Below are 56,708 nucleotides of genomic sequence, written 5' to 3'. Positions count from 1 at the left end.
ATAGATGGAGCAATTAATAAAAGCGACCATGAGACATTAGACGTTTTACATCATTCCGGTTGGGTTATTAGCGCCTCTCACATCGGCAAATCGATCAGTCAAATACTTCAGACCGAACAAGCTAACACCATTCATGATATTGATGATCCCCGATACCAAACGTTCAAATATCTCTTAGAAACAGCAGATAGTAATGTAATATCGAGCTTAGAAAGCTGCCATATTAAAGGCATTCTTAGTTATGGACGGGTTGATTTGTTGGATGAACTAATTCAACACGGCCTGTTTGAATCTAATGACATCTCAGATATTTATCCAACTGTTGCAGACGAATTAATAAAAATATTTATTAAGAAATCATCTAACGACTACCTAGGCATTGCATTGGATAAGTACCCAAAAGAAGCATATTCAGCTAGGAGGGTGACGTTAAACGCTGCTTGTGATGGTGATAGCGATACGTTAAATGTTGTTTTAGAAAAACTAGATATGAGAGACCCCCAAATTATTAACAAAGCAGTATCTCTTTCAGCGCAGTATAAACCTGAATCAATACAGCTACTGCTTTCTCGTACAACACCGGTGCTGATTGCTAATTCAATTAGGAAAAGAGAAATAGAATGCCCACTTATGCTTGTTTTAGATTGTATTGATGATGAAAACAGGTGTATTGCGACGGCTTCAAAACTCATCGACTTTGGTTTAAAGATCCAAGATGCTAAAATATGGCCAAACTTACCGGATCACTCGATTGAATTTATCGAAAGCATAAAACTAAATGAAATTATAAACCAGTTTATTGATAGCGAATGTCAGGTGCATAATGGTGCACAACTTGATGAGCCTATGAATTTGTCACAAAACTCACTTTAAAGTTACTTTAATAGGTTTAAAGCGTTAATGAATATATTTGATTTATATCGCGAACATTTCCTTCATGGGATGGATGAATTTCGATATCAAGATTTGACTCTATAAGCTGAGATAGGTTTTCGCATTGAACCAATTCGGTTACCTCTTCAAATAAAACCCCAAAAGTGCCTTCTAAACAATAATCAGAATGCAGGTCACAATTAATTGCCAATTTCATGTTGGTAATGGTTTCCTGCACCGTCAATGACTCACCCGTGAAATAATCATTGAGGTAGTCATAACCTACCTCCCAAAGTAATCGCTCATGAGATGGGTTAGAGCCTAACTGATCACCCAGAACCTTTAGAGATGGTAGGATGTGTTCTATATCAAGCATATTCTTGTGTGCTTTGAGGCTTGAACGATATGACCAGGACTCAGCTAAACTCTGCGTAAAGTTTAACTTGTTGATTATGTCTGCGACTTGATAACACGACTCAGGTTGCGCAATGGCATAGTCAAGCAAGTTACAGCAATAATCGAACTTTGCTAAATCATTATTTACAATTACATCGTCATAATTTTCGTCAGGCAACAAAGCCTCCTTCAACATAGCGTGATCCATTGATATGCTGGAAAATCTAATGTCCTTATCACGATATGATGACCGAAAATCATTGAGCACCTTTATCTGTTCCCACTCTTTAGGTAAAAGTGCATTTAGGTTTTCAACATTAAACGATCTGCCATTTGCTGTGATACATAAAGATAAGTGATAATCGTCAACCTCATTACATGAGGTTGATTCATTCATTAACGAATATTTTATCGATGCATCACCCAATTGAAAGTAAGCATCGCAACCAACAAGCTGATTGTGGCCATCATCAACTTTACTAGCCCAAACATCAATGTTGGTTCGTTTCAAATCTGATGACAAATTGGCAAATGTTGACCACATTAAGCATGCATCACCTATGGCCAATCTATTATCAAAATTCAACTCGGTATTATCATAGAAAAAATGAGCTAACTCATCTGCCTTATTAATTGGGTTATCACTGCTACGGATAGATTCTAGTAACTCCGAAAGCTTAATACCCTCTGGTGTGTCAAACTGTTTTAAATAATGTTGTGAATGAAGATGATGGAATTCTTCCAGCCTATCCCAAATACGATTAATTAATATGGCATGCTTAATTCCGACTTTTGCTGACTCGGCTTTTAAGTTATCTAAATGGATCATAATTCGCGCTCCTTAAAGGCTGTTCGTCAAGGTATGATCACAATCATTAGACGCATGTTCGTTAGAGAGCAACCCATTGTTCAGAAGATGTTCAATCTCAGTAGACAACCTTATTGAAGCTTTGTACTCTTCAACAAATTCACGTTGCTCGGTAAATAGCCCTTTAAGCCCATCTGTTGCTTCATATAGTGGATGATTAAAGAGTGAGATGTATTCGTCTAAATGGTCCTCCACTTTTTTGTGTTCAAAATGCTGAATAGCCCAAATTTTAGAAGTAACAAAGATCTCATCTATATGCACATCCATTGTGCTTCTAATATCTTCTAGAACATCGAACAGCGTTTGAATAGATGTTGGTAGTGCCAGCCCCAGGTTATGACAAGATGACGTTAATTCATGATGTTTAATGGAATACAGTAAGTTTGTAGTAAATCCTATTTTGTCCTCAATTTCACGGGCTCCCGCTTGAAATTCATTAAATTCAGTGATGGTATTTTCGAGGTTTTGCATCCTGTTTGATAAGGTGCCACCAATACCCTGCATCGCAGACTCAAGCTCAAACGTGAAGTTGTCAGATAAAGGGCTGTCATTTCTAAGTTCGTAATCTAAATCAAACTTAAAGCCGATTGAGTCGGTATCAGGAAACAAGCTAATCATGAATTGCGTCGAACTTTCGAGCGAGTCAGCGTTTAAGGTATCTCCTTTCAATTTTAAGTCTTCAAGCAATTTGCTGAGTGTTGAGAACTCAATAGTCTCCCTATCCAAATCTAGTTTTACATTTGCAGTCCCTTTTGTAATCTCCAGACTTATTTCAAAAACAGCTCTATCGAATAGGCCAAATTGAGCATAAAAGCTCTGCATTTCCTTTTGGGGCAGCACTATGGAGTCAATATGCTTCAAATGATAAATTCCAAAGTCATGGCATACATTCAACCACGCACCAAAAAGCACACTAAGATCCCCTGATTTGAATTCACCGGCAAAGCCTTCAGCCTCTTCCAGAGAATAGATACTTTCGCCAGAACTTGTCATATTGTTAGTAAAACTATCGATATCGAGTTCAAAATCGGATATCGCTTTAGCCTTTTGTTTGAAATCTGCTAATAAACTTGAATCAAGGTTGCCTAAACTTTCACGAAGCACATTAATAAGCTGTTCAACTGCTTTAAAACCAGATAGAGCTAGATTAATCTCAGCAGTTTTGATTATTTCAAAGTCAGGAATTGGTTTGTTAAGCATATAACCTCTTTTAAAGCGTGTTTAATGGCTGGTGGATGTCCTCGGGATGTTCTGAGGTTGTATGGCTGATGGATGTTGCAATAAGTTCGTCAATGGACGCTGAAAGGTCCAGAGACATTCTAAAGTCGGCTACTTCGGCAATGATTTCTTTAAAACCATACTGTAAGGAGCTTGATCCTTTAAATAATGGGTGATCAACCAAGTCAAAAAACTCTTGATGGTGATTCTCTAATGATTTATTTATAAAATGGGATTTGGCCAGCTTTAATGACAAACTCTCCATATCAGAAAGTGTTCCGTCAAAAGCATTTTTAAGTATCTGCAGCTTGTTTAAGATTGTAGAAATAGAATCATCATCTTCAACGCCAAACTTCAACGCGTGAAAGGGGCATTCAGGGTCTAACAAAGCAGCTAGGAATCGAATGTAGAGGTCAGTTTGATTAGAAGGTATCGAGTTTTCAACAAACAAATGATTACATTCACGATAAAGTTGGGCTGTAAGCTTTAAATGATTTCCAATGCTGCAATGATCACGAGATATTTTGTATTTTATACGTTCGACAGCATCTACATCGTTGATAAATATACGGGATGAGTCAAAAATGGTATTTGTGCAAAAATTTGTGTGTAATGGAACAATGTCAATTGGGTAGCTTAGTGAATTTAAATTAGTTTGAAGAAGAAATGCATTCAATTTATCATCAAAATTTTCAATAATATTGGAAATTGTTCGATGAGATATCATTGAGCTTTCTGACACTACGGAATATTCAGGTTTACCATTTAATAACTTAAGTTCATGGCTAACATCGATTCCACTCTCTTCATTAACTAGAGATAAATTACAGGCATACGACTCGATAGCTGAGAATACATCAAGGTCAACGGCGTTTAACTCATTACAATCGAGCTGATTAACCATCACCCAAAGCCCAAAAACATCACTTAATTCATTTGGGTCTAGATTTACATCTAAAGCTAATGCTTCTTCATTGGAGAAGAGGTCAAATTCTTCGCCATCCAATCGAATAGTATTTTCTTCAAATCCAATATAGTGAAATTTGTTAAACAGGTGGTCGTCTAACTTATCTTTAAAGTGATTAAGAAGCTTTGGGTTGAGCTTATCGACTTCTGAACTTATGAATGCTACAAGTTGGATCATTGACTGAGTAGCAGCTATGCTCATTTGGTTTTCGCGAACTATGACCGCTTTTATATCTAGATTTGGTTTATCTAACATACTTAATAATCCAAGTAAGCTATCAAACCAATTTCACTTTCTTCAGGACCATAATAATCAAACCAGTAAGGATTTACAGCCCAAAAATCATCTTCAGTGCAGCCAACTTCTACTCGATAGGATATATGGTATTGCTTGTTATAGTCATAACGATAAACGTACCGATAATGTACATTGCCCTTTGGCACACAAGGGTCAGAACTAAACTCAATCTGTAAAGCGCTACGGTTAAATTCAGTTTCCCAAATTCGTCTTGACTCAATTGCATAAATTCTTTGTTCATGCTTGATGACAGCCCTATCACGAACCACTTTGTTTGAGAAAACTTCAAGCACCCAATTCATTAGATGTGTACTAGCTTTAATTTCGCCACCACTTTGCATCATAGCTTCAAATGCCAGATCAACTAAAATAACCTGGCTCCAATCGTGAGACTGAGTATCCAAATTTAACCTGAACCGTTTAGGTCCATTGTATAAAAGAGATGAGCCATACACCGGCATATCATGATCGAAGCAATATAATTGATACATGAGGTCAGTGAGAGCTGTTGTAGCCAAAGCTGCCTGGTTAACTTTAAACAATAATTGGTTGGTCATATCGATAATCCTGAGCAGCAAAAAAGCAATGTTAAGATAATGAATGTCCTGAAATGTCTTGGTAAATGCGTGTTAACTTGCACCGAAGGACTTGTAGGACATCAAAACAGCAAACCGACCTAATATCTGACTTTCGTCAGTCTCAATTCGTAAACGATGATCTACAATAAAGTCAGACAAAACTGAACGAAGAAATGATTTCAACTTTTCGCTATGACAAAGCATGTCGTAGCAATGGGTGCTTCGAATCCCTTTCATAGAAATAATTTTATGATTGATATTGTCATTAATTACCATGACAAATTCAGATGACACGAGGAAAATCGGAGTAAAATCTACATATACAGCACTATCACTTAATCCGTATTCTGTAGTCAGAATCTCGTTAGTAAAAGTTGCTGTATAATAGTTTAATTTTTCGATTTTCTGGCTTGATAAGTGCATTGGTTATCCACCTCAACAAAACAACCTTTCCAGTATATGAAAAGTTTATTATCTTGTATAGTGATTGCGGGCGAAAATGACTTAGATGGGAAATGGAATGTATGACACTATTTATGAATATCTAACAAGCTTAGGTTATCCACGCTTAGCTGCTGAACAATATATAGAAAATTACTTGCCGCATTTATTGAAGGGCAGAGCAATAATTAATAAGTAATGTGCATTCGCATGAAAATTATTGCTGCTTTAGCCTGTTGTTTAACAGGTCTCTTCTTCATGTAATTTGCATACCAGTAATTCGCTGATTTTAATTGAGTAATATCTCTCATTAACGTTTTCGGCATGCAATCATAACGTAATGAAAAATCCACCAGCATGCTCTCGTTGATTTTAACAAAGCTTAACACTGTAGCGGCAACTTCCTTCTTTCTGTTTTCTGCTTGAATTAACTTGAGATGTTTAGCTTTTAGAAGAAGAGCCTTGAGTCTGTGTTTGTGTTTTTTCCAAGTTTCCTTACAACACAATGCATGAATATCTTGTTTGACTATTGAAATCGATGTTTCAAAGTCAGTAGCAATCTCGGCTAAAATGGTTGGTTCGTTAACTCGTATACCAGACAGAGCTAAGTAGACAATCCGGTCCCTTCTCTGCATAGTTCGCTTGATTATGTTTTCTTCTAATTGCTTACGCTCTTCATCAGCTGCTTCTGCTTCATCACTGCATATCTCAGGATCAACCTCATTAGTCGGTTGAGTTATTAGGTTGGACAACATGGTGGTGGTTTCTTCGATATCTCCAAATACCTTTTTATTCTGATCAATTTCCATAAATAAACCTTTAGCTGTAATTAGAGTTCGGCCTTGATTAAAGCGATACCATCATCTGGACCCCCTTATAATACACGCTTATTGAGTACCAAATAAGGACTTTTATTTAGGTATATGCAATCAAGCGGGCTCTAAATACTATTTGATGGTGTCCGTAATATTTCTTCCGACATTGCCGGGATTAACAGTGAAGTTGGCGATGTTTTGGTAAGAGCGTTCTCTAATGCCAAGCTCAACTGGAGGCATCCCCCCTGTGTCAGGATTGTTGTCACCCCTTAAAATCATCCAATAATTAAATAGAGGGGGCGGTCAATGAGAGCTCAATGGCACGATATTCATCTGAACGTAAAGAAGCAGTTTTAAAGAAGTTATTGCCTCCCCACAATATGACCGTCATGGAAGTGGCACGTAGTGAAGGGATCGCCTACCAAACCCTGTATCATTGGCGCGATAAAGCTAAAAAAGAGGGTCGCCCAGTGCCAGGTAAAAAATTGACCAGTAATGATTGGTCGGCCGAAGCTAAGTTTGCCGTTCTCATTGAAACAGCGCCAATGTCTGAAGCTGAAGTAAGCCAATATTGCCGAGAAAATGGTTTGTTTCGAGAACAAGTTCAGCAGTGGAAACAAGATTGTTTAGGGGGCTTTACGACAAGTGAAGTTCAAGCCAAAACGATTAAGCAGCAAGCCAAATCAGACAAAGCAGAAATCAAATCCCTGCAACGAGAGCTACGCTACAAAGAGAAGGCGTTAGCAGAAACAGCGGCTTTACTGGTGCTTAGAAAAAAGCTCAATGCGCTTTGGGAGGACGACAACGAGGAGAGTTAACGCCTTTGCCTAAGCGCATAACATTGGTGAATTTAATACAAGAAGCGTATGCCCACGGTGCACGTCTTTACAAGGCTTGCGCTGAAGCAGAGCTAAGTAAGCGGACGTATCGGCGCTGGTATCGAGCAGGAAAAGTACAAGCTGATTTAAGGCCCTCGGCGGTAAGACAGGAGCCAGCCAACAAGCTTAGTGATGACGAGGAAAAGCTGATACTGGCAACCTCGAATGAGGCAAGGTTTGCGAGTCTACCTCCCTCACAAATCGTGCCGACGCTGCTTGATGAAGGGGTCTATATCGCTTCAGAGTCGAGTTTTTACCGAGTGTTAAAAGCCAATGCTCAATTAAATCGACGTGGACGAAGCCAAAGCATAACAAAAAGAAGTAAACCAGATGCTTATGTTGCAGATGAGCCGAACAAAGTGTGGTCTTGGGATATCACTTATTTAGCTTCGGTCATCAAAGGACGCTTTTATTATCTATATATGTTTGAGGATATTTATAGCCGTAAGGTTGTGGGTTATGAAGTCCATGAACGTGAATGTGGTGAGCTAGCGGCCGAGTTAATGCAACGCAATATGCTGCGTGAGCAATGCTTTAAGAAGCCACTGGTATTGCACTCAGATAATGGTGCTCCGATGAAGTCGTTAACAATGAAAGCCAAGCTTGAAGAGTTAGGCGTTACCGCGTCATTAAGCCGCCCGAGTGTCAGTAACGATAACCCTTACTCCGAGTCGCTGTTTAGAACATTAAAGTATCGGCCAGAATGGCCTAGCTCTGGCTTTAAAAGCATCACCGAAGCACGAGAATGGGTCGAAGTATTTGTGACTTGGTACAATACTAAGCATAAACACAGCAAGCTCAACTTTGTGTCACCGAGTGAGCGTCATGCGATGCAAGACAGGACTATTTTATCTAAGCGTAAGATAGTGCTAGAGGAAGCGAGGTCAAGAAATCCTAAACGCTGGCCAAACGGTATAAGGAATTGTGACGCTGTAGGTGAAGTCACACTGAACCCAGATAAGAAGTCTGAAACAGAAACAAGAAATGCAGCTTAAAATTTAAGTAAAGAGTGCCAACTACCTTGAAAAACACCGCATCCTTTAAATTCATCAATGGCATTAATGTGTTTGGCTATGAATGTTGAATTACTGGTGCCAATATTTACATTATACAAATCTGCTGCCGCAATAAATTCAATACAATCTTGTTCATTTGGACCAGACAACATGAATTCCGATAACCCCTGTTCGATTTTTTTAACTTCAGATTCACCCAAATAAAATTTAGTGTAGCCAGATAGAACACTTATGCGTCTAGCCATTTCTATTTTAGGAATATTACTAAGGCATGCCGCTAGAATGCGGGTTTCTGGGTAATTAAAATTGCTATAGTATTGCGTGGGGTCAGGTGTTAATACACCGAAAATACCTGAGTGTCTTTCTAGGTCAGCATTACTCGAAAGTGAATCAACAATAAATAATTCAAAAATAGCCTGATTCACATAGTCGTGTTCACATTCAAGTTGCATTTTATTGTTCACATCAAGCCTGATAACTTCAAGCTGAAGATCACACATTGATAACATTAAATTATTAGTAGCCATGGGTTGCTCTAATGATTTTTCATAAAGCAATTTACCATTAGGTAAAAGTAGCTCTAAACCTACCACTGCAGTTGAGTTCATACTAAGAGTTGTAGAATGCTTAATCGTTACCTTCAATCTAGAATCAACATCTAAGAAGTTAAAAACTCCCAAAAAAGAATTATCTTTAGAAACAAGCTTGATATTGGAAGGCTTCTCGATCTTAGAAAGCTTATCCAAAAACCTTCTTAAATTAATTGATGGATCTTTACCATTGAATTGGTTAAAAAATTCCTCCAAGCCATAATTAGATGCATGTAATTCGTAGTCAAAGAACTGATTAGGTTGATTGATACTAAAATGTGATAGTAAGTCGTCAGATATTTGCTTTCCATAGTGTTGACAGATTGATTTGAGGTGGCCAAGTGAATGATTAAGGCTGTTTCGTTTTGTTACGAGGCTATGAAAGTTATGCACGCACCCTCCACTGAATAATAACTAAGAAACTGATTAAATTCTATAAATCTGTATTTAACGTCGAGCGTAAAACCTATAGGCTATTAAAAAATTGACTCAGCTAAGGGTTTATTTTTAAGGCATCATTTTATGATGCCTTTTTTTAAAAGAAACCAGGAGCTGGATTAAACGACTCTTCAGTATCTTGAACCACTGATTTTTCCTCATGCCTAACTTTGTATTTATCACCAATTCTCTGCATCTCCGCAGCCAATCCATTAGGAATAGGTGCTGAATCCAGTTGAAATTCGTCTTCAAATCTATTGTCGGTACCATTTAAAACCTTCTGTGTCCTTTCTGATAAATCTAACTTATCTAGCAAAGGGTAAAGTAGCTTTAACAAAGACCTATTCATGAAATTGCCATTTACTACCCTCGTAACTGACGCTGAAATATGAAGTGATGCTTTAGCTCTAGTAGAAGCAACAAAGAAGTTGCGACCTTCCTCTTCGATATCATCAAGATCAGAATCTAAACTATTATAGGACTCTTCTTCAGTACCAATTAGGAATACATGTGGGAACTCAAGCCCTTTAGAAGCATGGTTAGTTAGTAACTGGATTGACTCAAGATCATCATTACCCTCTTGATCTATTCTCTGAACCAAGTCGTCAACAAGCTCAGATAAAATGGCGCCCGGCTTATTCATATCATTAAGCACACGTTCCAAAATAATATTAAAATTATTCTTTCTTTTCTCTACCAATTCATTTGCTATTTCATCAGTAGATCCATCCATATTGGCTGACTTTTTAATGGCCACCTTATGACTATCTTTAACAAATGAAGGAAGTAAATGAGTCTCCCAGAAAGCTTTGAATTTAGTTGCGAGGGTTCCTACAGTTCTTTTAGTTATGTCACGATATTGACCATCAGCTTTGGCCTTGATTGATGGGTTTGTTTTATAGAGGTTCTTCAACTCTTCCGTATTCAATAGAAGCTCTAGAAATCGTTCGTGAGTGGCTAGCTGCTTAGATGTGTGTATTAGTGATTTAATGTCACTGACGAAGCTTTCAGCCTTGCTCTTGGCCCTCTTATCCTTATTCATGATGAAATCAATCGCTTCGAGAGGGGAAGAACCGTTTTCATGAGTAGTTGACTTTAATCGAACCGCTGAAATACCTACAGTGGCATAATCTAGTACCTTCGCATAAGCAAACACATCTGTATTTCGAGTAAGGATACGTAGGATTGCAACCGCAGATTTGATTTCAGCAGTTTGATAGAAGCCAACATCACCAATAATGTCGTAATCCATACGAGACAAATTAAGTGCTTCGATAAGCTCTTTATTTACAGTCCGGTTTCGATATAGGACTGCGATGTCAGACGGCCTTTCACCTCGCTGGATTAGGCTTGTTATAGTTGCTACAACTCCATCAGCCTCTTCTTTTGCATTATTATATATTTCTAGAGTTGGTTTTTCGCCGGTAATGCCTGATGCTGCAATCAACTGCCCATCTCCGATTTGATTAGGCATTTGCGCGGTCAAGGCATTCGACAAGTTAATTATTGCTGCTGTAGAGCGGTAATTATTTATGAGGCTATTAGTTATACAGGTTGGAAGTTCTTTATCTAAGTTCTTCATGATTTCTACATTAGCATTTCGAAACCTGTAAATAGACTGGTAATCATCACCGACTATGAACAAATTCGGCGACTTTTGAGCATTAATGATGGATTTCATTAATTGCCATTGGCACATATTACTATCTTGGAACTCATCCAAAAATATGTATTCAAAACGTTTAGCAAGCCTAGAGGCAACAGTCTTATCATGCTGAAGTAGTTTCATAGCAAAAAGTAATTGATCATCAAAATCGAGACCGTCAGCAGCGGCGCAATCCTTAGCGTATTGTTTCCACGCTATAGCCACAACAGCGTCATTAAAGTCCCCGTTGATTTGCTGTAGTCGAGATCCAATCTCTTTTGACATTAAGGCCTTGTTTTCCTTACTAACACCTTTTAAGGAAATAGGGTAAGAGTCAATAATTACTTTCAGTTCTTTGGCTGCATTAAGCTTTATGGGGTCATGCTTTATTTGCCGCGAAAAGATGTCAAAGTCTATTCCTTTAGATCTATGATCTGAGATATTTCTGAGCATTTGTTTTTCAGTAATGCCCAAAGCATCAAGTACAAGATTAAAGCCGCCCACACTATTTGAATAAACCTCTTTCATAACCGATTCAGAGTCCGAATCATCAAGTATGATAAATCCATTTTCATAGCCCATGTTGATAAACATTTCGTGACTTTGAAAGGGTTTTAGGATGTGCTTTCTACAAAATGAATGATACGTTGAAGCGGCAACTTGCCAACCTACGCTTCCTAAATCTTCAGTGTTTTTAACAATTCTATGGCGAGTTTCACTTGCTGCTTTATTGGTGAAGGTAATTGCCAAAATAGATTCAGGATTGACACCTATATTTATTAGGTTGGCAATATGTGCCGTTTGAGTGCCAGTTTTCCCCGTTCCAGGACCAGCTAAAGTCCTAATGATGCCATTGAGAGTTGTAGCAACTTCGTATTGCTGTTTATTCAATCTGGCAAGAACTTTATCAATCATATCTAACACCTTTCATATACTTTATAAGTATATTACACTATGGTTTGTAATTTGCAAAAAGTAACAATGCAAGCTTGGCTAAATCAAAAATAAGGCACAAAAAATATGATTAATTCCGCAACCTATTTTCGTAATCTTTTAGATAAAGCTGTTTATGCTGGTGGCCGCGACCTTATGTTTAACATTAGACTGGATGTACCAACATTTGGTCTTCATATAAAAAATTCTAAAAACCAAGTAAATTTTCTCGATATGGAAAATCCATTCATTTTCAAAAAACACCTTAAAAATATTATTGAACATCACAGTAGACCCAATGAGAGAGCTACATACGTTAATGCTAAAGGTGAATATCATTTTGACCGAATTATTTTCAATATGCGATTTTCGACACCAGAAGTTCAGAGCCTATTTGGGCATGGATTTAACCTTTCAGTGGTAGTACAAGATAAAGGTCGAGTTATCACTGGTGCATTTACAGTAAAACACACTGACTCAGAATGGGCTGTTTATGAGAAGCAATGCCAAGATAACCTGAAGAACGTCAAAGACAAAGTGGCAACCGGTGAATTCGAAATTAAACAGGCATAAGGCTAAATAGAGTTAGTAATTATTAAATCTGATTCCGGTTGTTGAGTAGTGCTTGAAGCATTCGTAGAAAATTCTTGCTCAACAGCCAAATCGATAGCATTAGACAACGAAATACACCCCTCAAAATGTAAAACATCCTCATAATTACTCATTAAAATATTTATTTTATCTTTGTGAAAATACCCTCTATCAGCATAGTTTTTTATCGCACTTAACGTTTCGAAAAATACACGCTGATCAGGGTTTATGCTTGATAACCTTTCTAGCCATTCGTCAATTAGGTGAGCTTGAATATGCTCTAAAAATTGTGTTTCATTACGCATAGAAAAGTTAAGTAACTGGCCCATAAACAAGTTAATATCATCAGGTTCTGTGCTGTTAACGATATTCAGCAATCTTTGATTATCAGAAGCAAACATTTTGAACCTATCGCTTTGAATTAAATCAAAAGCCAATGCATGTTCAAAAGTTTCGTCTGTTAGCATACTTACAAGTGCAAGTTGTGTTAGATCCTTATACTGCTGATCTGAACCAAAAACACTAACAACTGCCGAAGGTGAACTAAGCTCATTCGAGGCAAAAGCCTCACTCATAGTGATTAAGCTACTGATATCGTATGAACCTGGATTAACTCCAATAACGATTGATTCATCAAAAACCGGCATGGAATCTAATATCTTTATGAATGTGTAGTCCCTGGTATTTGAGAATGTTAATTCTTGTTTTTCAATATTGTAATTGAAAACGCCGATAGCTTCCGAAGCCAAATGCCCAGGCACAAACACATTGAGGAATTCCCCTTTACTATCGACAACAAATGATGCTCGCTTAAGCTTCCCGAGATCAAGTGAAGCTGATCTAAGGGTGTCGAAAAGTAATATATTGGTTCTGAAGTCAATCGTACTGCTAAAGCTATCAAAGTTCGTATCAGACACTCTTAAATAGCCTGATTTAAAGAAATTTGGATCTTGCTCTAAAGCGTCATTCCTAAACTCAATAAACGCATTTTCAAGACCTTTGTTTACAACAAATAATGATTTTAAGTGTAAGTCGATTGCGCAATCTATAGCTTTGCAAGTGCTCTTTAACAAGCCAATGAATGGTGCAGTTTGTTGGATGCACTCTGATTTCAAGTATCCAGAATATTGGATAAAAGTCTCATTTGAATTAGGCAACATTTACTCCTTGCTCGTCATCATATAAATAATTTATGACGCCATTACCTTTAAAAAAAACCAAACGAAATACGTGTTTAAATTGGCCAGTCGAAAGGTTCTTTGCCTTTAAATTAAGCATTTGAGGTAAATTGCAATCTTGAAAGGTATCACTACAAGAGCATAATAAATCGTAGGTAAATTCTTGAGCTGAATGAACGTCCAATACTTGATGTATTTCATCAATAAAATTGAATATATATAACTGCAAGTGATTATAATCTTTGAATAAATCGTAATGTAGCATATTTGCAATGTCGCTAGAAGTTGCAGAAAAGTCCTTTATCCACAATGCTGTCAACTGAGCAGATAACTTGCTATTTCTCATCCTTGAAATAACAAAACAGGTTATCTTTTTGACACTTGAGAATGGCAATGATGCGACATGAAACTGTTCTACTCGTTCACACATTAGGCTGAACGAGTCATAATTTAACATGCCTATGCAGTTGGCTCAGTAAGAATGTATTGGCGTGTGAATTATTGCCAAATTTAACAATCTGTTAGGTATTTCTCTTTCCATTTGTCTACGATTGAACCGATAACAGAACTCGCTCAGGTATTCTTGTAGGTACTTTCCTGAAACACCATGAAATGTCCCAAGTAAAAATGCCTTTAAGTTACCAATGGCAATATGAACCCAAGGCAGCCATTCATCAACAAGCTCACTGGGGGTAACCCTCGCTTCATGTTGTTGAGTCTTATCTATAATGTTCAACGCAGGTAAGCCGTCTGTATGCACTTCTTGCTGTCTCGTTAAGTGTTTGGCAACGAACTTTTCAACACTATCATGGCAAACGCTATTCACAGCCTGCATAGCAATAAATCCAGCTCTTTTTCCTTTGCTTTCAACGGCAACTAAAACAGGTGTTTTACCTTCTGCTCCACGTCCACGCTTGCCCTTCCTTCTGCCACCCACTAACGCATCATCAATTTCAATAACGCCTGACAGTCTATATAAGCTGTCTCTATGGCCCATAGCCGTTCTCAGCTTACTTAATATCAAACGTGCCGTTCGCCAATTAACTTCAATGTGCTTGCTCAATCTTAATGCTGAAATACTGCCTTTATCTGAGCCTAAAAAGTAGATTGCCCAAAACCACTTAGTGATAGGAATACGGCTACCGTGGAATAATGTGTCTGCTGTGACCGATGTTTGTTTATGACATTGACTGCATTCATATAAATTGCGGGTTGTAAGCTCATAGGCATGCTCACAAGAGCATCTAGGGCAAACAAAACCATTAGGCCATCTCATTTTCTTAATGTGATTTAAGCAATCAATTTCAGCGCTGAATTGACGTTGCCATTCAAAAAAACTCGTTTCAGGCATTTTCATAGCAAATCTCACTTCTAGTCTTGATTTATACTATAAGAATAGGCCAAAACTGACTCAGATGCATAGGCATGTAATTTAAAGATGGGATTTCATCTGGAGGAATTCTATAAAGAATACTTGTCATTCGCTGGCAAAGTTCGTTGGTGGATAAAAACTTATCGGAGTTGGTTAGGTGTTGACAGAAACTAACTGGGCTAACAAATGATAAGCTGATAAAGCAGCTAATCACCCAGTCATCGGTTAGTTCGTGGCAATTTATGTAATACTCAAGACAGTTTATTGCTGCTTTTTCATAACCAGATCGCAACAGCATAAACAACAGACGGGTAAATATTTTGTTGTTAGATACAAAGCAAAAATCACAAAATTCTTTGTAAGCGTCCGGGCAAGTACGTCTTCAACTGCACTCATTGAGCCTTTATCTTAACGACTGATAATGACATCAGGAGTTAACATGGCTACACGTTCACATCAAGATTGGGCTGCTTTGATACAACAGCAATCCGCTAGCGGCTTAACGATTTCAAATTTTTGTCGTGTGCACAAGCTTAGTCTTAGTGGGTTTTACGCCCGCAAAGCGGACATGGCTAAAACGGGCACCCAACAGATAGCGCCGTTTGTTAAGGCTACCGTGACATCGCCGACAGCGATGACAACCCAAGCTCAACCTTCCGCTTCAGCCCAGGCTATCCATTTTCAGCATCATACAGGGCTATGGACTTTCCCCAGCACCTTGCCCCCACGCTACCTGCTTGAGATTATTAAAGGCCTACAAGCATGTTGATGTTTCGTGAGCTTCCCTGTATTTATCTGCACCGTGCACCGGTGGATTTTCGTAAATCGATAAATGGCTTAGCTGTTATCGTTGAGCAGCAATTATCCTTACAGGCCACCGACGGCAGTGTGTTTGTCTTTTGTAATAAAGACCGTGATAAATTAAAAATCCTCTACTGGGATAACACCGGCTTTGCACTTTGGTACAAACGCCTCGAGCAGGATAAGTTTAAGTGGCCGACGAAAAGTATTGATGAGTGCCTGAGTTTATCTGAGCAACAGTTTCATTGGCTGTTATCTGGCTTTGATGTATTGGGTCATCAGCATGTGAACGGCTTGAGTTACAGTTAATTGATCGCCATTGCGAAGGCTGTTTTCGATAATTAGATCACTGCTTTAGCCTTATTTAATGGGATATTTGATATAATAACACCATGAAATTAAGCCCTGATAACTTACCCAATGACGTTGATTTACTTAAGCAATTATTGCTTGAGACGCTGGCGGCTAAAGATAATGTTATCGAGTTGAAAGACGCTGAAATCGCCGAACTTAAACACTCTGTGCAGCGTTTGCTTGAACAATTTCGCTTAGCCCAGCAACAACGTTTCGGCGCCAGCAGTGAAAGCCATGACTATCAAGGTGAGTTGTTTAACGAAGCAGAAGTGACGGTTGATGAGCCTGTTGAATTAACAGCAGATGCTGACGCGCCTGTGTCACCTAAACAGCGCGCCAAGCGTAAATTACTGCCTAAAGACCTGCCACGTGAAGTGATTATCCATGACATCAGTGATGAAGATAAGCAGTGTGAGTGCTGTGGTCATGAGCTGGCGTTAATGGGCCAAGACAGTAGTGAGAAGCTGAAGTTTATTCCGGCGAAAATCAGTGTGATTGAGCACGTTAGATTAAAATACAGCTGCAAGCATTGTGAAACAAAAGGAACCCAGGCCAATATCAAACAAGCGCCCGTGCCAGTCAGTCCTATCCCTAAAAGCGTGGCGACGCCAAGCTTGTTAAGCCAGCTCATTACCAGTAAATATCAGTACGCATTACCCCTTTACCGGCAAGAAACCCTGTTCAAGCAACATGGTATCGCATTAAGCCGGCAAACCATGGCGGATTGGATGATGAAATCTGCAGCGCTGTTCAAGCCCTTATATGATTTACTGCACCAACATCTATTAACACAAGATGTCATCCACGCCGATGAGACCACGCTCAAAGTGATTAACGATGAGCGAGTAAAATCCTATATGTGGGTGTATTGCGCTGGCGCGGATAAACCAAGCACTGAGCCTCGATATCAAGGTTTGCGCAATATAGTACTGTACGACTATCAAGACGGTAGCCGCGCGGGCACCTGCGTGAGCCGTTTTCTTGCCACTGAGCAAACGGTATTTAATGGTTATTTACAAGTCGATGGTTACGCGGCTTATCAGCAGGCAAACAATAAACTGGTCGGTTGTTCGGCTTAGTCTCCTGAGTCGCTCTACCTCCTGCATCCATGCAGTCGTGGGCTCATGCGCGGCGTAAATTCAAAGAAGCGCTAATAGCACAAGGCAAGCCCAAAGTAGGCAAAATCAGTAAAGCGGATATGGCGCTGAGCATGATAGCCAAGCTGTACCGTATTGAAACCCAAATACAAGCACTGAGCCTGGAAGAGCGATTGTATTTTAGGCGCACCCACTCACGTGCTCAGCTGGGGTTATTTAAGCAATGGTTGGATAAATCAGTGCTGCAAGTATCAAAGGAAAGTCCGCTAGGCAAAGCCATCCATTACAGCCTCAATCAATGGTCAAAGCTGAGTTGTTACACGCAAGACAGTCGCCTCAATATCGACAACAACCGTGCAGAGCGGGCAGTAAAACCGTTTGTGATAGGGCGTAAAAACTGGCTATTCAATCACAACCATCGCGGCGCTGAGGCGAGTGCAATTTTGTACAGCATCATAGAAACGGCTAAAGCGAATGGACTTATCCCGTTTGATTACATCGAACACTGCTTAGAGCAATTATCCTACCCTGATTGTGACCTCAACAGTCTCTTACCCTGGCAGGTTAGGCTAGACAAGACGTAGTTCGCCGGACGCATACAATTCTTTATGTGATGTAATAGCATCAAAATCATTTTCTAGAGTATAAAAAATCTCGTTTATTATTTGGCCGAATTTGGTCTACAAACGCAGGAGAAGTATAGTTATCAATGTTAATTGAAAAACTGAATGCTCGATTTTCCGTTGGGAACTTATCTTGTTGTAAACGCATGAAATTATCCAACATAGAATGTAGATGCTTAGCTTTCCAAACTTCAATGTTATCGATAATATTCATTCGCCATCTATACTTTTCATGTAATCAAAAAGTATTTTACCATGTAGTGGTCTTTTTACAAGCTAAGCGAATTAGTGAGTTACCCAAATATCCTCATATTTATTCCATTCCATTGTGTTACCTGACTTCAACGATAAGTATTCCTCCACAACAAAGCATGCCTCCTCAAGTGACCAGCATAAAGCACAGAAATAACCATATTTCCTTTTTCTGTTCAATTGAATGATCTGATTCTCTGACGGCTTGTTCGAGCCATACTTAAGCTCAATTCTTAAACCAAAATAAATACCTTTGGGTATATCTCCAATGATATCAGGAAAGCCATTTCGTACTCCTTCATCAAGTAAATCCTTTGCTCCATTATTAGTGCGTAAACCTCCATTGGGTACAGCAGCGAAATCTAAATACTCTTCATTGAAAAACTTATAAATATAATCAAATACTCTTACCTGCATCCAATGCTCAAAATTAGCTCTGCAGACCTTAACTCCAGCTAAATCAACCCCAGTCTCAAGTTCAGGATTTAACTTTAGGTATGACAGTGCCAGAGCGTGACGGTTCTGGTCCACTATTGAGAGGCAAGCAGACTTTTTCTTTGAAATTGTTTGTTTTTTAGTTTGAGTTCCATGACTCGAATCCGTCATCGGATTATTAACACCAACATTTTTTGCTAGCGACAATGATGAGCGAACTTTATATCCAGGCTTCGATAGAATAGAACTTAATTGTCGCTCATCAATGTTAAGCATATAGATACCAGTTTACGTTGGGTTACAGTTAACAATATGGGCATTAGCTTCATGTTTCGTGATGGCATTTAAGACTTCACTAGCATTATTATCTGTATTTAAGCCTTTTGCTTGCATGAGTCGTGATTCAGCTTTTTGCCAAGCGTTGACAAGTGATTCTCCACTCACACCGTTAGAGTTATCATATGCTTGACGATATAAAATAATTGCTTCTGCAACATCCATGATGTTGTTTTCTTTGAAGCGAGAGGATAGAAAGTTTCCAACTTGATTAAAGCTCTGAGTCAAAGGGTCGCTTTGAATTGAGTGAAGAGATTGTTTAACATGATTAATGCAGCTTGCTATCAAGGGGCTGGCTAACGATATGCTGGCACCAGCAGCTGTTATGTACTCTCCAGCAAACTGCCGTTTTTGATTTGCTAATTCAAAAATGTAATCTGAATTTAGAATGTCAGAAAATGGGTTTGCAGCTAATAGATCCTTGCTCCACTCTAAGTATGTGGCTGCTACACCTGATTCCATGCAGATAACACCAGTAGCCAAAACGACTAACGGACTAACCTTACTACCCAACTTGGCCAGTTCTATTGATGATTGATAGAATAAATTACTAGCTTGAGCGTAGATCGAGTCCAATTCATCAACGGACTTAACATCATTATTTTGCATGCCGTTCTCCATGATAGAAGGTTAATTACCTAATCTTTTAACTAAATCGGCCCACTTTTCAGCATTGCCCACGATGGTTACAATTGCATTCTTTTCAACTTGGCCGAAGCTTGTCATGGAGCTGTTATTGATTTCCAATAGCGCCATTGAAAGTGCAGTGCCTTGCTCCGCAAGTGATTGTAATTTCAGTTTTCTATCACTGGATTTCTCGTTTTCAATTTTATTCGATAAAATGCCTATGCAGCCTGACATGTCATTAATTACTTTTTCCATGCGTGATAAAGATTCATTGCGTTGATCGGTCATGTTGTCGTCCCTTATAAGGATTTTAAAAATAAAATTTGAGCACATTTCTAGAAATCTAAAAATATGTAACATTAGGTAAACTCTTCTAGTGATACTTCGAAATTGATGATTTTATTTTGTACAAAATCGTAAATACTTTTTAAGTGACTACAGAATAAAAAGACTTCTGTACTCACGCGGTCTTTGTACTCCATTTCGCCGACATCTTCTTTGTTGACTTTGTATTTAAAACTGCCAAATTTCAGATTATCGTTTAGACTGAAGGATACACGCGAGAACTCATTTTCTAACTCCCCAATTGTAAAAGGTAAGCTTGTGACCTCCTTACCCTGCTCTATATTTTTCAGTACCTCTTCATCAGAAACGACGCATTGTTTTTTGTAAACAGTAGAGCTGACATCATATGCCAAAGTACAACTTTCATTGATTTGTGTGTGCTCTGGAATCAGCCCACTTTTGACCCAACCGGTGAAGATGGTCGATACTGCTGGAGATGACAGTCTTACCACAGGGAATGAGCCAATTAAGCTTCGAATGGTTGATAAAATATTCTCACAAGCTGTTTCAGAGCCATTGCCAATCACAAACCACCCGTCCATTTTGTTAATAACGATTAAGGTTTCAGCTCGGTCTTCAACAGCACGTTTTAGCTCGGAAATTTTGGCTAGTTGTTTGATTTCTTTTTTACGTTCTTTTGATAGAAATTCCAGGCCAAGTTCTTTCAATGCTTTCTGTTCCATCTTCAAGATAGCTCTTTTTAGCACTGCAGGCTTAACCTTCTTTTCCTCGATGCAATAGTTTAAGATCGTGTATTCATTGGAATGATAATTTAATTGTTTGCCATTTAATTTAGGTATTGCAGCACAAAAACCTTGCACCTTATCCAGACCTTTAGCCAAATCCGTAGGCAAATCTGAGAAAGGGGTGATTTGGTTTTGATTTGCAAGATTGTCCCACAGGTCAGAACCCTTCAGCAATTCGTTAGATGATAATTCCAACTTATAGATATAAAATGAACTAAGCATAAAAGTACCTTCCAAAGTTATCCACAAATTCTGTGATTAAGCTGTGAATAACAATAAAAATAATAAATATCATTTACCACAATTTTGCAGACAGGCTTAACTCTTCAGCTAAGCCATTACAATTCATTATAAATGGCATTTCAGAGTGAAATAGCATATCAAAATCATAACTATAAACTTCCTTGTGGAGTTTATTAATAAACTCATTAAATGCATCATAATTGACAGGGAAAGGTAAGCAAAATCTATCAGAAATGGTAGAAAGACTCTCGAATGTTGGGTTCGCCAATTTATTGATAAATTCATATATGATTGATATTGATTGCAAAAGTGTTTTTTCAGTTATTAACCCTTTGTTAATAAGTTCATTTATAAGCATTGATGCACATGGATAAATTCTTCTATTGAAAAATAAAGGGACCATGGACCCATTAAGATCTGGGGTGTAAAACGAATTATAGATTGGGCTTACAGCAGCAGAAATGCATCTATCCTGTTCAAACCGATGCTTAAGCTCGCTCAATTCAATACAAAACACATCAGCTACAGCTTTTAATGAACGAAATTTAACACCGTTCACGATCAATACCCTACTGTCATACTTGCGAACCCGCACCTTTATTTCTAAAGCCTCTTCTAGAGGCCAAGAATTATTTAATCTTTTTCTTAGTGCGTCTGCTGATACATTATATTCGGCAGCAAGTTCAGACATGTTTTTATAAACTTTACTTCGATAAAAACAACCCAAACCCACACCCGATTTTCTTTTAAGCTTTAGAGAAGCCTCAATTGACTCCCCAAATCTTAATCTTTGTTGAAAAGTTCTTGGGTTTGCACCATAAAATCTTGCAAGCTGACTTTTGTTTGCAAACACATTGCCATCAAATGTAACGGGTGTGATGTGAGAATTGCTCAAGCTCTTCATAAAATACCTAAGAAGTACACGATAAGTATACTATTTTCACACCAATCAAACTTTTTTGCAAGTTAAAAAGTTAGGCACATTGATGCTCTAATCGCATCATACGGATACTCATCACCAGTGCCATCAGCATTAGTTTGGTTACACGTTGAAGTGTTACATTCCGCTTTACAAAGGTTATAGTTAGTTTTTAATGCCCAATCTCTGCCATTTTTCTTAATTGAAACATCATTAACGCTCATTACCCCTAATAATTTCTGTTTAGGGGAGTAAACCTCAACCCAATCACCTTCAAAATAGATAGCGTAAAGGTCAGAACCGGCTTTAATCGAACCCAAAACATCATTGCTGTTAAACGAGCTATAAACTGATGTTGATTCACCCAAACTTGAAAGCTTAGTCATGTAAGGAAGCAATGAACGAGCTTTGGCTGAATCATTGTCTAAAACAAGCCAATGCAAGGCCCAGCCATAATTAGGTTTCTCACCATTAATGTAATACTTGATTAAAGACTCTTTGGCTTCTGTATGATTTGCGATGCTTGCGGCCTTTAACCAATACTCAGCCTTTGTCATATCTTTTTTTACACCTTTGCCCGCAAAGTACCGCTTAAATATTTCATACTTTGCATTTGCATTGCCTAGTTCGGCAGACTGATGAAGCCACTCAAATGCTTCTGCCTCATTTTTTTTAAATACACGACCTTCTGAATATAATTCACCTAATAAATAAGCAGACTCATGATCGCCACCTTTGAATGCTTTAGATAACCAGTGGAGTGTTAAGTCGGTATCATGCACCGTTGAGACTGGTGAGTTATCCAAGGAATAGCTATAACCTACCTCCCTCTGAGCATTTATGTCTCCATCATCCGCAAGTATTAGCGTATCAACCCAGTTGCTGTAGACATCCCAAAAGCTTAATGCTTCACTATCACCAGCTTTCATCGCCTTCAAAATATAACGTTTGCCATCAACATAATTATCCTGAGAGATTAACTGTAAACCATAACGATACTGAGCTGCTGGAATGTTTGAATTAGCATCGTCATGTAATTGTGATGATGAACATCCTATACTTAACGCGCTGACCAAACACATCGATGCAATAACACTTCTTCTCATCATTATTTAACTTCCTTTTGTTTTTCCATAAATTGAGTCATCTCTTGCCCATAGGTAAACGCACTTTCGAAAACATCTGTAGGATGGTTTGCAATTATTGTTATTCCGTTATTAGTGAAACTAACAGGAGTAGTTTGATTTAAGTGCTTTGTTCCAAACTTCACAAAATCATCAAATTTAGATAGATAATCAGTATCAGTGCATTCCGTTGGATTTAGAGAATTACCTTTAAATGAGCTAGTAATGTTAGATAAGCTTGATTGTTTATTTAAAAAATTCTCACACCACAAATTCTGCATTTTCTTTGCAACGAGTGAACTAGAACCAGATCGAGGGTATGGCGCGAGATAAACGTCGTAACCTTTAGAATTCAATTTAGCTATGTTTTCTGTGTAACGTTTACAGGCCGGACATGTGATATCAACAAAGGTAAGTAACATGCCCTTGCTGTTTTCAGATTTAAAGAATGGGAGAACTGAAAAGTCCAAATTTTTGAGATCTTCATTTATAGTTCTGTTAGTTATACCTATAAGTTTATTGGGTGATGAAGGCACGCCATTTTCAACATAACCCTGGGGAGAATCATTTTGGTTAATTTTGGTGACACTCTCATTTTCAGTATACCCAATCTCGTATTTATACTTGCGATTGATGTGAGTTGGTTGCTTAGGCACTAGCGCCTTAGATTCATTACTTCCGAAGATTCTAATTGGTGCTTCATTGTTCCCCTGAAGAGCATCCATGCTTCCTTGAATACTTGCTTTAAGGTTGCTATCAAAAAAAACAAATAAGTCCCCATTTTTTACAGCGAAGACATTACATATTGGAGTTTTGAACGCATAAGCTTTCCCTTTTAAAGACGGGAATTCTTCAAAAAACCTTGTAGAAAATGTTTCTGCTGAATCACAAGATGTAATCAGACCCGAACTAGCCACGACATAAGACAAAGCTAACGATGCTGCGACCCCACAAGCGAGAGTAAATGGATATTTCTTTTTTTCCACAATAATACACCTATCTGATACCTGATAAATTAATTAAAGACTAGCATTAATATCCAATACATCCAACTAGAAATCAATTGGCATTACCCTTGAAGGTTAAGATTATTAGTCATGATTGAAGTTACTTTAATAATTCACAACGCTATTCACTACTCGTTGTCACATAACAAACGAAAAAAGTGACTTTTGGTTGCATATCAGGCTTTTTTACTAGAGTTCATCCTGAGCTGGTGGCCTCGGGTGTGATTATTGTGACAGTGGGTAGCGAAAATAAATATTTTATCGAATACCGCTCGCGGAGAGAATTGATACTTTTTTAACCATATAGCTACTGTGAGTCACAAACTCAGCATTCTGTGTGACACTGAGTAGCGATCTAAAGCTAAAAATATACGGATTTCACTACAGCAATTAATCCTATAGACACAAGATTTGATAATGACAAATACATTCAAGAGTGTAAAATATACTTATTATGTACTCGTGAGGTAATCAAATGATTTCAAAGTCATTCATTGAAGATATGAAGAATAAAGTCTCTATTGTTGACTTAATTGACTCCTATGTGCCATTAAAAAAGCAGGGGAAGGAATTTGTTGCATGCTGTCCATTCCATTCGGAATCAAGCCCCTCATTCAAAGTAAATGAAGAAAAACAGATCTTTCACTGTTTCGGATGTGGCGAGAATGGTGGAATAATTGACTTTGTAATGGAACACGAATCAATTAGCTTTAGCGATGCAGTTGAAACAATAGCGGCTAAATCAGGGTTGACGGTAGAAAGGGTTTATAGTCGGCAACCAGTACAGAAAAAATCTAATGTAGAAGCAAAGCTGACAGTAATTGTTAAGAATGTATTTTCTAAAAGAGGTGAAAGTCTAACAAACAAATATGACATCAACAGTAAAACCATCTCTGAACTTGATCTGGGTGCTGCTATTAACAGCCAAGGCTTACAGCAAATTATTAATAATGACCTTAATTTAAAAAAAACATCAGCTCTAATTAATTTCCATTCTGGTTATCTTAAAAACCCGTCAGACGATATGTGCTTAGTTGTTCCACTGTATAAGACTAACAAGCAGTTTGCAGGTCTATATGTAAACTCACCAAAAACACCGTATCATATCGGGGTTAAAGGTGATGATAGAGGATTAATATACAATCCCAATAAAATATTAGAACGAAACAAACCCATCATCATATTGCCCAGCATCATTGACACAATTAAAGGCTATCAAGTTGGCATACCAAATTGCGTCGGCGTTGCCGATACTCATAAAAAAAGTCTTACAGGCGAGATGTTACGTTCATATAAGGCCAACGAGATATATTACATAGTAGAAAAGGACCAAGTTGATACTAGACAGCTTGCCCTTGACCTTCTTGCATCTATAAAAACATCAAACAACATAATCGGTCTAAAAGTCCTAATTACCAATGACAAAATCAACCTACCTAACACTGTAGCTGCGTATGGAATTGAGGTTTTACCAGACATTTTAAGTAAATCTAACACTTGGTATGACTTCATTGGAAGGGAGTTAACTCGTTCACAAGATACTAATAGCGAAAAATTTAAAGCTGAAATGTCAAAATTGCTATTGGACACATTTACCCAAAGCACAAAACACAAGGATGTCCCACTGCTATTACATTTTGTTGCCGAGGCACTTGGAAAGTGCTCTGTAGACATTAACTCAATCTTCCATCTTGCGTCTAAAAGCATTAGCGAACATGTTGAAGAAGACCTTCAACGCACCGAAAATGAACTTATGAAGAAGCACGTCGAATATTCAAATCAAATAGTTGCCGGTATACCAATAAAGAAAATTGATTCACTTACAGCTCTGTTGATTTTAGAGTCTAAAGGTGTGGTTGAACAAACTATGACAGAAGATGTTTGTAGTGAACTTATTAGTGTTATTGGTGAAAACACATCATTGGCTAAAGTGGTTCAGCTGATAGAGGATAATGGTTATATCAACGCAGTTGATATAAAAAAGGCACTTGGAGAAGTAGAGTATTTCCAAGTAAATAACTGCTTACAAGAGTTTATGCTTGATGATTGGTTTTTAGCTGACACTAAATTAAATATAAGTTTGATTACAAAAAATTCAAATATTGTTGAAACTACTAATCTAATTAATTTATCTCCCTCAATATAAATAGTAGATACAAAAAAGGCTGCTAGGTGAACAACACTAGCAGCCTTTTTTTATTATCTTTGAGTTAAAATAGCGATGGTTTAAGTGATAATTCGAGTTCGTGTTCGGGCTCAACGTTGCTAACATTCGGATTATCATTCTTAGGTAAATCACTTGAAACTTTTCCAGCATCTTTTTCAGGGGCTGCTGGTTTTACATTGGGCTGTTCAGGTTCGCCTGAATGCTTACCAACAAATTCATTTACAGCATCAGTTTCAGGATCAGATTTGTCTTTACGGGCCGCTTGGCGTAAAGCAGCAATGTTACTATAATCCCTATTTAGTTTAACCCCTATCCCGGCCCCTTTGCACGCTGTTACCATTGCTTCAACATATTCAGGCTCACCATTAATCTTAATACTTTTCCAACCTTTCATCTTAGCTGCTTTGACTGCAGCGATAGCGGATTCTTCGGGTGAATCGGACTCAACACTATAAGATTTGTAAAAATCTTTGATGGACACATTATTACGTAAACTAATATCAAGACAACCATCATTGGAATTAACTTCGCACAGATTGCTTCCAGAGCGCTTATGAAGAAAGAATTGATTAACGACACTTCGCATATATGTCTTAGCCAATAAACGACGGTCAATAATACTTTCCGTGTCTTGCGAAACATTGAGGCTTGGTTCAACGACAGTTTGTTTTTCTAAACTTGCTTCCTTACTACTTTCTGTTGATGATCTATCAGAAGTAGGATTATCAGAATTTTTAGTAACTTGAGGCTCTGAATTATTAGCGGTCAGATCATTTACGACGTTCAATATTTTGCTATGCCGAGACTCATCGACCTGCTCTACTTTGTGATCAATATTTTCAGGAGATTTTATTAAGGGTTCAATAGTATTATGAAATGAGTGAACATCGTTAAGGAACGAATTTACCTTATCATTCTTTTTAACAGTTTCAGCCTGATTAGACTCATCGACTTCATCGACTTCATCTTCTTCATCAGCCTGATCATGATTATTGTTTAAGTTTAAATCATTATCTTCTGCTAACGTTTGAAGGATTGTATTTAAGAACTCTTCCTCTTCGCTGATGGTGTTTGTGTCTGAAAATTCATCATGAAGTTTGTGTTCGTCATATGTGGATTCTGGACAAGTATAAGTTAAACCATCAGTGTCACGATCATACAAGTCCTGACCGTCAGAATTACCAAAATCTTGTTGATGATCGCTTCCTGAAAAATTGTCAAAATCTGCATCTTTAACAAATTCAGAGCCATTATTATCGTTGTCGCTAATGAGCGATTGAGCATTTTCTGAATAGTCAGACATTAACTGCTCAACAGAATCGGGAAATGGTTCAAATCCCTTTTCCTGATTGTCTTGGTCCTCGTTGTCCTGGGTAATTTCTTCGACTGCATTACCCACGTCTGCCATGCTGGATAAATCGTCATGCTGGCCCGATGAATCGATGCGATGTGTATCATCAGCGGCTTCACTTTTTGTGTTATCAAATGCCCCATCATCAACGTCCTTGTATTCTGGTGGGATATCTTCTTCAAAATTATTTACTGCGTTCAATTGTGCAAGTTCTGCAAGGTTGGTCAAAGCACCCATATTCGTTCCCTATGTACTTATGAATTACTTGATTAGTATACCACCTGATGGTTTTCAAACCACAAAAAATGGCACTATTTTGAAGAATGACATCTGTAGAGTGCTCAACCATTAGAATTGCTTAGCAAGTTACTGTGTGGCACAGAAACTATTGCATCTATTTGATTAATAACAATTACCAATGTTCAATGGCACATGGTTGTCTGTTCGGCAGGTTTATTAAAGCCGTGAGTTTCATTTAAGAAGTAAGTTGAGAATTAAAACCTTTATTTTCAAGGTGTTACATTTGACCTTAGATTTAACTGATTTTGTATAATTAATGTAATGTCATGAAATTCGTTATAGGCTTCTGATTTTATTTGAGAATATATTTTAAATGGCACAGATGGTTGATTGTTTATCTGTGAGAAGCCTAATAAGGCATTTATAGTAAGGAAATGAGTTAAAACGGGTAGTTTCCTTCTCCGAATTAATTTAATTTATAGCTAGGTGGCACAAGTTAATTAATAACATATTGAAACTTATATATAAAAATATATGCATGGCATGTTAGTGGTTAGTTTGGATGCCGGATGGCCCTATTTAATACTCCTGAAACCTGTGCCATAGCGATATGAGTTCACAAGTGACTGAAAAATAATGAAAATGGATTATATTAGTTCTTTTCGTGCCATACCAATTCGTTTTATTGGATGTTAACTGCCCAATAATGACAGACTAAAAACCAGTAAAATTTGATAAAACGGATAACCTCATAAAATTCATAGCGTTACCGCATCTTTATTAAAAAAATATGTAACTGTTTTAACAGTTAAGAATACCAACCTTAGTGAAGCCATAAACAGTTACGCAAAATGATCGTTAAGGATCTTAATGATCGCTAGCAGATCCTATAAAGACCAGTAGTGCCAAAAATATCAAAGCGTTCACATAAATGGTGAGAGAGATAAAAATCCACTTCATTAAGATCTCATTTTTTATTGTTTTCAAAAAAATGATCATATCAATTAATAAAATCACAGTGATTTCTAGAGAGTGAATGGCGGTATATTTCTAGGGTTTGACCAGGTTAATTGTCCGGTCAAATCACAGTGATTTCTAGAGAGAGAATGACGGTACATTTCTGGGGTGTGACCAGGTTAATTGTCCGGTCAAATCACAGTGATTTCTAGAGAGTGAATGGCGGTACATTTCTGGGGTGTGACCAGGTTAATTGTCCGGTCAAATCACAGTGATTTCTAGAGAGTGAATGGCGGTACATTTCTGGGGTATGACCAGGTTAATTGTCCGGTCAAATCACAGTGATTTCTAGAGAGTGAATGGCGGTACATTTCTGGGGTATGACCAGGTTAATTGTCCAGTCAAACCACAGTGATTTCTAGAGAGTCAATGACGGTACATTTCTGGGGTGTGACCAGGTTAATTGTCCGGTCAAATCACAGTGATTTCTAGAGAGTCAATGACGGTACATTTCTTCGTCGTAGACTGGTTGTAATGCAACGTTCAATTAAAGAGTAGGTTTTTATTAAAAGCTCAAGCAAAGAAAATAAGCTTTTCACAAATACAGGTGGGCGATACGTTGCTATATGTCTCATATGTACATATACTAGAATTACTGATTGCGACTCAGTGACCATTTAAACGAGGTGAAAGATGGATGTATTAGATTTGTGTGCTGGCATAGGTTCATTTAGCCTTGCGGCTAAACAAGTATATGGCGGTACCTATTACAATACCGTAGCTTGTTCCGAGGTTGAAAACTTCTGTAATAAAGTGTTGAGTAAGCAAGGGTATGAAATAATAGGCGACTTGAGTTATATAGGGCTACCTGAGTCACAACAACAATATTCACACCTTTTAGAAATGGATCTCGTACCTGCTGAAGAAACTGGGTTCACATCAATTAGCCTAGAAGACATCCTTGAAGGTGTTGTTGATATTAAAATGTGCATAGCTGGTTCACCATGCCAGGACGTTTCACCTGCTAACACAGGAGAGTCAAGAGGTATTGATGGAAGTAAAAGTTCGGTAATCCATGACATCATGGAAAAGGTAGAACTTATAGAACCTGATATTGTATTAATTGAAAATAGTAGTGCTTTAATTAGGAAAGGTCTCCATGTGCTGCTGTCTGTATTTCACGACTTAGGTTACATCGTAGAATGGTCAACTGTTGCTGCAGCCAACTTCGGGTACAACCACTATCGCCATAGATGTTTTATTGTTGCGTACTTACCTAAAACAAGAATTGCCCAATCTAATGCTAGTATATTTAAAGAAGTCAGCAAGTATGCAAACAAAGCGCCTGGTACAAAGACCCCGTTACTTAAGAATATGACACAAGAGCAACGGGCATTTACAAAGGTAGATGAGACTAGATCAATTAAATTAAGATCAAAACGGATTAATGCAATTGGTAACTCTGTGGTACTTGATGTCGCCTATGCAATACTTAAATCAATAGCAGACTTAGAAACTAAGGCTGTCGATGCGAAGCAGCATAAGCTCAAAGCTAAAGATACCCTTGGTTATATGACACGAAATGGAATTGTTGAAACCGTTAATTACTCTCTTTTTGAAGACCCAGCTTTTGTCGAGAAAATGCCACCAGCAGGTTTTATGTCTGTAGATGGAACAGTTTACATTTCGGCCAGGGATGAACGACTAAATCCGAAGAATACCGCCTACCCTGACCTAAATTCCACGTTATTGAGCCGTGATGGTAATAATTGTTTTTCTGGTAAAGCAAGATTGACACGCCCAGGTAAGCTTGGCGGCTTGGTAGCAGATGTTATGAGGGAGTTCGGTTTTAATCAAGGTGGTCTAAACCCTGTTTTCTGTGAAAGGCTTTTAGGCTTACCAGATAACATTACTAACATATTCGATTGAGATTCAGAAAATACTTTTAGATCATAAAGATCACTGTTGCTCTTTATGATCTATGCAATTTCATTACCCTCTCATTAATATCAATTAAAGGTTGTGATTGTATCGGTTATAACCTATTATTAATACTTCGAATCAATTGGCGAATGCGACCCGCCAATCATTTAAACGAGGTAGAAAGACATGCTAGTAATTCTAGAAGTAAAAACAAATTCAGATAGTAGCCGACCTACATACATCTCAGTTGATAGTAATGACATGGATTATCTCATTGCTCAAACCAAGCAAATGCTTAGTTGCATAATCCCAGTAACCCCTACCTCATTCAATCAGCCACCAGCAATTATCGCCTGCATCTTCATGCATAACATAACCTTTGAATGGCTTGATGAATACAAGAACCCAGTTTCGGATGATGAGCATATGAGCTGTTGGGAACAAACCACATGTCACGCTTCTGCAGATAATGTATTAGTGCTGTTTTCTCATAAGCAAAACGGCGATGAAATGTTTATTGAATACATCCCTGAAGTGACCCAATAAGGCGGTTTTCATGTCAACAACTCATCACCAAAAAGCAGCCTTTAAACAAAATGCAGCCCTTAAAGTAACTTTAAATTATTTATCTTCGCTTGATATTGATGATTTAGATGAGATGGTTATGGATATGGCCTACTTGTCAGTAAACACTGAAATCAACTCAACTTCAGACATTAACGAACAAGAAAGATTATTGAGTGAAGTCGAAAATACTGCGAGTGATGTGAATAATTGCGGTAAAGAAGCTCAAATCAATTTTCTCGTTAACAATGGCTATCGTGCGATGTTGTATGCAAGTTAGTTGAAGCCAATATCGAAACAAATTAAAAAGAGGGGTGCACCATGCCTATATATGATTAAAAGCCAACTAATGATGCTTATGCCGCGTTAATCGAAGATAGAAGTCAAATTCAGTTATCTGAAGTGGCCGTAAGCGATTTAAAGTTACTGTGTCAAACAACCATCACTGCACGAACCTTAAATGACTATTTTAAAAAGCATGTAAGTTCGCTTAGTGCTATTGGAGATGGCTTTAAGAAAAGCCGTGGTGACATTTATATTCGCTGGTGGGCATACGTTGAAGGTGCTTACGTACCTGTTGCTTTTAAGTTTGCTTTAGTTTGTAACCTCCACCTGAGAATTAAAGATCCATATGAGTATATTCAGGATCTAATTTATAAAACAGCCCCAACTCAAAAGTATATCGCCAAGGCTGAAGCGCTATGGCAAGAAATCGATAATGAATGGCAGGTTGTGGATGGTGTTGGCTATGAAAAAGCTTTAAAGCAATTGTCGGAGTTCAGAGCCCAGCTGAAACAGATAAGGGATCATTTTGTTTTGAGTGAGTAAAGCCTTAATCAATGAAGGTGTTCTGATCAAAAGTAACTATTAATATTGATAGTTACTTTTTTTAAGGTTGAAAGGACTCATTTGTACGTAGGCATATAGATGGACGGCAAGATCACTCGCCGTCTGTTTGAGTATTATTGGGGGATTTAGTGAGTTGGTTCATGTGGGTTATAGCCAAGTGCCGAAATCTCCGACAGTAGTAGGTCGGTATCGACACCAGCAAGTATAGAGTTGAGTGAGCAATCTAAATCACTATAAACCCCAAAATGGTAGTAATGCTTATCAGTTGAATTGAATCCTATTGGTGCACTTACTGTTGCATCTTCAATGAGTTTCTTAGTAAGCCATAGAGAAAACAGCTCCTTACATTGTGCTAATAGTACGTTGTTGGATGGAAGTACGCTTTCTGAAAGGTGCATATTAAAATGAGTAACACAAATTGAGTGTTCGGCTTGATGGTAATCATTACCGGCGTCTGCATTAAACGCTATTGCAGCAATAGGTACCTTGTTTAGAGTAATAGAGCAAACATACTGACTCTCGTTAGCTGAACCACTCTTTAGGCCAGCTTGAATCGCAGCGTTCGGGCAATCTGTTAGTTGTAGTGAATTCATAGGTAGAGCCTCAATTTAAGCGATAACGAAATAGTGTGAAGGGAATACCGTATATTCATTGCTGTTGCCATTAGCAGAGCACTGCCAGCTACGGTCTTTATTCATTCGAGTTAATGAAGCGTGGTCACCTTGATTAAGTTTTTTGATGTTGCAAGTTAAGACTACAGAGGCACCAAGTCTTGCTGGGATGAGTTTCTTAATATGAGTGAGGGTGTAGTATTTACACTCTGTTTCTGCATCGTCATCGATTATCAATGAGAACGAAAATGAGGCTATTTTGTTTTTGGCATTAATGCAGCCGAATCGAGGAAGTTTAATCAAACATCCCATTTGGAGTGCTAGTTCAATGATTTGATCTTCCGAATAGGTGTTACCTCTACTGAACTGGGTTAAATGCATATAGGGTTTAGTATTGTCACTCATAGTCACCTCGTTTATAGCTTATGTCGCAAATAAGCGATTTGGAAAGATGCATCATTATAATATCTTACCGAAAAAATGCAACCCTCAATTGATATTTAAATGTATCAAATATTAGACTTATTTGCTGGTGGCAGAGCAAATAGGAATGTCGTTTTAATGCTGTCTTATTTACCGGGTGAAGCCGTCGCAATAATTAATGCCCGGTGAAAACGTCGGGTATTAGTGCAAAGTTAATCGTTTAATCCACCAGCAGAATAACGATGATTTCAGATTAACCGTTTACCTACTAAACAGGATGAGTTGAGCGTATAAAGTTACATTAGATGCTAGCGTCATTTGGAGGTGTACACCCATCTAGGACTTTACCGCAGAACTTCAATAGATTGTTTTAAAATATATATTCTATATTTCACAACTCTTAGTTGATATATGTAAGGATATTGCATATAGTTAGTGCTTGTTAAATAAGCAACAGGCCGAACTATCATGAAAGCATCATTTAATTTTGATTGGTTAACAACCCAAGAGATAAGTGCAGAGATTGGCGCAACCAAACTAGCTGACATTGCATTGAAGCAAATTGGAGTCATGAGAGGGTTTGGACATAGTGATGGACACCTTGAATATGAACATGGTGATCTGCTGGTGGTTGGCTATTGGAGTATGGACTTTGATTGTTGTGGTACCAAAGATGAATCGACTACAGAGCCTGTTATCCAGACTCCACCAGCACCAAGTCCATTTATGGCATTAGGTCAGCGTCAAATCCATTTGAAGCGTTGGCCACTAATGCGTGGGGTTACGGGTGAGGATAACGTATTAGGTCATTCTGCCTCTGTTGCACACATTGGTCTAATGATGGCATTAATCGCTAACAAGAACGGAGCTAACTTCGATTTAGCTGAAGTGCTTGTTTATGGATTGCTGCATGATTTACAGGAAGTCGTCTGCCAAGATGTGGCTCAGCCATCTAAAAATGCCTCACCAGAGCTAGCTGCGGCATTTGATGCCTTTGAACAGAAAGCATTAAAAGCGATGGTCGAAACCTTGCCTGCCCCGCTTCAAACACCATATAACAATTATCTATCCCCATCGGTGGAAGTTAAGAACCTCATAAAAAATGCAGATATTTATGATGCGCTCAGGAAGTCACAAGACGAATGCGAAGCCGGTAATCATAAAGAATTTGGTTTAGCGTATTCCCGCTTAAAAGCGCTGGTGGCCGAGCGTTCACAAACGAATGGTTACTTGAAAGAATTCCATGAAACGTTTGGTGAAGCTTATTCATGGTCATTCGACAAACTAGTAGAGCATTCACACATTTAGATTGGCTATAAGCCGTTTACTTTATAGTAAGCGGCACTTACAGAGGAAATATCATGGCTGGTAATAGACAACACGGCTTTATGAGAGGCAATGCGAGTGGCCGTAATGGTTCTGGAGTTGCTAAGGCGTTCTACTGCACTGCTTGTGACAAAACCCATAGCGCTACAGTTGAAAAGGTAGGTATTAGTGAAACGGGTGAGATCATCTGCAACAAGCAATACCTTAAAATGATGGATATTAAATTTGACGTTCAAAATAAGAAGGTAGCTGGCTACAAACAGTTGCTTAATTTAAAAGGCAGCGTGATGAGCGATAGCGTTGAAGGGTTTAAAGCGCGTGTAGCATTTGTTAAGTGTGCTTTTGAGCATGATTTAGTAAAGGAGTTGTCTTCGGGTAGTAACTCTCGTCACTTTAGCAGTTGCTTTGAGATGAACGATGCTGACAAGGTTACAGCGGAAGTTATTAGAGCAAGTCGAGATTCTTATTGGCTTCGATACTCATTAATAAAGAATTTAGGGCAACAATTATTTAAATACTGGGAAGAATCAACGATCACTCATTAACCCATATTTAATATCAAATAAAAACCTGCATTGATTGCGACCAGTGTAGAGATAACCAAACAATAAACGAGGTCAATTATGAATGTAACAATCGATAAAATTGCGAATCCATTTCACACACTGGCTGGAACAGGCGTTAACAGTGTTGATCAACTTGAATTAATTACCACCCAAGGTAAGCAAGGGGTATCTTCTGGTGATACGCGCTCTTTGGTTGCTGTAGCTCTTCATTTAAAAAACAAAATGACCCTTTCACAGCTTGAAGCGCTTAGTGCTGAAGCAAGTGATATAGGGTTAAGTAATTCAGAAAACACAGAAAGTGAAATAGCCCAAAAATTAATAATGTTTGCTGTGGCGGTGTATCTTGGTATTGCCGACAAGCTTAGTCAGTTTATTAAAGTAGAAACAGAGTTGCATGAATCTATCGAGCATTATGATGCCGTATACCTTTGTGACATTTGTTTTGAAGTATTGTGCAAAGTCTTAACAAAAGAAGAGTTGTCCAAACATTATTACTTGGTAACCACTGAATGGCGAACTGGTGATATTTGTGGTGAAGATAGAAGGCTGTATGAATGCAATGCGGTACGCGAACCTAAAGACTTAACAATAAGCAAAGAAATTCAACAGGCGTCATGGGCTATTGCGATGGAATGTAACAGAGGCACTTTTTGTGGTGATGATAGTTACGCTATACCGTGTTTCTATTCCGATGGCTTAATTACATACCCAAGCTGCACACGTCCGGTTACCTACAGCGTTTATCTAACACTGAAAGAATGTGGTCTAGCGATAGAATCACCTAGTTCTATATCGTTGTTTGATATTGATTTGGCTATGGCTGAAATAGAAGAAGAAGTAGAAGAAGATTAAGCAATTGGTGAGCTTAATCTAACCAGTGAGCATTATCTATAACAACCGTCTTTATGACGGTTTTTTTATTCTTTAACGCTTATTTATACTGTAATCTCGTGCAAACAAGACAACAGATGTACTATACCCTTAAATGTACTTAACAGAAACTTGATAGGGTTTTAGATGGGTTTGAGTATTAACAGTTTTTTACGTACACCAATCATTGAAAGTCTAAAGGTATTTCTAAATAGAAAAACTGGTGGCCTTAACGAAAGCCTAAGTACATCCCTATATCTTGATTTAACAAATCTAAAGGGATGGCAAGGTGACAAATGTATTTTTGTTTCAATAGCACCCTATAGGCCATTGATGACATTTTCAATTATTGATTGTGAATTAGCTGTTGATTCTGATGACACAATAACGATTTTCTTTAAGTTCTGGGATAACAGCCTAAGTCGATACTTGATCTGCTCAAGCGTTTATTCGGAAATTTCATGTAATAGCCACATGAATGGAAAAAGACACTACCCAACCTCTAGGGCAGAGATAGAAAGGTTATGGGCAGAAACCTTAGCATCATCTAATACCAAAACTCAAAATTGCATGAGTCTTATTAGTAAGCCAACGTATTGGCATTATTTGATATATGGGTAATGTTAGTAATTAGCCCTTAGTCGAATAAGTAAATGACTCATACCCTCAATCTAACCAGTAAATCTGACATAGAAATATCTAGAATGTTGAACGACAGAATCAGCCTGGAGAAACGGCCTAAACATCTTTAGAAAACGGAAGGTTGCATTTTAGACCATTAATGAGCATGACATTTCTTAGAAGCGCCACCAGCGAACACCCTGCAAAAACCTCTTTTGTTACTCATTGTAATTTGATACCATATCATGACTAAATAGAGACATGATAAGTACATTTAACTGTTTGACATCAAAAGTCAACTTACTCGCTGAGCATAAAAAGGATTTTATGAGCCCACTACTTGAAATTGTTGTATCCTTCGGTAAAGACCTTGCTGCTGTGGTAGCTGTTTTTATTGCTTGTACTTCCTTTATGCTTGCTGATTTGGTAATAAAGACCATTAGCCAAGATAGCAGTATGATCTACTCATCACAGAACCCCAGCGAATCAATTGAGCTTGTCAATATATGCAATTCAAAGTTAAGGGCGCAGACACGATACTACTATCTCATTTCCCTATTGTGCTCAGTGGTGATTGGTCTGTCCTATTACGCTATTAATTAACCATTCACACTGAAGTCGGTCATTGAAGACAATTTAGCGTCAAACGTTTTAAAAAATACCATTTTTGATAGAAATGGTATTTTTTTGGCTTAAATTCAGAAAAGAAGCAAAAAGCACCAAATACTGACGAAATGATTTAAAAGTGATTGTTTATGGAGTTTTTAATAAATCAAAGCTAATTATTGGTTTTTTACCATTATTATTTTAAAAAGGAGTAAAAGTTAGGGTTTTACGACTTCTAGACAGTAAACGGTTCACGCGTGAACCATTATTTCGGTGAATGCTGGTGGTTATGCGAAGTGGAAATATAATCACCTGTTTACAGCACTTCAATTAGGTGCTTTAATTGGTTTTATTTAGCAACCTTAATAAAGGCTATCCATGTCAAATACAGTAATAGACACGTTCATTGCTAATACACCTAAAGGTAGTTCGTTTTCATTCAGAGCAGATCAGATCAGACAATGATCCATGAAGATGACGGCACTGTCATGTTTAATGATGGTGGCCAACAATATTTAGAGTTTGAGAACATCCGTGATTTTGCTGAACATCATTTCTTGAATGCATCAGTTAAGCACAGCGCCTCATATTACGTGGGTGATAGAAACGATGACGGCACAATAGATTGGCATGACCAGCCATACGATATAAATGAAATTGACAATGATGAAGGTGATTGTGTGTACACAAAGTCAAAACTCGTTGATTTAGTCAATTAGAATGGTTTGTAAGCGACAAAACTAAATAAGTTGGCCTGTGCCAACTTATTTTACATTAGAAGCCAGTATAGGCCACCAGCGGTGAATGTAAGCTAAAAACGATAGTTTGGGTTGATGCGATATACATACCGAGGGAAAGCAGATTTATTCTCATGTTCAACATCAATCACCCCTTTTCCTTCTAAAAACGAGAGAATATTTCTGGCAGTCGATGGGCTTAGCTGCAGGGCATTCTTAAAGTCACTAAGAGCTAACGCTTTATCTGATTCCCGTAAGTGATTTAGCAGTGTATCCCCTTGAGGATAACGGTTCTGAAGGGTTTGATTTTGACTGAACGAAAATGAGCTCACATTAACCTCTTACTCTACTTGAAAGCACGACAAAGCTGCTTTACATCAATGCTATAGGTTTATTTTACCTCAACAAATGGGATATAGCGATAGCATGCCTATGCGATCAATTGCAGATACCTGACTTAATATCACAACCTTTAATTGATATTTAGATAGAGGTGTAATATTCTATTGGTCATATCGAAGACGATGTAAAGTTACTTTAAACTCTCCACAATTTCTCAATCAATTCTGATGCGACCAGAATATCAAACGAGGTAAATATGAATATTGATAACAAAGACAAAAGGAACCACATACTTAAGCTTTTTGCTGAAGGTGTTTTCAGGGTAAACGGGTCTGAGTTGCAAGATGTTGAGCCAGATTATGATGCTAATGACGGTACGGCTATCTGGTTGTCAGTTATGGACGCGGAACAATGCATGACAACACAATACACCATTGAGAATAGTGCCTTTGCAAATGCTACTTGCGAAAGTTACAAGTGGTATGTTCGTGACATCAATAATGAAATTGTTGAGTTCAGTTTTTATGAGTTAAAAGTTATCCATTAAATAGATTTACATGATGAAAGATTGGCTGGTGGACAGCCATTTTATTATGATTGTATCAGCAACAATCCTCTGTCAATAACTGCGACTTAGAAACAGAGGGTCTTAAACGAGGTACCTATGGCTAACTCCATAACCAAATCTTGCTTTACCCTTCCCATTACCGAAGAACAGGCATACTTTGCAATAAACGTCATTGACTGCGCTGAACACCAATCAATCAATTTCAACAAGCCTTATAAAACGGCCACTTCCTTTGTGAATTGTCGAACTGACGTCTTCAAGTTGGCCAAAAAGCTTGTCATGAGCGTTGGTGGGTATGTGCAAGGTGAAGTGCGATTAGGATTTGAATATGTGTATATCGGTGGATCTTTCCGTATCTACCATAACGAAACGATTAACCTTACTAACGCCGCCCAATTTGTACACATTATTCTCAAGCATTTCGAATCTGATGAATTCGTACTCATTAACGCCGCTGAGACCTGCAATATACCTGTTGTGGGTAAATTTGGAGGCAATGCAGCCTTTGTGACTAAAAAAGAGGTTAAATGGATGAGTACGCACAACTGGCTACAAACACAGGCCAACCGCCATAACGCCAAACTAACAAAGTAGTGTCCACCAGCCTACTTAATTATGCGGGCTTTTTATTGGTGCAAATCAGATAATAGGATTAACAATGACTATAAACACACCTACAAAGATAATGATCCAGAGAAAACTACATTTGATTGAGATGTTTTCAAATAAAGCATACCGAGTAGATTTCTCGCCATTATTGGAGAATGAGCTGGACATGTTCGGTGAAGATGGCCATTCGGTGTATATTTCATGGGTAGAAGACAATGAGGGTAATGAAGACAGTTGCACTATCCCTCATTCGTCACTTGAGATGGCAGAGCTCCGCGGTAAAGTTTGGTTCGTTCTCGATAAAGACGGTGTTGAGGTGGGTCTTAAATTTTACCAACTGCAAGAAGTGTTTTAACCACTAATCGACATTTTACGTCATCATCTCCAGTTTCCATAAAGCCACTCATTGAGTGGCTTTATGTTACCTTGCATCCCTGTAAGAATGCTTTGTTTACTCAAAGACAATAGATCCACCCTACCTGCCCTTAATGCTGGTGGCATCACCTTGGCTTAGTTGTGAAGTTGAATCGCATACGGTTGAGTTAAAGAGACTTGATGGTAGTTGGTAAGCTTCATCCACTTAGTGGTAAACGTGTATTAAACAAATTGGTACTTATAGGCATGAAATGCCAAGTGAGTTGCAGGGATTGGTAAATTAAATCAATTTCTTTACCACCTGTTGCAATGCAATAGTAATTCGTTGCATGAGAAGCGAATTAGAATAAATATAGAAATGCCACTTAAACGTGACGCCTAGTATGGTGAACCCAAAAGTAGGCCGGACTAACCGGCACCAGGGAACAAAAGTGGTAAATGACCGGGCATGTCTCAAACACCCGGTCATTTATGTTAAGCAGCAAGTAGTTTTAATGAAATATCAGGCAGTAGTTTAAAGTTACTTTCAAAGGCACTCTCAACGATGGCTATATCGATATCCAACTCACTGCTAGCTTCTTCTTTGGACTTAAGCCAGCCCTTAAGTCGTCCATGCTCTACATTGAGCTTACAAATGAATTCAGGCAGAAATTGAATGTGCATATTCCCATTTTTGAAGCATTTCACTTGAAAAAGTAATTGCCGCTCATCCATCGTATGGTTAAAGAACTCGAACTGGTTCTTGTTGTTTGAATACCAGCGCATATCGCTGACTGAGTTGATGTTGGAAGTGTCAAAGCCGATATTTGAAGCAATGGTACACAAATCATTAATAAGATTTTGGGCAGCCATAACAATGTTAGCACCACTACCAGCTATTCCACCAACGGACTCTAATACAACTCTGTAATCAAGTTTATAATGGGTAGCTGACCCTTCTACAAACATTTTATTGTAGCGCCAGCATTCATCACCAAAAGTACGCTGATTGCTTTTGTAGTTGATCACGTTTGCTTGTTCTGTGAGCTTTTCAAATACAGAGATTAATTGAGAGTCAAAATAGGTATTCGCATTTTTGACAACCCACACAATAATTGCATGGACGTTTTGCACTGTGAAATCCACATCTGTATTTTCTAAGAGCTTGTCGAGTAATGTTTTTCTGGATGCAGTCGTCAGCTTAGTAGTAATGACCGTAAGTTTGTTAAACACCTTGTTCCAATACACATCTTTGAGGCTTTTAATCTTCAACTCAAGAGCTTCTTTCACATTATCGATTTTAATATCCAATTCTATAAGCAGTGAAGCATCGATGCTAGATAGAGCTTTATAAGTATTCATTAGTCTAGTGATGTCACGATTATAAAAGTCTTCAAGCATTTGAACTGGGCAGCTTTGATCCACCAGCGCAGTGGAATCATAGTGCCTAGCCAAATTCTCTCGTGCTTCTTTTTTGGCACCATACTCTGACAATTTAGAGTGATAGCCTTTGTTGGCATTCAGTTTGAAGTGAGTATCAAACCATAAACCGAATGGGTCTATTTTAGCATTTGAATTATAGCCAACTTGACCGTCAGTTAAGCGCACAAAGTCGAAACGAACTAGGTTTACAGTGCCTCGGGCTACCCTGTCTGCATCCAGAAAGCTAAAGTCCCCAAGCTTGGTAGCCTTAACTTTCCTTGCGTCCATAGCCTGCTGGATCGAACTGTTATCGCTCCAACGTTCTGGGATTACAGCATAAAATACCTTAGCATTGGCTTCAGTAATGATTTTAATGAGCCATACATCAAACTCTGAATATGGCGGGTTTGAATAAATTACACTGACTCTTTTGTCGATTAATTGTTGCTGGTGGAAGTCACTACCAATGATAAAAACCTCTTTAGGCATGACGTTAATGAGAGGTGTCGACTTTTCTATCGCGTATTTTGTGCCATGCGTTAGCGCCATCAACACACGGCCATCACCCGCCCCGCAATCAAGTATGCTTTGAGTAATTAGGCTACTTTCACCGACTCTGAAAATGGTTCGTAAATCCTGTTTAACACAGGCAATAATTTCGGGAGTTGTAGGATAAAATTCATAATCCTCAGATGCTTTTATAATTTCACGCACTAACTTGCTGGTAGCTTTTTTCGTTGTTTGCATATCGCACCTCAAACCTGAGAGCTGGTGGCAGTCCACCAGCTGAATAAAATTAAATTCAAAAAAATGCAGAGTAATTATTCAGGCATGAGCCGCTGGATAGGCTCAGTACGATTCTTGGGAAGTAATGCAAAAATCAAGGGTATGGCCAATATATACGTTAGCAGTGTTGTGCTGATTTCTAATTGAGACAATAAGGTTAGGAGGTTGGCTATATAAGGATGATTAACAGCAAGGGCAATTAACATGAGTCCGAGCAGTTTGTTTCTCCAGACAATTGAATTGAGGTTTTTACTCGTCACAGTGAGTAGGCCAAAATAGACAGGTAACAAATACAGAAGATGGTAAGCAAAGTCAGCAGATGGTGCGTTATAGAAGCTAATTACATCACTAATGCTAAAATATGACACTAGTAGGAGTATGAAAGCATTAAATCGTTGTGTGAAAGTCATAATATCCCTCGTTTATAGTTAATCGGCGGGTCGCATTCGCCAATTGATTAAGTTGACTTATATTAACAGTTATCTTGAACAGTGCAACCCTTAATTGATATTATATAGCGTGAGTATTGAAACGCAATTCTAGCTAGATTGGGCTCAAGGGATATAAAGACACATAAACATAGGTGCTAAGTGGCGTATTGAATGCATTGTTCTGAATGATTTATAGGAAAATGCAATCACACTGCAGATAGAATTAAGCTTTCTGTAGAAATACGCGATGTATTGCCCTGGTAAAAATAAACATGACCAGGGAACCTGGTATAAGCCCGGTTATTTTAACTTTTCCAACATTGAGTCTGTAACTGGGATGCCAAGGTGCACAGTACAAGATACAATTAAGTCTCTTGCAGAGTTAGATATTGTTTGTAAATTTGTTGGGGTTACTAAAGATGGAAGTTATGTGATTTCTGATTGGGGCCCAATAAATAATAAATGGATTAAAATCAATTTACAGAACATTAAAGGTGTGCTGTAATAAGCCTATTAGTTAGACAATCTTCATAGGGAACAACATGAAAAAACGGGATTATTCACTTGTTATGCCAGCAATAAAAGCTGCTGATCAAGATTTCACTGCTGAGCATGGCTGTGGTGTTCATTATGAGTTGTGGGATGCTGCTTTAGAAAAAGCAGTTAAAGAATACAATCTTGACAATGGTACAGAGTTTAATCCTGTAGAGGCTCGTCATCAGTATATTGAGCAACAGGAAACAAAAATAGCCGCTACCAATGACCGTTGGTTTGCTCAAAATATGAAAACAGTATGACCACTCGGTATATCAAGGTTACTGAACGTGAATTTGAGCTAATCAGAAGCGAAATATACTCGGCTGAAGCTCAGGCTGGCTGTATGGATGAAGATGCAGCTGAGGTGGCTTACAAAGCCTTTGATGCAGTAAAAAAAGCTGAACTTGGATAGAGTTAGGGGATAAGTCATTTGCATATTTCATAGGTATAAATCGGCAAGAATTTGACGATATAGCGACCATCAAAAATAAAAAATCAACCTGTCTGCAAGTAGATAATTATGGTGTTCCCTCGGTACATTGTACCTTTGTAATAAACAATATTGCTAATAATTAACGCAATTAACTAATGTGGAAAATGGATTAAAAACAATTTAAAGCACATTAAAACGTGCTTTAATGTTGCTATTAGATAGTAAATCGTAATAGGAATTAGCGTGGATACTCAAACAAACGAAAGAAGTTTATCAGTAACTGAGCAGTTACACACTTGGCCAATGGCAATCCTACTCGGCATGGGTGTAGCATTGATACTACTAATGCAGGGCGTGTGGGGTTTTATATCAGGTCTGTACTTCCCATACGCGTATGAAACGATAGTAATACCATATACGATGTATTCGCTATTTAGTCTCTACCGATATGCAAACGGTGCAATAATAAATAAAACTAAACACCAACTATTAATTGTAAGTTTTGCTTTTCTATTTCTACCTTCAATCTTCTTGTTGTTAACTGGACAAGTTGATGGTCACACTGCAATGTTTGGTGAATTTGATCCAACATTAAATCATCTGCCTTACGCACACCTATTACCCGTTGTTTTTTTGGGAATATTAATTGCTCCAATACGAAATCTTTATTGTAGGAAACAGCATGCCTTGCAAACATGGACTTAAAAAAGTGGGTAGATTACCTCCTTTACCTGGGGAATCAGAAGTTAACTACTTGGTTCCTCTTGAATACACCGCTCCTAAAACACCTTTCGGACGGCCGTTGTTTGCTTTGAGAAATCGATTCTTTGCCTATATTAAAATTAGCCGTTCTGAAATCGAAGCGATTAGATGGAAAAAACACAAAAGTAGCTGGACTGTTGATTTGGGGAAAAGAGGGAGTATTTCTTCTTTCGCCAGCATCGATAAATTCATTGATTTAAAGAACGAACTTTACAATACGGCGGCATAGGAGACAGCATGGATCTTATAAAAAAAGGCGTCATAGCTCTTGTTATCTGCATTTTAGCGGCTGTTTTGCTAACCCCTTTGGTACAGAAAGCCGTAGAACAAACTGATGAAATAAATGCCCCACGGCTAATAACTGAATAGTAGGAAATTAGGTATCATGCATTATTATGAAAAGAAGTTGGTGAAGTCTATATTGGCCTCGTGGATACTTCTATTTACTGCTGTAATTGTCACATTGTTGGCCTATCAAGGTTTCTTAATGCCAGATAACGATCAACCTGCCATATGGTTTCAGCGCAGTGGAGCATTTGTAGTGTTAATAGCAATTTTTGCAGATATATATTTTATTTCAGAACCTAAATCTATAAGTGAATCGTCTGACATTGAGGCTAGAAAAAAACATAAAAACCTCATCAAATTCTCAAACATTGCAAACTTTTCTTTAGGCGTGATTGGTACAATTATTTGGGGTTATGGGGATCTAATACAACTCAAACTCTTAATGTAGGAGGCAGATATGCCGATTTTGTCTAAAACACTTAGTAAAGAATGGAATAAAGCCTTTTCAGATTACGAGCGAATAAGCGGTTTTGAGCCGATGTATCAAGAAGACATAGATGAAGGGACTATGACTGTAGATGATGCTTGGGCTTTAAATGTTAAATTCTTGGAGGATATGCTGTCTGATGTTACGCACATAGTAATTCCAGAAGCACCTGAACTTATCTAATAGGCAAAAATACTATTCAAAATTGACTATTAATGACCTTTAGTAACGATAGGAAACATATGAGCAAAAGTGAACTCTTAAAAAGTGCAGAAAAAGAAGTAGATGCTTGCCTTAATTATGGCGGGGTTTTTCATGAAGGCAGTCATACAACGAAAGAGTTGGAATTGGTTTACGAAATGGGGGATGTAGAAGGTGAAGTAGCTCACATGCGCCGATTTTCGAAAGCCTTAAGTGAACTTGCAGACGCTGTTGAAGCAGATATGACTGACAAATTATCACATGGAATGACATACGCAAGCACAAAGGATGGTATGTCAAATGATAGACCAACAATTGATATGGCCGAGTATTTAAATAAAAGGCAAGAAGATGGCAAACCACTAATTATTATCGATCCAACGGGTGACAGAGACTTATTAAGTAAAATAGATGACATTAAATCTGCGATGGATAAAGTAAAGTAAAGCCAAGGTAGGATACAGCAAATGACCTCGATACCGATAAGTAGAGAAATTTACACACTGAATCTAAATGGACAAAATTTCACTTTATATTTAAATAGTTATTGGGGTTTGATATTGAGAACAGAGAATTCAATAAATACTGAAGTATTGCATAGCCAGATCTGGCATACGGATGAGGATAAACATCTTGGCTTAACAGGTACAGGTTGGCATTTGACAAGGTTTCGTGAAGAAGCTGTCGAAGATCTCAATGGATTATCTGACATGGATATGCAAATTCTATCAACTGAATTTGGTCTACCAATTTGTACTAGTTTTCATGAAATACCATATTGGAACACTGAAAGTTTCTTAGCGTCGCGTAGTGCTATTAAGGTTCGAGATTGGATAAATAGGCACCCGATAATCTCTAAACGTCTACTAAGCAGAGGTGAGAAGATCAAAGAACTTTTTAAGCTGATGAGTGTACCAACCCCTAATGGAGAACAACATTGAAAATTAGACTGAATGAAACTGATGAGATAGGTTTCAACTCACCAAGACCGTTATTACTCGATGTTGATGAAATTAGAAGTGTAGAGTGCTTATCCATTGTTAACGGTTTATCCAAAACGGTATCAAGAGTGACACTGAAAGTTCCAATCACTCACTCGGACGATTTCGACTCTGAGTACCTGGCCTTTGTTACTCTTATTGTTTTCGAAACAGTTGATGATATAGAAAGGCTAATTAATGGTGAACGGATAGAGTTTGATTACTCGACACTTTCACCTACTAACCGAAGATAGGATATAGCATGACTAAAAAATACATTACAGCAGTCTTTGAATATGAAGAAGGTGAAGAGTTTCCTGCTCAGATCGCCGCTGCATTCGCTAAGAACGAAGCATTTCATGGTGTGAAAATTACGGCGGTTTCACTTGAAGATGAAATAACTCGCGTAGAGCAACTTGAAGAGCAATTGGCTTAATAACAATTTGATGGAAAAATGGCCGTATGGGATAAATAATGGCAGAAAAACTGAAAAATGAACTTTCACCAGAACAACAATCTGCTTGGGATAGAGGTGTTGAAGCGGCACAAAAGGCTTTATCTTCAAGTGATAAACCGATCATGATGCTGGATGAATTACCTGGGATTTCAATGGAATCGGATGTTGAGGCTATGGGATGGAATTCCGTTTGGGCAAGTGAAGAAAATAGTGCTCGTTTCAAACAATTAAAACACTAATTGGCAATGGGAAAAGCTATGAGCCAAAGCAAAAAAGACTTAATAGATTGCTTTCTTACACAAATACGAAGCATTGAATTACGTGAAAACGCGACAATAGATCAGCTTCTTGAAGATGATTTCAAGAAATTTAAATTGGCTGAAAAGGTACTACTTGAAAACCCTATATTGCTTGAGGCTGATTGTAGCGGTCGTGGTTTACCGTCCCAAAGGTATGCGTATTACGGTCATTTACACGGCTTTAATATGAATGTTCAGCTCATGGTCCAGCTCAAAAAGTTGGATAATTTGAATGATTATTTTGAACAAGGTTAATGAAGGAAATTTACACATAATGCAAACTTTGAGCATAGCACTTTTATGAACCTTGTTGGATAAGGAAATAGCTTCAAAAGAGGCTGAAATTAATCACTCTATTTCGCAAGGTGGGTTTGATAAGGCTGCAAAATTAAACAACGAAATATGTTTGATAAAAAAGTTATCTTAGAAATCCAGAGCTAATACCAAGAATAAAACCGATGTCAGGTTAATTAGCATCAACTCAATTCAATCAAAGGCAGTATTACTGGCTTTTTTATTTCTCAAAGTGCAACCCTTAATTGATATAGTTAGTTGGGTGATGTATAATCTATGTAACGAGTATGACATTCCATTAAAGCTAATTGCGACCTAGCTTTCAACAAACAAGGTGAATTATGAATCAACGCATTCTGCGTGAATTAAGCCGTTCTGCGTCAGCAATGGTAGATTTCCATTTGCTTGGCAAACTCCCAAGCTGTGTTAATGCTCCTGCCACCCCACTTCGTGACCTTATAGAACAAATCCCACCACGAGCGAGAAGCGAATTTAAAGGCGTGAAATTGAGCCCAGAGCTTGGGTTCAACTCTAGAATGCAATTTCATACACTCCACCAGCTATATGAATGGTTAGGCGGCAACAAAAAAATTGTTGGCAATCAAACCATGCCGTATATGTCGTGGCGTAACGTTAACTTTAACAAGAAACTCACACTGCAAGATCTACTCAAACATACTGCGTCTATTAGGCGACAATTAACTTGGCCGGTTCGCGACAACTAGCTTGTCCGGTTTTGGTAAGCTCTAGGCATACATAATTATTGAGAGATTTATATGCCTGGAAAAACCATAAATCAATCACAGGTTAACCTATATATGTCTTATCGTAATCAACCTAAACAGACTCAATCATCTGCAGCGGCTAAAGCAGGATTTTCATCCCGCACAGCCAGACGTATTGATTCAGGGCAGCACAACCCCCCTCCATTACCGCGTCAATACGCTACTCGAAAAGATCCGTTTAATGGTCTTTTTGAACAACATATTGTCCCACTGCTTGAAAAAGAACCCACATTACAACCCATTACATTATTTGAAAAACTCGAAGAAATCGCACCGGGGCAATTTGATCGCGCGCAACTTAGGACTTTACAACGCCGTATCAAGACATGGCGAGTCAAATACGGACCAGAAAAAGAGGTGATTTTCAGGCAACAGCATACACCTGGAGCGATGGGGATTTCCGATTACACTTGGGCTAATGAATTGAATATCACCCTCGCTGGCAGTGCATTTAAACACAAACTTTATCATTACCGCTTGGTTTTCAGTGGCTGGACTTACGTCGAAGTCATCTTGGGTGGCGAAAGCTTTGAGTCATTGTCATCCGGGCTGCAGAATGCCTTTTGGCAAAGTGGGGGTGTACCCAAAACCCACCGCACAGATAGCTTAAGCGCTGCCTTTAAAAACCACACACAAGCAGAAGTCCTCACAGAGCGCTACACCAAGTTATGTCAGCATTACGGTGTAAAAGCCACTCGAAACAATAAAGGTATAGCCCATGAAAATGGCGCAATTGAAGGCCCTAATGGGCATCTAAAGCGAAAGATAGCGCAGCAATTGCTATTGCGCGAAAGCCGTGACTTCCTGGATTTAAAGCAATACCGAGCATTCATCGATGCCATCGTCGCTAAAATAAATCGTCAATGTCACACGCGTTACATTGAGGAGTGCGCGTACTTGTCCGCCTTACCCGTCCGTCGAACGAATGACTTTTGTGAGCAGTACGTCAAAGTGACATCCAGCAGCACGATTTCCATTAAGCGTGTGACGTATTCCGTGCCATCACGGCTCATTGGCGTGACCTTACTGGCGCACATTTATGATGACCGCATCGTCCTCTTCTATGGACATGAAATCACATTAACCTTAGCGCGAATACACACGCAAGGCGCAGCACGTGGCCGCTCAATAGACTATCAGCACCTTATCCACGCATTGGCTAAGAAGCGCAATGCGTTTAAAGCATCACAACTTAGAGACGACCTTATACCTAAAGGCGATTTTTGGCAGTTATGGCAGGCACTCACCCGTGATGGTGTGACTGATACAGATTGTCATTATATGGTCGATTTACTGGTCATCGCTGCCAACTATGATTGTGAGGCTGCATTGGGCCGCTTCGTTCTCAGCGCATTTGAAGCAGGAAAAGCGGTAACGATAGATGAATGTCGACGCGTTTTCAGGCCTGATACGCTATTTACCCCCATGATTAATCGTCAACAACATAGCGTTTCAAGTTACGACGTACTGTTAGGAGGGCGCAATGGCTAACCCACTGAGCTTACCTATATTATTACAAGAGTTACGATTACCCGCGATAGCAAAAGCTTGGCCTGATATCGCGCTAAAAGCGGTGAAGGAGCAATGGGGGCCTGAGCTATTTCTCGCTCAGTTATGTGAAATAGAGGCCTCACACCGACAAGAAATACGCCTAAAGCGCTTACTGAAAGACAGCCAATTACCCATAGGGAAACAACTATCACAGTACGATTTTAGTGAAGTGACAGGGATTAGTGCCGTTCAAATCAAGCATAAAGCCAGTGAGCTCGGGTGGTTGAGGCAAGGCCACAACATACTGTTATTTGGTGCAAGCGGTCTGGGGAAAACACACCTAGCCGCCGCGTTAGGCTATGCCCTTATAGAGCAATCTGTTCGAGTTAAATTCACAACAGGAACCGCCATGGTGCAGCATCTACAGAAAGCGCGACAAGGTTTAGGACTAGAAGATGCGCTTAAAAAACTCGATAAATATGAGCTACTGATTTTGGATGACATTGGCTATGTAAAAAAGAGCGACAGTGAAAGTCAGGTTCTATTTGAACTCATCGCACATCGATATGAGCGCAATAGCTTGGTGATAACGACGAACCAGGTATTTAGTGACTGGGACAGTATCTTTGGCGACAATATGATGACGGTAGCTGTGATAGACAGGCTGGTGCATCATGCTGAAATTTACCGACTTGAAGGAGATAGTTACCGTAAAAAACAAGCTATGAAATTAAACGACAAAAGCGGCCAACTTAATTGACGCGCATAGGACAAGCTAGTTGACGTCTAACATTGCCTTATGGTGCCAAAAATTCAAAAGTTTTTTATTTAGAACAGCTCATTCCCTATTGCTGAAGACTCAAGCCACCTTCTATCTTCTAGTGATAGTTCAACAGACCCATTACATTTTGAAAGTAATTCCGTCAGAGAATATATGGGTTTTGAACCAAGTATTAAGTGATTATTATCAACCTTTAATTGAACTGCTGCTCCTACCTTTAAATTTAGTTCATCAAAAATTGTTGGAGGAATTTTCAGCATTACAGTATCACCGATTTTTAGAAGATTAGATGTGACCATGACTGTTCTCTAATAAGCTTAAATGCATGTAAATATAGTCCCCACTATGGTGTTATACAAGGAAAACAAATAAGGCACTTAAGTAATTTCAAGTATAAATCAGTAGAAATCGATGCCTATTAAAACCATATTAAACAACAATTTAATTCAACCTCATTTTCCAGGCGCATCAATCCAATCAATGCAATTCAGAAGATGATACTTAACGTACGATTTATACCTAAATTGTAAAGCCACCGCAAAGATGGCTTATACTATTTTGTATTTCTTTGAGGATTTACTAGGCTTTAGTCTCGGAGTATTTCTAGGTGTGTTTTTATTATCACGTCGACGTTGATCAGGTTTCCCTGTTGAATCTGCATTTGGTTTTGGTCCAGGTTTAAGACCCATATCATTTGTCCATGAATGTTTATGAGGAAGTCCCTCTAACTAAATATGAAGGACTGCTGTACGAATATCAAGCAGAAAAACGAACATTAGGCATAATGTTTGCCCTGTCAGGTTTAGGGGCACGAACGTGTCAGCTTCATTCCTCTCACACGTACCAGGAAAAAAGTGCGTTAGAGCTTCGGGTTTAGTGCAATGACCCCACTAAATTCTTAAAGTTTTGGAGCCAACTTTCCAAAATATAGCTTCCAATTTTTTTTCCAATTATCATTTAAAGAAAATAATGGATTTCTTCCATTTTTTTGAAAAGACAACCAATCCAAATCTAAAATATTATCTTTTCTTAGTTCGCGAGACATATTATTTGTAGCAATTTTTGGTCTATTTATATTAATAACTATATGATCGTTGATCACTTTAGTTAAATCTGAAGCACAACTAGTATCAAAACCTTTAGCTTTTCTTAAAACTAGTGCAACTAATATGATAGGGATGTAGATAGTACCAGCGATTTTTAAAGTACCAATATTTTGGGGAATAGCATTTAGAAGAGTTTTATCAAGAGGTTTCTCAACAGATTTAGTAGTTGTCTTTTGCTTATTTGGTAATTGTAGATACTCTGTAGAAGTGATTAAATCAAGCCTTGCGGTGTTTTTCAAGGTAGTTGGCACTCTTTACTTAAATTTTAAGCTGCATTTCTTGTTTCTGTTTCAGACTTCTTATCTGGGTTCAGTGTGACTTCACCTACAGCGTCACAATTCCTTATACCGTTTGGCCAGCGTTTAGGATTTCTTGACCTCGCTTCCTCTAGCACTATCTTACGCTTAGATAAAATAGTCCTGTCTTGCATCGCATGACGCTCACTCGGTGACACAAAGTTGAGCTTGCTGTGTTTATGCTTAGTATTGTACCAAGTCACAAATACTTCGACCCATTCTCGTGCTTCGGTGATGCTTTTAAAGCCAGAGCTAGGCCATTCTGGCCGATACTTTAATGTTCTAAACAGCGACTCGGAGTAAGGGTTATCGTTACTGACACTCGGGCGGCTTAATGACGCGGTAACGCCTAACTCTTCAAGCTTGGCTTTCATTGTTAACGACTTCATCGGAGCACCATTATCTGAGTGCAATACCAGTGGCTTCTTAAAGCATTGCTCACGCAGCATATTGCGTTGCATTAACTCGGCCGCTAGCTCACCACATTCACGTTCATGGACTTCATAACCCACAACCTTACGGCTATAAATATCCTCAAACATATATAGATAATAAAAGCGTCCTTTGATGACCGAAGCTAAATAAGTGATATCCCAAGACCACACTTTGTTCGGCTCATCTGCAACATAAGCATCTGGTTTACTTCTTTTTGTTATGCTTTGGCTTCGTCCACGTCGATTTAATTGAGCATTGGCTTTTAACACTCGGTAAAAACTCGACTCTGAAGCGATATAGACCCCTTCATCAAGCAGCGTCGGCACGATTTGTGAGGGAGGTAGACTCGCAAACCTTGCCTCATTCGAGGTTGCCAGTATCAGCTTTTCCTCGTCATCACTAAGCTTGTTGGCTGGCTCCTGTCTTACCGCCGAGGGCCTTAAATCAGCTTGTACTTTTCCTGCTCGATACCAGCGCCGATACGTCCGCTTACTTAGCTCTGCTTCAGCGCAAGCCTTGTAAAGACGTGCACCGTGGGCATACGCTTCTTGTATTAAATTCACCAATGTTATGCGCTTAGGCAAAGGCGTTAACTCTCCTCGTTGTCGTCCTCCCAAAGCGCATTGAGCTTTTTTCTAAGCACCAGTAAAGCCGCTGTTTCTGCTAACGCCTTCTCTTTGTAGCGTAGCTCTCGTTGCAGGGATTTGATTTCTGCTTTGTCTGATTTGGCTTGCTGCTTAATCGTTTTGGCTTGAACTTCACTTGTCGTAAAGCCCCCTAAACAATCTTGTTTCCACTGCTGAACTTGTTCTCGAAACAAACCATTTTCTCGGCAATATTGGCTTACTTCAGCTTCAGACATTGGCGCTGTTTCAATGAGAACGGCAAACTTAGCTTCGGCCGACCAATCATTACTGGTCAATTTTTTACCTGGCACTGGGCGACCCTCTTTTTTAGCTTTATCGCGCCAATGATACAGGGTTTGGTAGGCGATCCCTTCACTACGTGCCACTTCCATGACGGTCATATTGTGGGGAGGCAATAACTTCTTTAAAACTGCTTCTTTACGTTCAGATGAATATCGTGCCATTGAGCTCTCATTGACCGCCCCCTCTATTTAATTATTGGATGATTTTAAGGGGTGACAACAATCCTGACACAGGGGGCTTGATTGGCCTTGTTCAATTTCTAAATCTAATATTGAGTTTTTAACAGATCTGTAGTCTGACTTAGGCACCTCAACATATTGAACTTCATCATTTTCATCAGATTCAATAATCAAACCAAGTGGTGCATTTCTAGATGACATTAACTCAACATAACAACCGTAGTCTAAGACATATAACGTATATTTTTTACCTACAGCATTTTGTGCCGATACACCTTGTTTTAGCACATGAATAATTCTCATGTCGTAAAGATAATCTATTAATTCATAGCTTTTATCATTACTAATTAAAAAACCACGGGATTTTCTAATGCCGATGACTTCATTGATAATTCGATCTAATAATGAAACTGCTGCTGGTCTGCTGTTAAGTGCGGCGTGTTTATTTACTTGGAACCACTTTTGAGCAGATTTACGAATATGCGTAATTGATATCTTACTTGCAAGAGCGGTTTGTGCAGCTAATGATATTATGTTTATAGCATCACGTGGAACACCTTCGACAGCACGAACAAATTCATCAAAAGATGACGTTTGGCTAAAAACATCATTTATGAATAAGCCAGCTTCTTGATCGCAAATCGAGTTTTTATCTAAAGCTATGACATGTCGATGAAGTAAATTTTTAAAGAACTCTTTAGCAGCTTCGCTATCATTATCAAAGACCATATATTCATCTAAATTTATTACAGATGAAGTATCAGATCCTAACTCTATACCAATACTAGCGTTAGTTTCAAAATCATGTTCCATAAAGTTACATCTATGAGCTATAGCAGCAATTTTTACAGTGATACCAGGAATAGGGTATAAAATCCTGCGTAAAAGCTCTGCAAGATACGGTTGAAGGTCTAACGGTGTTTCTGACCATTCATCGATTAAAATCCAAAGCTCTTTGTTAGGTAATTTTGAAACGATTTTATTAAGTAATTTAGTTATTGCACCGAAGTGAATTCTTAATATTTTTTTACCGGTGATTTTATTTTTTGCTGTATCACCTGATGTAGTTTGCTCTGAGGCTGATAAACCAGCAGATATGCCTTTGTTCGAAAAACCAGCTTTTGCTGCTGAGCTATTAGTAAATTGATTAGATAAGCCCGTTTCTTCTTCTGATATTCCTACGACACTTAAGGCTGTTGCCTGTTCGATAAAGTCATTTAATAGTTGAGCTATTTCAGTTGCGTTTTCTAAGTTGTTTTCAAAAACATACTCAAGAATGACTTCATGAACAATACATAGTGTATCTGATAGAAGTCTTGTAGCCCTTTCGCTTAGAGGGATGTTTTGATCAGAAAATATACCACCAGTGGAGCCTATTAATCGCATATCAATAGGAACACTGATAATACCCTTTTTGATGATTTCATTATTAAGTACGGCTAAAAAGTGGGTCTTCCCTGTACCTCTTCGCCCAAACATAACTTGATTATCAGTGCTTGAGAGCAGCGTGTATGTAGGACCAACATCAACAAATGACTTCACTAAATGCTCAGGTTGTAACTTCTCTGCTCGTTTAGCGAGTCTCATTAAAATTGAGTTAATAGCTCTCATAGTAATCCATTATTGTCTAAGTTTCATAACCTTAACTGAATCGTCTCCAATAATCTAGATTCTTTCAGATCCACTTAAAGCATTTAAATCGAGTAATCCCCCCACACGCTCAAAATCAGGCTTAAACGGTATAAATTCGTAGCGATAGTCACATATTACTTGGTGCTTTTATCAATAGGTTTTTTATGGCAAATACTAATGGCTAGAAAACAACTGAGTAATTGAACCAACAAACTTTGGGGCATAAATGAGCTAGCCGCCCATCTTAACGCCTACAAACCGAGTGATTTACAACGGTTATCAACCACTGTATTTACATTACTCTGAAGATTTTCAATACGTTTTGACCGCTTACACTCCCACTTCGAAACTGGATCTTGTTTATCCCAAACTTGCATTAATTGACTTTGTTGTTTACTCATTTTGTATTTAGGATAAGCCTGTTCCATATACATGTATGTTCGAGCGATAACGCCACGTGCGGCGATAGGAGGTTGAGCCTTGCGATCATCAATTCGCATATCACACCTACCAAAGTCAGACTTCTCTGATGGCAGAATAGTAAAGTTGTAGTTGCTGCGCAGTGCGTTTACTGCACCTATAGCAGGGAAAAGATTGTGCATATCTGCTTGCATATATCGATACTCTGTATTCATCTTCTCAGCACACTTACGTCCCTTAAACGACTTACCTTTACTATCGACACAACTTTTGTGACCATCACGCCACTCACTGAAAGCTCTGCCAAAGTTTTCCGCCGGAACTACATGTTCCCACTCAACCCGTTTTGCCCGTTTCATGTACTTAGAAGTAATAAAACCAGTAGGTGCTTCGATGTTCTTTTTAGCGTCAAATTTAGCACCACAGTAGATGGTTACACGGTGATCTTGATAGACCTCCCGCTCGAGCATCTTTTTTGCTTTGTTGAATGAATCATTAGATGTATTTCCTGCTGCAATGGCTGTAGAGCTGAGAGCCAGTAGAAAGAAAGGTAGACCAATTTTTAGGGGATTCATTGAAAGCTTCAAGCTAAGGAACAGTAACTAGATAGTGCCTGATTTATCTAATCATACCAAGCATATGAGTAAAACATAATCAAAACTAGAACCACGTTAACACTTAATGCTGGGTACACAGACCCATTTGGTTGTGTATTGCGGAGTTAGCAGGTCACGGCGCATTGACCACTTATGCTCTATGCCTTGCGCTGCTAGAAACATTGTATCACTGCCATAGCGTTGGGTTAATGTCATCAAGCGTATGCATCAAAGCTGGATTAGCTTTAGGAGGGTTAAACAAATCGAATTGGTTATGCTTTTCGCTGGGTAAATCGATAAGCCCTATACCGATTTTGTAATAATGTATGCCTTCACGAAAAAGCTTTGGTGCGGCCTCACTCATAGCCTTGGTTAGCTCTACTGTGCAGTTAGTTGGATATGGAAAATGCACAATGGCTTTGTAGCTGACAGGCCGTTCATCATGAGGTGAGTTGCTGGCAAAAATGCCTACGTCTTCTTGCATCGACTCACCTTGAGCAATGCCTATAAAGGTTGAGCTTGGATGCTCAACCCCAAGCTAATGCCTAGCTGACTGTATTCAGCAGCGGGACTTTCAAAACCTGTAATGCCTGCTCTTGCAGTTATAGGGATAACACGCATAACAAACCACTGTATATAATTACAGTAATATTAACAGTAAAATATCAAGGTGCAAGTCTATTTTTTACAATCTAATAATGCATTGCTCTTTTGCTTGTGGAGCAACGAACTTGTAACGTTTTATTTGATTATGTAACGAAATCAAGATATCTTGATATCGTTACATAATCAAGAGATTCTAAGTATGGCAGATAAAAGTGAAGAAAATAAAGGGGCGCATGGTGGTGTACGTAAAGGTGCTGGCCGTAAGACTCGATATGAAAAAACGATAGTGATGAGAGTACCTGAACAATATAAAAATGCGATCAAAGCATTAATTCAACACATAGATGAATGCGAAAAAGTTGATCATCACTACTCACCTGTAGTTTCT

65 protein-coding genes and 2 pseudogenes (1 of these 67 running past the window's edge) are annotated in these 56,708 nt (G+C 38.5%); 35 read left to right on the top strand and 32 right to left on the bottom strand.

Translation table 11 applies throughout. The features are described from left to right. Positions 1–873: the 3' portion of a hypothetical protein gene (locus tag HNW13_RS17725; RefSeq protein WP_192114628.1), read on the top strand. Its footprint begins 123 nt before the window's first position; 873 of the gene's 996 nt are visible here — the last part of the coding sequence; its start codon lies beyond the left edge, outside the window; its stop codon occupies positions 871–873. 16 nt (positions 874–889) lie between these two features. Here HNW13_RS17725 and HNW13_RS17720 read toward each other — a convergent pair whose 3' ends face one another. The 6 genes from HNW13_RS17720 to HNW13_RS17695 all read right to left on the bottom strand — a co-directional run bounded on the left by HNW13_RS17720 (position 890) and on the right by HNW13_RS17695 (position 6,447). Next, a complete protein-coding gene (locus HNW13_RS17720; protein ID WP_192114629.1) occupies positions 890–2,098 on the bottom strand; it encodes a hypothetical protein in 1,209 nt (402 codons plus the stop codon). Between the two features lie 12 nt (positions 2,099–2,110). Beyond that, the gene (locus HNW13_RS17715; RefSeq protein WP_192114630.1) at positions 2,111–3,337 is read right to left on the bottom strand and encodes a hypothetical protein; all 1,227 of its coding nucleotides are present in this window, start codon (positions 3,335–3,337) and stop codon (positions 2,111–2,113) included. Between the two features lie 10 nt (positions 3,338–3,347). Next, positions 3,348–4,577, bottom strand: coding sequence for a hypothetical protein (locus HNW13_RS17710; RefSeq protein WP_192114631.1), 1,230 nt, complete (start codon positions 4,575–4,577; stop codon positions 3,348–3,350). A gap of 2 nt (positions 4,578–4,579) precedes the next feature. Then, the gene (locus HNW13_RS17705; RefSeq protein ID WP_192114632.1) at positions 4,580–5,176 is read right to left on the bottom strand and encodes a hypothetical protein; all 597 of its coding nucleotides are present in this window, start codon (positions 5,174–5,176) and stop codon (positions 4,580–4,582) included. Positions 5,177–5,248: 72 nt separating this feature from the next. Next, positions 5,249–5,620, bottom strand: a complete 372-nt coding sequence (locus HNW13_RS17700) for a hypothetical protein (RefSeq protein WP_192114633.1) — start codon at positions 5,618–5,620, stop codon at positions 5,249–5,251. Between the two features lie 206 nt (positions 5,621–5,826). Continuing rightward, entirely contained in the window at positions 5,827–6,447 is a 621-nt protein-coding gene (locus tag HNW13_RS17695; RefSeq protein ID WP_192114634.1) for a hypothetical protein, read from the bottom strand. Between the two features lie 323 nt (positions 6,448–6,770). Here HNW13_RS17695 and HNW13_RS17690 point away from each other — a divergent pair. Next, positions 6,771–8,326, top strand: a protein-coding gene (locus HNW13_RS17690) for an IS3 family transposase (RefSeq protein ID WP_192114312.1) whose coding sequence is annotated in 2 segments (ribosomal slippage) — positions 6,771–7,224 and positions 7,224–8,326 — 1,557 coding nt in all. Because the reading frame shifts where the segments join, the coding sequence is not laid out codon by codon here. On the opposite strand, the gene HNW13_RS17685 is transcribed toward HNW13_RS17690, so the two are convergent. Beyond that, entirely contained in the window at positions 8,323–9,330 is a 1,008-nt protein-coding gene (locus HNW13_RS17685; protein WP_192114635.1) for a hypothetical protein, read from the bottom strand. The two genes, HNW13_RS17690 and HNW13_RS17685, sit on opposite strands and share 4 nt — an antisense overlap. A 142-nt stretch (positions 9,331–9,472) precedes the next feature. After that, a complete protein-coding gene (locus tag HNW13_RS17680; RefSeq protein ID WP_192114636.1) occupies positions 9,473–11,935 on the bottom strand; it encodes an ATP-dependent helicase in 2,463 nt (820 codons plus the stop codon). Positions 11,936–12,040: 105 nt separating this feature from the next. Between HNW13_RS17680 and HNW13_RS17675 the strand changes: the two genes are divergently transcribed. Then, complete coding sequence (locus tag HNW13_RS17675; RefSeq protein WP_192114637.1) at positions 12,041–12,526, top strand: hypothetical protein; 486 nt, start codon at positions 12,041–12,043, stop codon at positions 12,524–12,526. 2 nt (positions 12,527–12,528) lie between these two features. Here the strand turns inward: HNW13_RS17675 and HNW13_RS17670 are convergent, their stop codons facing one another. The 3 genes from HNW13_RS17670 to HNW13_RS17660 are packed head-to-tail and all read right to left on the bottom strand — an operon-like array spanning position 12,529 to position 15,079. Continuing rightward, a complete protein-coding gene (locus HNW13_RS17670; RefSeq protein WP_192114638.1) occupies positions 12,529–13,704 on the bottom strand; it encodes a hypothetical protein in 1,176 nt (391 codons plus the stop codon). Continuing rightward, positions 13,694–14,152 carry a hypothetical protein gene (locus HNW13_RS17665; RefSeq protein WP_208062921.1) on the bottom strand — a complete coding sequence of 153 codons (459 nt, stop codon included), beginning with the start codon at positions 14,150–14,152 and terminating at the stop codon, positions 13,694–13,696. Before HNW13_RS17665 ends, HNW13_RS17670 begins: the two co-directional genes overlap by 11 nt. Before the next feature lie 42 nt (positions 14,153–14,194). After that, positions 14,195–15,079, bottom strand: coding sequence for an IS1595 family transposase (locus HNW13_RS17660; RefSeq protein ID WP_208062919.1), 885 nt, complete (start codon positions 15,077–15,079; stop codon positions 14,195–14,197). 454 nt (positions 15,080–15,533) lie between these two features. Here HNW13_RS17660 and HNW13_RS17655 point away from each other — a divergent pair, with 454 nt between their 5' ends. From HNW13_RS17655 to HNW13_RS17645, 3 genes and pseudogenes are all read left to right on the top strand, one after another. After that, positions 15,534–15,863: a hypothetical protein gene (locus HNW13_RS17655; protein WP_124012032.1), complete on the top strand. Its 330-nt coding sequence runs from the start codon at positions 15,534–15,536 to the stop codon at positions 15,861–15,863. Continuing rightward, a complete protein-coding gene (tnpB, locus tag HNW13_RS17650) occupies positions 15,857–16,204 on the top strand; it encodes an IS66 family insertion sequence element accessory protein TnpB (RefSeq protein ID WP_208062917.1) in 348 nt (115 codons plus the stop codon). Before HNW13_RS17655 ends, tnpB begins: the two co-directional genes overlap by 7 nt. Before the next feature lie 83 nt (positions 16,205–16,287). Then, positions 16,288–17,930, top strand: a pseudogene (locus HNW13_RS17645) (IS66 family transposase). A 324-nt stretch (positions 17,931–18,254) separates the two neighbouring features. On the opposite strand, the gene HNW13_RS17640 reads toward HNW13_RS17645, so the two are convergent. The 7 genes from HNW13_RS17640 to HNW13_RS23670 form a co-directional block, all read right to left on the bottom strand. Then, positions 18,255–18,932, bottom strand: coding sequence for a VRR-NUC domain-containing protein (locus HNW13_RS17640; RefSeq protein WP_192114641.1), 678 nt, complete (start codon positions 18,930–18,932; stop codon positions 18,255–18,257). 12 nt (positions 18,933–18,944) lie between these two features. Continuing rightward, positions 18,945–19,601, bottom strand: a complete 657-nt coding sequence (locus HNW13_RS17635; protein WP_192114642.1) for a hypothetical protein — start codon at positions 19,599–19,601, stop codon at positions 18,945–18,947. A gap of 21 nt (positions 19,602–19,622) precedes the next feature. Continuing rightward, on the bottom strand, positions 19,623–19,907 hold the full coding sequence (locus HNW13_RS17630) for a hypothetical protein (RefSeq protein ID WP_192114643.1): 285 nt from the start codon (positions 19,905–19,907) through the stop codon (positions 19,623–19,625). Between the two features lie 71 nt (positions 19,908–19,978). Next, positions 19,979–20,932, bottom strand: a complete 954-nt coding sequence (gene rdgC, locus HNW13_RS17625; RefSeq protein WP_192114644.1) for a recombination-associated protein RdgC — start codon at positions 20,930–20,932, stop codon at positions 19,979–19,981. Between the two features lie 73 nt (positions 20,933–21,005). Beyond that, positions 21,006–21,857 (bottom strand): hypothetical protein, encoded by an 852-nt coding sequence (locus tag HNW13_RS17620; RefSeq protein ID WP_192114645.1) that lies wholly within the window; start codon positions 21,855–21,857, stop codon positions 21,006–21,008. A gap of 62 nt (positions 21,858–21,919) precedes the next feature. Then, positions 21,920–22,981 carry a tetratricopeptide repeat protein gene (locus HNW13_RS17615; protein WP_192114646.1) on the bottom strand — a complete coding sequence of 354 codons (1,062 nt, stop codon included), beginning with the start codon at positions 22,979–22,981 and terminating at the stop codon, positions 21,920–21,922. Continuing rightward, a complete protein-coding gene (locus HNW13_RS23670; RefSeq protein WP_192114647.1) occupies positions 22,981–23,982 on the bottom strand; it encodes a thioredoxin fold domain-containing protein in 1,002 nt (333 codons plus the stop codon). The genes HNW13_RS17615 and HNW13_RS23670 overlap by 1 nt, the downstream gene beginning before the upstream one ends. A 496-nt stretch (positions 23,983–24,478) precedes the next feature. Here HNW13_RS23670 and HNW13_RS17605 point away from each other — a divergent pair, with 496 nt between their 5' ends. Beyond that, a complete protein-coding gene (locus HNW13_RS17605) occupies positions 24,479–26,149 on the top strand; it encodes a CHC2 zinc finger domain-containing protein (protein ID WP_192114648.1) in 1,671 nt (556 codons plus the stop codon). Between the two features lie 64 nt (positions 26,150–26,213). On the opposite strand, the gene HNW13_RS17600 is transcribed toward HNW13_RS17605, so the two are convergent. Further along, a complete protein-coding gene (locus HNW13_RS17600; protein WP_192114649.1) occupies positions 26,214–27,758 on the bottom strand; it encodes an LPD7 domain-containing protein in 1,545 nt (514 codons plus the stop codon). Positions 27,759–29,411: 1,653 nt separating this feature from the next. On the opposite strand from HNW13_RS17600, the gene HNW13_RS17595 reads away from it, so the two are divergent. The 4 genes from HNW13_RS17595 to HNW13_RS17580 all read left to right on the top strand — a co-directional run bounded on the left by HNW13_RS17595 (position 29,412) and on the right by HNW13_RS17580 (position 32,033). Continuing rightward, positions 29,412–30,647 carry a DNA cytosine methyltransferase gene (locus HNW13_RS17595; RefSeq protein ID WP_192114650.1) on the top strand — a complete coding sequence of 412 codons (1,236 nt, stop codon included), beginning with the start codon at positions 29,412–29,414 and terminating at the stop codon, positions 30,645–30,647. A 180-nt stretch (positions 30,648–30,827) separates the two neighbouring features. Beyond that, positions 30,828–31,187, top strand: a complete 360-nt coding sequence (locus tag HNW13_RS17590) for a hypothetical protein (protein ID WP_192114651.1) — start codon at positions 30,828–30,830, stop codon at positions 31,185–31,187. A gap of 10 nt (positions 31,188–31,197) precedes the next feature. After that, positions 31,198–31,485, top strand: a complete 288-nt coding sequence (locus HNW13_RS17585; protein ID WP_192114652.1) for a hypothetical protein — start codon at positions 31,198–31,200, stop codon at positions 31,483–31,485. 122 nt (positions 31,486–31,607) lie between these two features. Then, on the top strand, positions 31,608–32,033 hold the full coding sequence (locus HNW13_RS17580; RefSeq protein WP_192114653.1) for a hypothetical protein: 426 nt from the start codon (positions 31,608–31,610) through the stop codon (positions 32,031–32,033). A gap of 146 nt (positions 32,034–32,179) precedes the next feature. On the opposite strand, the gene HNW13_RS17575 is transcribed toward HNW13_RS17580, so the two are convergent. Continuing rightward, entirely contained in the window at positions 32,180–32,647 is a 468-nt protein-coding gene (locus HNW13_RS17575) for a hypothetical protein (protein ID WP_192114654.1), read from the bottom strand. A 15-nt stretch (positions 32,648–32,662) separates the two neighbouring features. Continuing rightward, positions 32,663–33,070 (bottom strand): hypothetical protein, encoded by a 408-nt coding sequence (locus tag HNW13_RS17570; RefSeq protein ID WP_192114655.1) that lies wholly within the window; start codon positions 33,068–33,070, stop codon positions 32,663–32,665. A 486-nt stretch (positions 33,071–33,556) separates the two neighbouring features. Between HNW13_RS17570 and HNW13_RS17565 the strand changes: the two genes are divergently transcribed. From HNW13_RS17565 to HNW13_RS17550, 4 genes are all read left to right on the top strand, one after another. Next, positions 33,557–34,396: a YfbR-like 5'-deoxynucleotidase gene (locus HNW13_RS17565; protein ID WP_192114656.1), complete on the top strand. Its 840-nt coding sequence runs from the start codon at positions 33,557–33,559 to the stop codon at positions 34,394–34,396. 53 nt (positions 34,397–34,449) lie between these two features. Next, a complete protein-coding gene (locus HNW13_RS17560; protein WP_192114657.1) occupies positions 34,450–34,959 on the top strand; it encodes a hypothetical protein in 510 nt (169 codons plus the stop codon). A gap of 78 nt (positions 34,960–35,037) precedes the next feature. Then, the gene (locus HNW13_RS17555; RefSeq protein WP_192114658.1) at positions 35,038–35,832 is read left to right on the top strand and encodes a hypothetical protein; all 795 of its coding nucleotides are present in this window, start codon (positions 35,038–35,040) and stop codon (positions 35,830–35,832) included. Between the two features lie 1,706 nt (positions 35,833–37,538). Then, entirely contained in the window at positions 37,539–37,796 is a 258-nt protein-coding gene (locus HNW13_RS17550; RefSeq protein WP_192114659.1) for a hypothetical protein, read from the top strand. A 92-nt stretch (positions 37,797–37,888) separates the two neighbouring features. Here HNW13_RS17550 and HNW13_RS17545 read toward each other — a convergent pair whose 3' ends face one another. After that, positions 37,889–38,146 carry a hypothetical protein gene (locus tag HNW13_RS17545; RefSeq protein ID WP_192114660.1) on the bottom strand — a complete coding sequence of 86 codons (258 nt, stop codon included), beginning with the start codon at positions 38,144–38,146 and terminating at the stop codon, positions 37,889–37,891. Positions 38,147–38,412: 266 nt separating this feature from the next. Between HNW13_RS17545 and HNW13_RS17540 the strand changes: the two genes are divergently transcribed. The 3 genes from HNW13_RS17540 to HNW13_RS17530 all read left to right on the top strand — a co-directional run bounded on the left by HNW13_RS17540 (position 38,413) and on the right by HNW13_RS17530 (position 39,688). Then, positions 38,413–38,703, top strand: a complete 291-nt coding sequence (locus HNW13_RS17540; protein ID WP_192114661.1) for a hypothetical protein — start codon at positions 38,413–38,415, stop codon at positions 38,701–38,703. Between the two features lie 117 nt (positions 38,704–38,820). Next, positions 38,821–39,318: a hypothetical protein gene (locus HNW13_RS17535; protein WP_192114662.1), complete on the top strand. Its 498-nt coding sequence runs from the start codon at positions 38,821–38,823 to the stop codon at positions 39,316–39,318. A gap of 64 nt (positions 39,319–39,382) precedes the next feature. Continuing rightward, positions 39,383–39,688: a hypothetical protein gene (locus HNW13_RS17530; RefSeq protein ID WP_192114663.1), complete on the top strand. Its 306-nt coding sequence runs from the start codon at positions 39,383–39,385 to the stop codon at positions 39,686–39,688. A 494-nt stretch (positions 39,689–40,182) separates the two neighbouring features. On the opposite strand, the gene HNW13_RS17525 is transcribed toward HNW13_RS17530, so the two are convergent. Next, positions 40,183–41,856: a DUF4942 domain-containing protein gene (locus tag HNW13_RS17525; RefSeq protein WP_192114664.1), complete on the bottom strand. Its 1,674-nt coding sequence runs from the start codon at positions 41,854–41,856 to the stop codon at positions 40,183–40,185. Between the two features lie 74 nt (positions 41,857–41,930). Continuing rightward, positions 41,931–42,305: a hypothetical protein gene (locus tag HNW13_RS17520; RefSeq protein ID WP_192114665.1), complete on the bottom strand. Its 375-nt coding sequence runs from the start codon at positions 42,303–42,305 to the stop codon at positions 41,931–41,933. 563 nt (positions 42,306–42,868) lie between these two features. Between HNW13_RS17520 and HNW13_RS17510 the strand changes: the two genes are divergently transcribed. The 16 genes from HNW13_RS17510 to istB all read left to right on the top strand — a co-directional run bounded on the left by HNW13_RS17510 (position 42,869) and on the right by istB (position 50,100). Next, complete coding sequence (locus tag HNW13_RS17510) at positions 42,869–43,123, top strand: hypothetical protein (protein WP_192114667.1); 255 nt, start codon at positions 42,869–42,871, stop codon at positions 43,121–43,123. After that, on the top strand, positions 43,120–43,275 hold the full coding sequence (locus HNW13_RS17505) for a hypothetical protein (RefSeq protein WP_192114668.1): 156 nt from the start codon (positions 43,120–43,122) through the stop codon (positions 43,273–43,275). Before HNW13_RS17510 ends, HNW13_RS17505 begins: the two co-directional genes overlap by 4 nt. Before the next feature lie 264 nt (positions 43,276–43,539). Next, a complete protein-coding gene (locus tag HNW13_RS17500; RefSeq protein WP_192114669.1) occupies positions 43,540–44,001 on the top strand; it encodes a hypothetical protein in 462 nt (153 codons plus the stop codon). Next, positions 43,979–44,287, top strand: a complete 309-nt coding sequence (locus HNW13_RS17495) for a hypothetical protein (RefSeq protein ID WP_192114670.1) — start codon at positions 43,979–43,981, stop codon at positions 44,285–44,287. Before HNW13_RS17500 ends, HNW13_RS17495 begins: the two co-directional genes overlap by 23 nt. 8 nt (positions 44,288–44,295) lie before the next feature. After that, positions 44,296–44,427 (top strand): hypothetical protein, encoded by a 132-nt coding sequence (locus HNW13_RS23665; protein ID WP_279575210.1) that lies wholly within the window; start codon positions 44,296–44,298, stop codon positions 44,425–44,427. Between the two features lie 16 nt (positions 44,428–44,443). Next, positions 44,444–44,794, top strand: a complete 351-nt coding sequence (locus tag HNW13_RS17490; RefSeq protein ID WP_192114671.1) for a hypothetical protein — start codon at positions 44,444–44,446, stop codon at positions 44,792–44,794. Between the two features lie 9 nt (positions 44,795–44,803). Continuing rightward, a complete protein-coding gene (locus tag HNW13_RS17485; RefSeq protein WP_192114672.1) occupies positions 44,804–45,016 on the top strand; it encodes a hypothetical protein in 213 nt (70 codons plus the stop codon). 59 nt (positions 45,017–45,075) lie between these two features. Further along, positions 45,076–45,480, top strand: coding sequence for a hypothetical protein (locus HNW13_RS17480; protein WP_192114673.1), 405 nt, complete (start codon positions 45,076–45,078; stop codon positions 45,478–45,480). A gap of 21 nt (positions 45,481–45,501) precedes the next feature. Then, complete coding sequence (locus HNW13_RS17475) at positions 45,502–45,975, top strand: hypothetical protein (protein ID WP_192114674.1); 474 nt, start codon at positions 45,502–45,504, stop codon at positions 45,973–45,975. Beyond that, positions 45,972–46,268, top strand: coding sequence for a hypothetical protein (locus HNW13_RS17470; protein WP_192114675.1), 297 nt, complete (start codon positions 45,972–45,974; stop codon positions 46,266–46,268). The genes HNW13_RS17475 and HNW13_RS17470 overlap by 4 nt, the downstream gene beginning before the upstream one ends. 8 nt (positions 46,269–46,276) lie before the next feature. Next, positions 46,277–46,450 carry a hypothetical protein gene (locus HNW13_RS17465; RefSeq protein ID WP_192114676.1) on the top strand — a complete coding sequence of 58 codons (174 nt, stop codon included), beginning with the start codon at positions 46,277–46,279 and terminating at the stop codon, positions 46,448–46,450. 38 nt (positions 46,451–46,488) lie between these two features. Next, the gene (locus HNW13_RS17460) at positions 46,489–46,710 is read left to right on the top strand and encodes a hypothetical protein (RefSeq protein WP_192114677.1); all 222 of its coding nucleotides are present in this window, start codon (positions 46,489–46,491) and stop codon (positions 46,708–46,710) included. Between the two features lie 18 nt (positions 46,711–46,728). Then, positions 46,729–47,025: a hypothetical protein gene (locus HNW13_RS17455; RefSeq protein ID WP_192114678.1), complete on the top strand. Its 297-nt coding sequence runs from the start codon at positions 46,729–46,731 to the stop codon at positions 47,023–47,025. A gap of 380 nt (positions 47,026–47,405) precedes the next feature. After that, positions 47,406–47,789, top strand: a complete 384-nt coding sequence (locus HNW13_RS17450) for a hypothetical protein (RefSeq protein ID WP_192114679.1) — start codon at positions 47,406–47,408, stop codon at positions 47,787–47,789. Positions 47,790–47,840: 51 nt separating this feature from the next. After that, entirely contained in the window at positions 47,841–49,340 is a 1,500-nt protein-coding gene (istA, locus tag HNW13_RS17445) for an IS21 family transposase (protein ID WP_192114609.1), read from the top strand. Continuing rightward, the gene (gene istB, locus HNW13_RS17440; protein WP_192114610.1) at positions 49,333–50,100 is read left to right on the top strand and encodes an IS21-like element helper ATPase IstB; all 768 of its coding nucleotides are present in this window, start codon (positions 49,333–49,335) and stop codon (positions 50,098–50,100) included. Before istA ends, istB begins: the two co-directional genes overlap by 8 nt. A 68-nt stretch (positions 50,101–50,168) precedes the next feature. On the opposite strand, the gene HNW13_RS17435 is transcribed toward istB, so the two are convergent. From HNW13_RS17435 to HNW13_RS23735, 8 genes and pseudogenes are all read right to left on the bottom strand, one after another. Next, on the bottom strand, positions 50,169–50,420 hold the full coding sequence (locus tag HNW13_RS17435) for an antitoxin (protein ID WP_192114680.1): 252 nt from the start codon (positions 50,418–50,420) through the stop codon (positions 50,169–50,171). A 599-nt stretch (positions 50,421–51,019) separates the two neighbouring features. Next, positions 51,020–51,466 (bottom strand): hypothetical protein, encoded by a 447-nt coding sequence (locus tag HNW13_RS17430; protein WP_192114681.1) that lies wholly within the window; start codon positions 51,464–51,466, stop codon positions 51,020–51,022. 26 nt (positions 51,467–51,492) lie between these two features. Then, a protein-coding gene (locus HNW13_RS17425; protein WP_192114312.1) for an IS3 family transposase occupies positions 51,493–53,048 on the bottom strand; the annotation gives its coding sequence in 2 pieces (ribosomal slippage) (positions 51,493–52,595 and positions 52,595–53,048; 1,557 coding nt in all). A gap of 27 nt (positions 53,049–53,075) precedes the next feature. Beyond that, positions 53,076–54,677 carry a hypothetical protein gene (locus HNW13_RS17420; RefSeq protein WP_192114682.1) on the bottom strand — a complete coding sequence of 534 codons (1,602 nt, stop codon included), beginning with the start codon at positions 54,675–54,677 and terminating at the stop codon, positions 53,076–53,078. 272 nt (positions 54,678–54,949) lie between these two features. Next, entirely contained in the window at positions 54,950–55,693 is a 744-nt protein-coding gene (locus HNW13_RS17415; RefSeq protein ID WP_192114683.1) for an endonuclease, read from the bottom strand. Between the two features lie 96 nt (positions 55,694–55,789). Next, complete coding sequence (locus tag HNW13_RS23740) at positions 55,790–55,897, bottom strand: DUF4113 domain-containing protein (protein ID WP_347813094.1); 108 nt, start codon at positions 55,895–55,897, stop codon at positions 55,790–55,792. 4 nt (positions 55,898–55,901) lie between these two features. After that, entirely contained in the window at positions 55,902–56,198 is a 297-nt protein-coding gene (locus tag HNW13_RS17410; RefSeq protein WP_347813093.1) for a hypothetical protein, read from the bottom strand. Continuing rightward, positions 56,175–56,335: pseudogene (locus tag HNW13_RS23735) on the bottom strand (S24 family peptidase); the annotation flags it as partial. The gene HNW13_RS17410 and the pseudogene HNW13_RS23735, both read right to left, overlap by 24 nt. A 184-nt stretch (positions 56,336–56,519) precedes the next feature. On the opposite strand from HNW13_RS23735, the gene HNW13_RS17405 reads away from it, so the two are divergent. Next, on the top strand, positions 56,520–56,708 hold a 189-nt coding region (locus HNW13_RS17405), incomplete at its 3' end, for a hypothetical protein (protein WP_208062915.1).

Origin of the sequence: Shewanella sp. BF02_Schw, assembly GCF_014596695.2 — a bacterium.
GTDB lineage: Bacteria > Pseudomonadota > Gammaproteobacteria > Enterobacterales > Shewanellaceae > Shewanella.
The sequence above is the reverse complement of the archived record's forward strand: the minus strand, read 5'-3'. Positions and strand labels throughout refer to the sequence as shown.

Bases quoted from the DNA above. Each gene is read 5' to 3' on its own strand.
- HNW13_RS17720 (WP_192114629.1), bottom strand. From the start codon at position 2,098: ATGATCCATTTAGATAACTTAAAAGCCGAGTCAGCAAAAGTCGGAATT.
- HNW13_RS17715 (WP_192114630.1), bottom strand. From the start codon at position 3,337: ATGCTTAACAAACCAATTCCTGACTTTGAAATAATCAAAACTGCTGAG.
- HNW13_RS17710 (WP_192114631.1), bottom strand. From the start codon at position 4,577: ATGTTAGATAAACCAAATCTAGATATAAAAGCGGTCATAGTTCGCGAA.
- HNW13_RS17705 (WP_192114632.1), bottom strand. From the start codon at position 5,176: ATGACCAACCAATTATTGTTTAAAGTTAACCAGGCAGCTTTGGCTACA.
- HNW13_RS17700 (WP_192114633.1), bottom strand. From the start codon at position 5,620: ATGCACTTATCAAGCCAGAAAATCGAAAAATTAAACTATTATACAGCA.
- HNW13_RS17695 (WP_192114634.1), bottom strand. From the start codon at position 6,447: ATGGAAATTGATCAGAATAAAAAGGTATTTGGAGATATCGAAGAAACC.
- HNW13_RS17680 (WP_192114636.1), bottom strand. From the start codon at position 11,935: ATGATTGATAAAGTTCTTGCCAGATTGAATAAACAGCAATACGAAGTT.
- HNW13_RS17675 (WP_192114637.1), top strand. From the start codon at position 12,041: ATGATTAATTCCGCAACCTATTTTCGTAATCTTTTAGATAAAGCTGTT.
- HNW13_RS17670 (WP_192114638.1), bottom strand. From the start codon at position 13,704: ATGTTGCCTAATTCAAATGAGACTTTTATCCAATATTCTGGATACTTG.
- HNW13_RS17665 (WP_208062921.1), bottom strand. From the start codon at position 14,152: ATGTGTGAACGAGTAGAACAGTTTCATGTCGCATCATTGCCATTCTCA.
- HNW13_RS17660 (WP_208062919.1), bottom strand. From the start codon at position 15,079: ATGAAAATGCCTGAAACGAGTTTTTTTGAATGGCAACGTCAATTCAGC.
- HNW13_RS17655 (WP_124012032.1), top strand. From the start codon at position 15,534: ATGGCTACACGTTCACATCAAGATTGGGCTGCTTTGATACAACAGCAA.
- tnpB (WP_208062917.1), top strand. From the start codon at position 15,857: ATGTTGATGTTTCGTGAGCTTCCCTGTATTTATCTGCACCGTGCACCG.
- HNW13_RS17640 (WP_192114641.1), bottom strand. From the start codon at position 18,932: ATGCTTAACATTGATGAGCGACAATTAAGTTCTATTCTATCGAAGCCT.
- HNW13_RS17635 (WP_192114642.1), bottom strand. From the start codon at position 19,601: ATGCAAAATAATGATGTTAAGTCCGTTGATGAATTGGACTCGATCTAC.
- HNW13_RS17630 (WP_192114643.1), bottom strand. From the start codon at position 19,907: ATGACCGATCAACGCAATGAATCTTTATCACGCATGGAAAAAGTAATT.
- rdgC (WP_192114644.1), bottom strand. From the start codon at position 20,932: ATGCTTAGTTCATTTTATATCTATAAGTTGGAATTATCATCTAACGAA.
- HNW13_RS17620 (WP_192114645.1), bottom strand. From the start codon at position 21,857: ATGAAGAGCTTGAGCAATTCTCACATCACACCCGTTACATTTGATGGC.
- HNW13_RS17615 (WP_192114646.1), bottom strand. From the start codon at position 22,981: ATGATGAGAAGAAGTGTTATTGCATCGATGTGTTTGGTCAGCGCGTTA.
- HNW13_RS17605 (WP_192114648.1), top strand. From the start codon at position 24,479: ATGATTTCAAAGTCATTCATTGAAGATATGAAGAATAAAGTCTCTATT.
- HNW13_RS17600 (WP_192114649.1), bottom strand. From the start codon at position 27,758: ATGGGTGCTTTGACCAACCTTGCAGAACTTGCACAATTGAACGCAGTA.
- HNW13_RS17595 (WP_192114650.1), top strand. From the start codon at position 29,412: ATGGATGTATTAGATTTGTGTGCTGGCATAGGTTCATTTAGCCTTGCG.
- HNW13_RS17590 (WP_192114651.1), top strand. From the start codon at position 30,828: ATGCTAGTAATTCTAGAAGTAAAAACAAATTCAGATAGTAGCCGACCT.
- HNW13_RS17585 (WP_192114652.1), top strand. From the start codon at position 31,198: ATGTCAACAACTCATCACCAAAAAGCAGCCTTTAAACAAAATGCAGCC.
- HNW13_RS17575 (WP_192114654.1), bottom strand. From the start codon at position 32,647: ATGAATTCACTACAACTAACAGATTGCCCGAACGCTGCGATTCAAGCT.
- HNW13_RS17570 (WP_192114655.1), bottom strand. From the start codon at position 33,070: ATGAGTGACAATACTAAACCCTATATGCATTTAACCCAGTTCAGTAGA.
- HNW13_RS17565 (WP_192114656.1), top strand. From the start codon at position 33,557: ATGAAAGCATCATTTAATTTTGATTGGTTAACAACCCAAGAGATAAGT.
- HNW13_RS17560 (WP_192114657.1), top strand. From the start codon at position 34,450: ATGGCTGGTAATAGACAACACGGCTTTATGAGAGGCAATGCGAGTGGC.
- HNW13_RS17555 (WP_192114658.1), top strand. From the start codon at position 35,038: ATGAATGTAACAATCGATAAAATTGCGAATCCATTTCACACACTGGCT.
- HNW13_RS17550 (WP_192114659.1), top strand. From the start codon at position 37,539: ATGATCCATGAAGATGACGGCACTGTCATGTTTAATGATGGTGGCCAA.
- HNW13_RS17540 (WP_192114661.1), top strand. From the start codon at position 38,413: ATGAATATTGATAACAAAGACAAAAGGAACCACATACTTAAGCTTTTT.
- HNW13_RS17535 (WP_192114662.1), top strand. From the start codon at position 38,821: ATGGCTAACTCCATAACCAAATCTTGCTTTACCCTTCCCATTACCGAA.
- HNW13_RS17530 (WP_192114663.1), top strand. From the start codon at position 39,383: ATGACTATAAACACACCTACAAAGATAATGATCCAGAGAAAACTACAT.
- HNW13_RS17525 (WP_192114664.1), bottom strand. From the start codon at position 41,856: ATGCAAACAACGAAAAAAGCTACCAGCAAGTTAGTGCGTGAAATTATA.
- HNW13_RS17520 (WP_192114665.1), bottom strand. From the start codon at position 42,305: ATGACTTTCACACAACGATTTAATGCTTTCATACTCCTACTAGTGTCA.
- HNW13_RS17510 (WP_192114667.1), top strand. From the start codon at position 42,869: ATGAAAAAACGGGATTATTCACTTGTTATGCCAGCAATAAAAGCTGCT.
- HNW13_RS17505 (WP_192114668.1), top strand. From the start codon at position 43,120: ATGACCACTCGGTATATCAAGGTTACTGAACGTGAATTTGAGCTAATC.
- HNW13_RS17495 (WP_192114670.1), top strand. From the start codon at position 43,979: ATGCCTTGCAAACATGGACTTAAAAAAGTGGGTAGATTACCTCCTTTA.
- HNW13_RS23665 (WP_279575210.1), top strand. From the start codon at position 44,296: ATGGATCTTATAAAAAAAGGCGTCATAGCTCTTGTTATCTGCATTTTA.
- HNW13_RS17490 (WP_192114671.1), top strand. From the start codon at position 44,444: ATGCATTATTATGAAAAGAAGTTGGTGAAGTCTATATTGGCCTCGTGG.
- HNW13_RS17485 (WP_192114672.1), top strand. From the start codon at position 44,804: ATGCCGATTTTGTCTAAAACACTTAGTAAAGAATGGAATAAAGCCTTT.
- HNW13_RS17480 (WP_192114673.1), top strand. From the start codon at position 45,076: ATGAGCAAAAGTGAACTCTTAAAAAGTGCAGAAAAAGAAGTAGATGCT.
- HNW13_RS17475 (WP_192114674.1), top strand. From the start codon at position 45,502: ATGACCTCGATACCGATAAGTAGAGAAATTTACACACTGAATCTAAAT.
- HNW13_RS17465 (WP_192114676.1), top strand. From the start codon at position 46,277: ATGACTAAAAAATACATTACAGCAGTCTTTGAATATGAAGAAGGTGAA.
- HNW13_RS17460 (WP_192114677.1), top strand. From the start codon at position 46,489: ATGGCAGAAAAACTGAAAAATGAACTTTCACCAGAACAACAATCTGCT.
- HNW13_RS17455 (WP_192114678.1), top strand. From the start codon at position 46,729: ATGAGCCAAAGCAAAAAAGACTTAATAGATTGCTTTCTTACACAAATA.
- HNW13_RS17450 (WP_192114679.1), top strand. From the start codon at position 47,406: ATGAATCAACGCATTCTGCGTGAATTAAGCCGTTCTGCGTCAGCAATG.
- istA (WP_192114609.1), top strand. From the start codon at position 47,841: ATGCCTGGAAAAACCATAAATCAATCACAGGTTAACCTATATATGTCT.
- istB (WP_192114610.1), top strand. From the start codon at position 49,333: ATGGCTAACCCACTGAGCTTACCTATATTATTACAAGAGTTACGATTA.
- HNW13_RS17435 (WP_192114680.1), bottom strand. From the start codon at position 50,420: ATGGTCACATCTAATCTTCTAAAAATCGGTGATACTGTAATGCTGAAA.
- HNW13_RS17420 (WP_192114682.1), bottom strand. From the start codon at position 54,677: ATGAGAGCTATTAACTCAATTTTAATGAGACTCGCTAAACGAGCAGAG.
- HNW13_RS17415 (WP_192114683.1), bottom strand. From the start codon at position 55,693: ATGAATCCCCTAAAAATTGGTCTACCTTTCTTTCTACTGGCTCTCAGC.
- HNW13_RS23740 (WP_347813094.1), bottom strand. From the start codon at position 55,897: ATGTTTCTAGCAGCGCAAGGCATAGAGCATAAGTGGTCAATGCGCCGT.
- HNW13_RS17410 (WP_347813093.1), bottom strand. From the start codon at position 56,198: ATGCAAGAAGACGTAGGCATTTTTGCCAGCAACTCACCTCATGATGAA.